The 56,941-nt window shown below is 55.0% G+C and carries 52 protein-coding genes and 1 tRNA gene (1 of these 53 running past the window's edge); 32 read left to right on the top strand and 21 right to left on the bottom strand.

Annotation, left to right across the window (positions count from 1 at the left end; all coding sequences use genetic code 11):
- Positions 1 to 358 precede the first annotated feature (358 nt).
- Together LA5095_RS26880 and LA5095_RS26875 are read right to left on the bottom strand one after the other, a co-directional pair.
- A complete protein-coding gene (locus LA5095_RS26880; RefSeq protein WP_082442925.1) occupies positions 359 to 778 on the bottom strand; it encodes a GFA family protein in 420 nt (139 codons plus the stop codon).
- A 165-nt stretch (positions 779 to 943) separates the two neighbouring features.
- Positions 944 to 1,017, bottom strand: a tRNA-Gln gene (locus LA5095_RS26875).
- Between the two features lie 473 nt (positions 1,018 to 1,490).
- Here LA5095_RS26875 and LA5095_RS33095 point away from each other — a divergent pair.
- From LA5095_RS33095 to LA5095_RS26855, 4 genes are all read left to right on the top strand, one after another.
- Positions 1,491 to 3,017 carry a Ppx/GppA phosphatase family protein gene (locus LA5095_RS33095; protein ID WP_438646567.1) on the top strand — a complete coding sequence of 509 codons (1,527 nt, stop codon included), beginning with the start codon at positions 1,491 to 1,493 and terminating at the stop codon, positions 3,015 to 3,017.
- Positions 3,014 to 3,721 carry an RlmE family RNA methyltransferase gene (locus tag LA5095_RS26865; protein ID WP_055120692.1) on the top strand — a complete coding sequence of 236 codons (708 nt, stop codon included), beginning with the start codon at positions 3,014 to 3,016 and terminating at the stop codon, positions 3,719 to 3,721. The genes LA5095_RS33095 and LA5095_RS26865 overlap by 4 nt, the downstream gene beginning before the upstream one ends.
- A 178-nt stretch (positions 3,722 to 3,899) precedes the next feature.
- The gene (guaB, locus tag LA5095_RS26860) at positions 3,900 to 5,402 is read left to right on the top strand and encodes an IMP dehydrogenase (protein ID WP_029065501.1); all 1,503 of its coding nucleotides are present in this window, start codon (positions 3,900 to 3,902) and stop codon (positions 5,400 to 5,402) included.
- Between the two features lie 51 nt (positions 5,403 to 5,453).
- The gene (locus LA5095_RS26855) at positions 5,454 to 6,749 is read left to right on the top strand and encodes an RsmB/NOP family class I SAM-dependent RNA methyltransferase (protein ID WP_055120691.1); all 1,296 of its coding nucleotides are present in this window, start codon (positions 5,454 to 5,456) and stop codon (positions 6,747 to 6,749) included.
- A 39-nt stretch (positions 6,750 to 6,788) separates the two neighbouring features.
- On the opposite strand, the gene LA5095_RS26850 is transcribed toward LA5095_RS26855, so the two are convergent.
- On the bottom strand, positions 6,789 to 7,979 hold the full coding sequence (locus LA5095_RS26850) for a tetratricopeptide repeat protein (RefSeq protein ID WP_055120688.1): 1,191 nt from the start codon (positions 7,977 to 7,979) through the stop codon (positions 6,789 to 6,791).
- Positions 7,980 to 8,243: 264 nt separating this feature from the next.
- On the opposite strand from LA5095_RS26850, the gene guaA reads away from it, so the two are divergent.
- The 3 genes from guaA (at position 8,244) to LA5095_RS26835 (ending at position 11,232) form a co-directional block, all read left to right on the top strand.
- Complete coding sequence (gene guaA / locus LA5095_RS26845; protein ID WP_055120687.1) at positions 8,244 to 9,800, top strand: glutamine-hydrolyzing GMP synthase; 1,557 nt, start codon at positions 8,244 to 8,246, stop codon at positions 9,798 to 9,800.
- Positions 9,801 to 9,931: 131 nt separating this feature from the next.
- Positions 9,932 to 10,639 (top strand): class I SAM-dependent methyltransferase, encoded by a 708-nt coding sequence (locus LA5095_RS26840; protein WP_055120685.1) that lies wholly within the window; start codon positions 9,932 to 9,934, stop codon positions 10,637 to 10,639.
- 59 nt (positions 10,640 to 10,698) lie between these two features.
- The gene (locus tag LA5095_RS26835; RefSeq protein WP_055120683.1) at positions 10,699 to 11,232 is read left to right on the top strand and encodes a hypothetical protein; all 534 of its coding nucleotides are present in this window, start codon (positions 10,699 to 10,701) and stop codon (positions 11,230 to 11,232) included.
- Here LA5095_RS26835 and LA5095_RS26830 read toward each other — a convergent pair.
- Positions 11,216 to 11,548, bottom strand: coding sequence for a TraR/DksA family transcriptional regulator (locus tag LA5095_RS26830; RefSeq protein ID WP_055120840.1), 333 nt, complete (start codon positions 11,546 to 11,548; stop codon positions 11,216 to 11,218). The two genes, LA5095_RS26835 and LA5095_RS26830, sit on opposite strands and share 17 nt — an antisense overlap.
- Positions 11,549 to 11,772: 224 nt before the next feature.
- Here LA5095_RS26830 and LA5095_RS26825 point away from each other — a divergent pair, with 224 nt between their 5' ends.
- Positions 11,773 to 12,150, top strand: coding sequence for a hypothetical protein (locus LA5095_RS26825; RefSeq protein WP_235808888.1), 378 nt, complete (start codon positions 11,773 to 11,775; stop codon positions 12,148 to 12,150).
- Here the strand turns inward: LA5095_RS26825 and LA5095_RS26820 are convergent.
- On the bottom strand, positions 12,147 to 12,782 hold the full coding sequence (locus LA5095_RS26820) for a MarC family protein (protein WP_055120681.1): 636 nt from the start codon (positions 12,780 to 12,782) through the stop codon (positions 12,147 to 12,149). The two genes, LA5095_RS26825 and LA5095_RS26820, sit on opposite strands and share 4 nt — an antisense overlap.
- 214 nt (positions 12,783 to 12,996) lie before the next feature.
- Here LA5095_RS26820 and gyrA point away from each other — a divergent pair, with 214 nt between their 5' ends.
- Positions 12,997 to 15,804, top strand: a complete 2,808-nt coding sequence (gene gyrA / locus LA5095_RS26815) for a DNA gyrase subunit A (RefSeq protein WP_082442924.1) — start codon at positions 12,997 to 12,999, stop codon at positions 15,802 to 15,804.
- A gap of 160 nt (positions 15,805 to 15,964) precedes the next feature.
- Here the strand turns inward: gyrA and LA5095_RS26810 are convergent, their stop codons facing one another.
- Both LA5095_RS26810 and LA5095_RS26805 read right to left on the bottom strand, forming a co-directional pair.
- Entirely contained in the window at positions 15,965 to 16,336 is a 372-nt protein-coding gene (locus tag LA5095_RS26810) for a hypothetical protein (RefSeq protein WP_055120680.1), read from the bottom strand.
- Positions 16,337 to 16,479: 143 nt separating this feature from the next.
- Entirely contained in the window at positions 16,480 to 16,896 is a 417-nt protein-coding gene (locus tag LA5095_RS26805; protein WP_055120678.1) for a hypothetical protein, read from the bottom strand.
- A 163-nt stretch (positions 16,897 to 17,059) separates the two neighbouring features.
- On the opposite strand from LA5095_RS26805, the gene coaD reads away from it, so the two are divergent.
- The 5 genes from coaD to tgt all read left to right on the top strand — a co-directional run bounded on the left by coaD (position 17,060) and on the right by tgt (position 21,078).
- The gene (gene coaD, locus LA5095_RS26800; protein ID WP_055120834.1) at positions 17,060 to 17,566 is read left to right on the top strand and encodes a pantetheine-phosphate adenylyltransferase; all 507 of its coding nucleotides are present in this window, start codon (positions 17,060 to 17,062) and stop codon (positions 17,564 to 17,566) included.
- Positions 17,567 to 17,620: 54 nt separating this feature from the next.
- Complete coding sequence (locus LA5095_RS26795) at positions 17,621 to 18,142, top strand: peptidylprolyl isomerase (RefSeq protein ID WP_055120676.1); 522 nt, start codon at positions 17,621 to 17,623, stop codon at positions 18,140 to 18,142.
- 41 nt (positions 18,143 to 18,183) lie between these two features.
- Entirely contained in the window at positions 18,184 to 18,657 is a 474-nt protein-coding gene (locus LA5095_RS26790) for a peptidylprolyl isomerase (RefSeq protein WP_055120674.1), read from the top strand.
- Positions 18,658 to 18,847: 190 nt separating this feature from the next.
- Positions 18,848 to 19,921, top strand: coding sequence for a tRNA preQ1(34) S-adenosylmethionine ribosyltransferase-isomerase QueA (gene queA, locus LA5095_RS26785; protein ID WP_055120672.1), 1,074 nt, complete (start codon positions 18,848 to 18,850; stop codon positions 19,919 to 19,921).
- A gap of 5 nt (positions 19,922 to 19,926) precedes the next feature.
- Positions 19,927 to 21,078, top strand: a complete 1,152-nt coding sequence (gene tgt / locus LA5095_RS26780; RefSeq protein ID WP_055120670.1) for a tRNA guanosine(34) transglycosylase Tgt — start codon at positions 19,927 to 19,929, stop codon at positions 21,076 to 21,078.
- Between the two features lie 19 nt (positions 21,079 to 21,097).
- Here tgt and LA5095_RS26775 read toward each other — a convergent pair whose 3' ends face one another.
- From LA5095_RS26775 to galU, 3 genes are all read right to left on the bottom strand, one after another.
- Positions 21,098 to 21,532 (bottom strand): DUF4864 domain-containing protein, encoded by a 435-nt coding sequence (locus LA5095_RS26775; protein ID WP_055120668.1) that lies wholly within the window; start codon positions 21,530 to 21,532, stop codon positions 21,098 to 21,100.
- Between the two features lie 205 nt (positions 21,533 to 21,737).
- Positions 21,738 to 22,451: an SDR family NAD(P)-dependent oxidoreductase gene (locus LA5095_RS26770; RefSeq protein WP_055120666.1), complete on the bottom strand. Its 714-nt coding sequence runs from the start codon at positions 22,449 to 22,451 to the stop codon at positions 21,738 to 21,740.
- Positions 22,452 to 22,601: 150 nt separating this feature from the next.
- On the bottom strand, positions 22,602 to 23,495 hold the full coding sequence (gene galU / locus LA5095_RS26765) for a UTP--glucose-1-phosphate uridylyltransferase GalU (RefSeq protein WP_055120664.1): 894 nt from the start codon (positions 23,493 to 23,495) through the stop codon (positions 22,602 to 22,604).
- A 380-nt stretch (positions 23,496 to 23,875) separates the two neighbouring features.
- Here galU and kdsA point away from each other — a divergent pair, with 380 nt between their 5' ends.
- The gene (gene kdsA, locus LA5095_RS26760; protein WP_055120662.1) at positions 23,876 to 24,721 is read left to right on the top strand and encodes a 3-deoxy-8-phosphooctulonate synthase; all 846 of its coding nucleotides are present in this window, start codon (positions 23,876 to 23,878) and stop codon (positions 24,719 to 24,721) included.
- Positions 24,722 to 24,857: 136 nt separating this feature from the next.
- Positions 24,858 to 26,132 carry a phosphopyruvate hydratase gene (eno, locus tag LA5095_RS26755; RefSeq protein ID WP_055120660.1) on the top strand — a complete coding sequence of 425 codons (1,275 nt, stop codon included), beginning with the start codon at positions 24,858 to 24,860 and terminating at the stop codon, positions 26,130 to 26,132.
- 80 nt (positions 26,133 to 26,212) lie between these two features.
- Here eno and LA5095_RS26750 read toward each other — a convergent pair whose 3' ends face one another.
- From LA5095_RS26750 to LA5095_RS26735, 4 genes are all read right to left on the bottom strand, one after another.
- Positions 26,213 to 26,887, bottom strand: coding sequence for a DsbA family oxidoreductase (locus LA5095_RS26750; RefSeq protein WP_055120833.1), 675 nt, complete (start codon positions 26,885 to 26,887; stop codon positions 26,213 to 26,215).
- 73 nt (positions 26,888 to 26,960) lie between these two features.
- A complete protein-coding gene (locus tag LA5095_RS26745) occupies positions 26,961 to 28,142 on the bottom strand; it encodes a PleD family two-component system response regulator (RefSeq protein WP_208992875.1) in 1,182 nt (393 codons plus the stop codon).
- Between the two features lie 115 nt (positions 28,143 to 28,257).
- Positions 28,258 to 29,889: an AMP-binding protein gene (locus tag LA5095_RS26740; RefSeq protein ID WP_055120658.1), complete on the bottom strand. Its 1,632-nt coding sequence runs from the start codon at positions 29,887 to 29,889 to the stop codon at positions 28,258 to 28,260.
- 24 nt (positions 29,890 to 29,913) lie between these two features.
- Positions 29,914 to 31,638 carry an extracellular solute-binding protein gene (locus tag LA5095_RS26735; protein ID WP_208992874.1) on the bottom strand — a complete coding sequence of 575 codons (1,725 nt, stop codon included), beginning with the start codon at positions 31,636 to 31,638 and terminating at the stop codon, positions 29,914 to 29,916.
- A gap of 413 nt (positions 31,639 to 32,051) precedes the next feature.
- Here LA5095_RS26735 and LA5095_RS26730 point away from each other — a divergent pair, with 413 nt between their 5' ends.
- Positions 32,052 to 32,663 carry an invasion associated locus B family protein gene (locus LA5095_RS26730; RefSeq protein ID WP_029065427.1) on the top strand — a complete coding sequence of 204 codons (612 nt, stop codon included), beginning with the start codon at positions 32,052 to 32,054 and terminating at the stop codon, positions 32,661 to 32,663.
- A gap of 87 nt (positions 32,664 to 32,750) precedes the next feature.
- Here the strand turns inward: LA5095_RS26730 and hspQ are convergent, their stop codons facing one another.
- From hspQ to LA5095_RS26715, 3 genes are all read right to left on the bottom strand, one after another.
- Positions 32,751 to 33,074, bottom strand: coding sequence for a heat shock protein HspQ (gene hspQ, locus LA5095_RS26725; RefSeq protein WP_029065428.1), 324 nt, complete (start codon positions 33,072 to 33,074; stop codon positions 32,751 to 32,753).
- A 102-nt stretch (positions 33,075 to 33,176) separates the two neighbouring features.
- On the bottom strand, positions 33,177 to 34,217 hold the full coding sequence (locus LA5095_RS26720; RefSeq protein WP_055120655.1) for an HpcH/HpaI aldolase/citrate lyase family protein: 1,041 nt from the start codon (positions 34,215 to 34,217) through the stop codon (positions 33,177 to 33,179).
- A 94-nt stretch (positions 34,218 to 34,311) separates the two neighbouring features.
- Entirely contained in the window at positions 34,312 to 35,277 is a 966-nt protein-coding gene (locus tag LA5095_RS26715; protein ID WP_055120653.1) for a lysophospholipid acyltransferase family protein, read from the bottom strand.
- A 226-nt stretch (positions 35,278 to 35,503) separates the two neighbouring features.
- On the opposite strand from LA5095_RS26715, the gene LA5095_RS26710 reads away from it, so the two are divergent.
- Both LA5095_RS26710 and LA5095_RS26705 read left to right on the top strand, forming a co-directional pair.
- On the top strand, positions 35,504 to 36,457 hold the full coding sequence (locus tag LA5095_RS26710; RefSeq protein ID WP_055120651.1) for an AEC family transporter: 954 nt from the start codon (positions 35,504 to 35,506) through the stop codon (positions 36,455 to 36,457).
- 47 nt (positions 36,458 to 36,504) lie between these two features.
- Entirely contained in the window at positions 36,505 to 36,906 is a 402-nt protein-coding gene (locus LA5095_RS26705; RefSeq protein ID WP_055120650.1) for a DUF1801 domain-containing protein, read from the top strand.
- Between the two features lie 33 nt (positions 36,907 to 36,939).
- Here LA5095_RS26705 and LA5095_RS26700 read toward each other — a convergent pair whose 3' ends face one another.
- On the bottom strand, positions 36,940 to 38,142 hold the full coding sequence (locus tag LA5095_RS26700; protein WP_055120648.1) for a UbiH/UbiF family hydroxylase: 1,203 nt from the start codon (positions 38,140 to 38,142) through the stop codon (positions 36,940 to 36,942).
- A 196-nt stretch (positions 38,143 to 38,338) separates the two neighbouring features.
- Between LA5095_RS26700 and LA5095_RS26695 the strand changes: the two genes are divergently transcribed.
- From LA5095_RS26695 to LA5095_RS26640, 12 genes are all read left to right on the top strand, one after another.
- On the top strand, positions 38,339 to 39,265 hold the full coding sequence (locus tag LA5095_RS26695) for a DUF2182 domain-containing protein (RefSeq protein ID WP_055120646.1): 927 nt from the start codon (positions 38,339 to 38,341) through the stop codon (positions 39,263 to 39,265).
- A 180-nt stretch (positions 39,266 to 39,445) separates the two neighbouring features.
- Positions 39,446 to 40,162, top strand: coding sequence for a CDP-alcohol phosphatidyltransferase family protein (locus LA5095_RS26690; RefSeq protein WP_055120643.1), 717 nt, complete (start codon positions 39,446 to 39,448; stop codon positions 40,160 to 40,162).
- Positions 40,163 to 40,254: 92 nt separating this feature from the next.
- Positions 40,255 to 41,232 carry a quinone oxidoreductase family protein gene (locus LA5095_RS26685; RefSeq protein ID WP_055120641.1) on the top strand — a complete coding sequence of 326 codons (978 nt, stop codon included), beginning with the start codon at positions 40,255 to 40,257 and terminating at the stop codon, positions 41,230 to 41,232.
- Between the two features lie 36 nt (positions 41,233 to 41,268).
- Positions 41,269 to 42,228, top strand: coding sequence for a LysR family transcriptional regulator (locus LA5095_RS26680; RefSeq protein WP_055120828.1), 960 nt, complete (start codon positions 41,269 to 41,271; stop codon positions 42,226 to 42,228).
- Positions 42,229 to 42,318: 90 nt separating this feature from the next.
- Positions 42,319 to 42,669: a hydroxyisourate hydrolase gene (gene uraH, locus LA5095_RS26675; protein ID WP_055120639.1), complete on the top strand. Its 351-nt coding sequence runs from the start codon at positions 42,319 to 42,321 to the stop codon at positions 42,667 to 42,669.
- Positions 42,670 to 42,672: 3 nt separating this feature from the next.
- Positions 42,673 to 44,154: a xanthine dehydrogenase small subunit gene (xdhA, locus tag LA5095_RS26670; RefSeq protein ID WP_055120826.1), complete on the top strand. Its 1,482-nt coding sequence runs from the start codon at positions 42,673 to 42,675 to the stop codon at positions 44,152 to 44,154.
- The gene (xdhB, locus tag LA5095_RS26665) at positions 44,138 to 46,477 is read left to right on the top strand and encodes a xanthine dehydrogenase molybdopterin binding subunit (RefSeq protein ID WP_055120637.1); all 2,340 of its coding nucleotides are present in this window, start codon (positions 44,138 to 44,140) and stop codon (positions 46,475 to 46,477) included. Before xdhA ends, xdhB begins: the two co-directional genes overlap by 17 nt.
- Positions 46,474 to 47,484 (top strand): xanthine dehydrogenase accessory protein XdhC, encoded by a 1,011-nt coding sequence (gene xdhC, locus LA5095_RS26660; RefSeq protein WP_055120636.1) that lies wholly within the window; start codon positions 46,474 to 46,476, stop codon positions 47,482 to 47,484. The genes xdhB and xdhC overlap by 4 nt, the downstream gene beginning before the upstream one ends.
- A gap of 63 nt (positions 47,485 to 47,547) precedes the next feature.
- Complete coding sequence (locus tag LA5095_RS26655) at positions 47,548 to 49,092, top strand: ABC transporter ATP-binding protein (RefSeq protein ID WP_055120824.1); 1,545 nt, start codon at positions 47,548 to 47,550, stop codon at positions 49,090 to 49,092.
- On the top strand, positions 49,092 to 50,180 hold the full coding sequence (locus LA5095_RS26650) for an ABC transporter permease (protein ID WP_055120634.1): 1,089 nt from the start codon (positions 49,092 to 49,094) through the stop codon (positions 50,178 to 50,180). The genes LA5095_RS26655 and LA5095_RS26650 overlap by 1 nt, the downstream gene beginning before the upstream one ends.
- The gene (locus tag LA5095_RS26645; RefSeq protein ID WP_055120630.1) at positions 50,173 to 51,087 is read left to right on the top strand and encodes an ABC transporter permease; all 915 of its coding nucleotides are present in this window, start codon (positions 50,173 to 50,175) and stop codon (positions 51,085 to 51,087) included. The genes LA5095_RS26650 and LA5095_RS26645 overlap by 8 nt, the downstream gene beginning before the upstream one ends.
- Before the next feature lie 98 nt (positions 51,088 to 51,185).
- Positions 51,186 to 52,250, top strand: coding sequence for a BMP family ABC transporter substrate-binding protein (locus LA5095_RS26640; protein WP_055120629.1), 1,065 nt, complete (start codon positions 51,186 to 51,188; stop codon positions 52,248 to 52,250).
- Between the two features lie 116 nt (positions 52,251 to 52,366).
- Here LA5095_RS26640 and LA5095_RS26635 read toward each other — a convergent pair whose 3' ends face one another.
- Positions 52,367 to 53,626 carry a mandelate racemase/muconate lactonizing enzyme family protein gene (locus LA5095_RS26635; RefSeq protein ID WP_199485852.1) on the bottom strand — a complete coding sequence of 420 codons (1,260 nt, stop codon included), beginning with the start codon at positions 53,624 to 53,626 and terminating at the stop codon, positions 52,367 to 52,369.
- Between the two features lie 340 nt (positions 53,627 to 53,966).
- Complete coding sequence (locus LA5095_RS26630; protein WP_055120628.1) at positions 53,967 to 54,788, bottom strand: spondin domain-containing protein; 822 nt, start codon at positions 54,786 to 54,788, stop codon at positions 53,967 to 53,969.
- A 395-nt stretch (positions 54,789 to 55,183) separates the two neighbouring features.
- On the opposite strand from LA5095_RS26630, the gene LA5095_RS26625 reads away from it, so the two are divergent.
- Positions 55,184 to 56,125, top strand: a complete 942-nt coding sequence (locus LA5095_RS26625; protein ID WP_055120820.1) for a patatin-like phospholipase family protein — start codon at positions 55,184 to 55,186, stop codon at positions 56,123 to 56,125.
- A gap of 2 nt (positions 56,126 to 56,127) precedes the next feature.
- On the opposite strand, the gene LA5095_RS26620 is transcribed toward LA5095_RS26625, so the two are convergent.
- On the bottom strand, positions 56,128 to 56,941 hold the 3' portion of the coding sequence (locus LA5095_RS26620; RefSeq protein ID WP_082442935.1) for an alpha/beta hydrolase. Its footprint extends 836 nt past the window's final position; the window shows 814 of its 1,650 coding nt (coding positions 837-1,650); its start codon lies beyond the right edge, outside the window; it ends in the stop codon at positions 56,128 to 56,130.

Below are 56,941 nucleotides of genomic sequence, written 5' to 3'. Positions count from 1 at the left end.
ACAATGGCATACGATTTCGGACCTCAAAGTGACCCGAATGACGACAGGGAGTACACGCATGCGACGAATGGCTAGTGACTAAATTGACAGGGTTGCAATATCCCGCCGCGGGCTTGTCCGGCGCTCTGGCGTTTGGGCCGAGCAGAATCGCCAGTGCGGGAAACATGAACTGAATTTGTCGACGGGATGCTGACGAGCTGATCCTCTCCAAGATCGAACATCCGCTGCGGAACAAAAGAGCCGCGCTCCAGGGCGCGGCTTTGTTCGTAACCATTGCAGACATTGGCAGTGATCAGCACCAAGGTCGGCTCAGCAGACGTTGCCGCTGCCCGGGGCATTGTCCGATCTACCGATCGCTTCAGCTATCAGGCTTCCAATCTGGTTGGGTCTCGAATGAGGCAACGTCTTCTGAAAGCCGATCCCAGTGTTGCCTGTCGCGTTCGAATATTACGACCTCAACTTCCAGGCCATTCGCATTATCCATCGAACCAAGCGTCATGGTTATGTGATCCGGAGTATGTGAGTTGGTGCCGAAAATTGGACTGCCACAGGTCGCGCAAGACGCCTTTGTTACTTCTGATCCTTTTGCTGAAATATACGTGAATTTATGCAAGTTCCCCTTCAACGATACTGACTTGGTATGGAACATGGCTCCGACGGTGTGACCAGTTCCACTCAAACGGCGACACTCATCACAGTGACACTGCGCGACAACAATCGGAGCACTATCCGCTTCGTATGATACTGCGCCACAAAGGCATTTGCCCGAGAAATTCATATCAGTCACCAGCCAGACAAGTTTAGGGACACCAGACAGTCGAAAGGAAGAAAGCTAAAACAGCGCCGACATTTGTGCCGCACAGACCTTCTGAATTCGTCGTTGTGCCGCGTTTATTCGCCGCTCAAAAAAACTCGGCAATCGCAGAAGTCATGGAAAAGTGAGTGGCTGGGGAACCTGGATTCGAACCAGGACTAACGGAGTCAGAGTCCGTGGGTCTACCGTTAACCTATTCCCCAACAGCGCTTGGAAAATCCAGCTGCCAGACAGTCGAAAGCGTGTTTGTTAAGACGCAGCCGAACAGTGAGCCGGATATACATCTATCATAATCTTGATTTCAAGTACCGTTTTCGACTTTTTTGTGAAATTTCAGCCGAGTGAGCGCCAATCCGCAACGCGAAGATTGTGAGCGCGAGAGCTTTTCCATTGGCTGGCAACCTGTTACAGTTTTGCCAACGACAGATATGGCCGTCAAAAGCGCCGCCCGACAGGCGTGCGCGTACGGCCTGAAAGGTAAAACGTGACTGAGTCAGGTCAGGAACCGCCCGGAACCGGGCGACGTACCGCTGACGAGTCCGGAGATAGCGGAACTCTTTCTGAGTTCAAGGGACCGAACCGCCGGCGTCGCAAGCGCCGTGCAGGGCAGGGCCCGAAAGGTAATGTTGCAGGTCCTGAGGACAATACTGCGGCATTGCCTGGGGGAGCGGGAGAAATTCCGACCCAACGCGCGACCGGACCCGTTGAAAACACAAGCAGTGTGCAGGAAAGCCCTGCGCAGGGCAGCGGAGATTTATCCGGTTCGTCAAGACGCCGGAAAAAGCGGCGGCGGGGCCGCGCTACTGCGAACAACCATGCAGAAAGTGGTAATTCAGGCCGGAACCAACCGCATCCACCGGGCGAAGCGCATCCGAATTCTGAAACGGTCACCAGTCCCAAAGGCAAAAAAGCTGCGAATCGACGCGGAAGGCGCCGTTGGCAAAACTCCAGGAATGCCAAGAACGGTCATTCTGATTCCGCTGAAAAGAGCAACGAAGAGACAAGGACCAAATTGGCGGGAACGGACGCGGAAACCGTTGTCAGGAGCGGGAAAGAGAAACACCGCCCGAGGGAAACAGACATCCGCCTGCCGGTACGTGGTGCTGAAGATGGCAGTCAACAGAAACGTGGACACCATGCCAGACGTCCGAGACACGGGCAGCACAACGCCCCCCTATATGCGGCGCTCGATCTGGGAACGAACAACTGCCGATTGTTGATTGCACGCCCTGAAGAACGGGGCTTCAGGGTCGTGGATGCCTATTCGCGTATCGTCAGGTTGGGCGAAGGGGTCGGATCCAACAAACTTCTGAGTTCAGCGGCAATGGATCGCGCGATAGATGCATTGGCCAATTGTCACAGGAAGCTCGCCGATCGGGGTGTCATGCGCTCCCGTCTCATTGCCACGGAAGCCTGCCGGGCCGCGGAAAATGGAGCTGAATTCATCGAAAGGGTCAAGGCGGAGACCGGGCTTGCCCTTGAAGTTGTCAACCGGGAAACCGAAGCCCGGCTCGCTGTTGCCGGCTGCGCATCGCTTGTCGATCATGAAGCTGACGGTGTTATCCTGTTTGATATCGGCGGCGGTTCTTCCGAAATCGTCTGGCTGGATCTTCGAAATCGGTGCGGTGCTCGCGGCTATGCCTTGACCCGTTTCATCCGGTCCTGGATTTCACTTCCGGTCGGAGTGGTCAATCTCGCCGAACGCCATGGTGGCGTCCATGTAACGCCTGATATCTTCGAAGCGATGGTTGAAGATGCGGCGGAACACCTGGCTTCCTTCAGCCTGGCCGACAATCTGGCCGAAGCGATTTCGTCCGGACGCGTGCACATGCTCGGAACCTCCGGAACGGTAACGACACTGGCCGGCGTTCATCTTGGGCTGAGGCGGTATGACCGCCGACGTGTCGACGGGACGTGGCTCGATGACATTGATGTGTCGAAGATGATTGATCAACTGCGCGACATGCCCTATGAGGCGCGCGTGGAGAACCCATGTATTGGTGCCGATAGGGCTGACCTCGTTCTTGCGGGATGCGCAATTCTCGAGGCGATCCGGCGACGTTGGACCTGCTCCAGACTTCGCGTTGCCGACAGGGGCCTGCGAGAGGGCATATTGACAGAATTGATGGCTGCCGATGGCGTCTGGGCGCATAGAAAACCCGGAAGGCGCCCGGAGAGAAGGCGCCAGAGGAACAGAACATGAGCCGTTCGAAAAAGGGAACCGGCGATCGCGGTCTTCACGTCAAGGTCAAAACGTCGGCCGGCCGGCGAGAGTCGTCAACCCGCTGGCTAGAGCGTCAGCTGAATGATCCCTATGTTCGCCGCGCAAGGGCAGACGGCTATCGATCACGGGCAGCCTACAAGCTGATTGAAATCGACGACAAGCACAAGCTGCTGAAACCCGGCTATCGCGTGGTCGATCTCGGCTGTGCACCGGGCGGATGGTGCCAGGTGGCCGTCGAACGGGTTCAGTCAAGCGTCGAGGCGCCCAAGGTCGTGGGAATTGACTATCTCGACATGGATCATGTGCGTGGCACCACGTTCCTGAAAAAAGACTTTCTCGACGATGATGCACCTGCGGCCTTGATGGAGGCACTAGGCGGCAACAGGCCGGACGTTGTGCTTTCGGACATGGCGGCACCGACCACGGGACACAAGCAGACAGACCATTTGCGCACGACCCACCTTTTTGAGATTGCAATCGATTTTGCCAGACGGAATCTCGTTCCCGGCGGATCCTTTCTTTCAAAGGTGTTTCGCGGCGGCACGGAAAATGCGTTGCTTCAGGACCTGAAGCGTGACTTCAAGACCGTTGCGCATTTGAAACCGCCTGCGAGCAGGAAGGAAAGCCCGGAACTTTATGTGATTGCAAAGGGGTTTCGAGGCAGCGACCTCGATCCGGATTGATACCGGCAGGCGAGAGGACTGCGAATTCCTGTCCAAGTTGTGAAGGACGGCTCTTTTCTTTCTGTCACCTGCGTGTTATTGACCCGCGCCAACTTCTCCGGCACAGCCGAAGCGACTCGTCAGACGCAGCCTTCACCCGCAAGACTGCGTCTCTAGCTATTTTAAAGGGGAATTGGCCATGGCGTCTTTCTTTGTCCCACCAACCGGACAGCAGGCTCTGACTTTCGACGATGTCCTTCTGATCCCTGGCCATTCGGAAGTCATGCCAGGTGAAGTAGACCTGAAAACAAGGGTTACTCGCGAGCTGGAACTCAATATTCCTATCCTGTCTTCTGCCATGGACACCGTGACGGAAGGACGCCTGGCAATTGCGATGGCGCAAGCCGGCGGCATTGGCGTCATCCACCGGAACCTCACACTGGACCGACAGGCCGAAGAAGTCCGGATGGTCAAGAAATTCGAATCCGGCATGGTCGTAAACCCGCTTGTCATCGGGCCCGAAGCGACATTGCAAGATGCCAATGACCTGATGAAACGGTTCGGCATCTCCGGTGTTCCTGTTGTGGAAAACGGCGGTTCCGGAGGCCAGGTTGCCGGTAAGCTCGTCGGCATCCTAACCAATCGGGACGTTCGTTTTGCCTCCGACCGGCAGCAGAAAATCCACGAACTGATGACCAGTGAAAACCTGGTCACCGTCAGCGACAACGTTAGTCAGGAAGATGCAAAGCGCCTGCTGCATCAAAACAGGATTGAAAAACTGCTGGTGGTCGATTCAGACAACAACTGCATCGGCCTTATCACCGTGAAGGATATGGAGAAGGCCAAACTCAATCCGAATGCCTCCAAGGACGCACAGGGCAGGCTTCGCGTTGCGGCAGCCACCAGTGTCGGCGAGGAAGGTTTTGCAAGGGCGGAACGTCTGGTTGATGCCGGTGTCGACATGGTCGTGGTCGATACGGCGCATGGCCACTCCCAGAAGGTTCTGGACATGGTGGGCCGCGTGAAGAAACTGTCCAATTCGGTGCAGGTTCTGGCGGGCAACGTTGCAACGTCCGAAGGGACAAAGGCGTTGATCGACGCCGGCGCAGACGCGGTCAAGGTCGGGATCGGACCTGGCTCTATCTGTACGACACGGATCGTGGCGGGAGTGGGTGTGCCCCAGCTCACGGCGATCATGGAATCGGTCAACGAGGCGGAAAAGCAGGGTGTGCCGGTGGTCGCTGATGGCGGCATCAAGTATTCCGGTGATCTTGCCAAGGCAATCGCCGCCGGGGCCGCGTCCGTCATGGTCGGATCCCTTCTGGCGGGCACCGAGGAAAGCCCGGGCGAGGTCTATCTTCACCAGGGCCGTTCCTACAAGTCCTATCGCGGCATGGGGTCAGTCGGTGCCATGGCGCGTGGGTCTGCGGATCGTTACTTCCAGGCTGAAGTCAGGGACAGTCTCAAGCTTGTTCCTGAAGGTATTGAAGGGCAGGTGCCCTACAAGGGAGCTCTTGGCAGTGTCTTGCACCAGCTTGCCGGTGGCCTGCGCGCTGCCATGGGATATGTCGGCGGCAAGAATATTCTGGATTATCAGGAAAAGGCGCGCTTTGTGCGAATTTCCGGCGCCGGATTGCGCGAAAGCCATGCTCATGACGTGACAATCACGCGCGAAAGTCCGAATTATCCGTCAAACGTTTGAAATTGAATTGTTGGTCCTTGTTCAAATCGCGGACCGTACCCGGGGATCGACATGAAAGATGGCGGACGCCTTGCGGCTGCAATTGAAGTCCTGACAGAAATAGAAAGCCGGCACAGACCGGCCCAGGTCGCCTTGAAGGACTGGGGCAATTCTCACAGATTTGCAGGTTCGGGCGACCGTACCGCGATCGGGAACCTCGTATTTGATGCCTTGCGGAACAGGGCATCGCTGGCTGCGCGAATGGCAAGCGACCTGCCGCGGGCCATTACGCTCGCGACTTATGCGATAACCTGGCAAAAAGGCATCGAAGCCCTGTCGGATGCACTTGTGCAGGACCGCCACGCGCCTGAGGAACTCACAGAAGAGGAAATTGCCCGGCTTGAGGATAGCTTCGACCTGGAAATGTCAGCGTCAGATCGGGCAGACGTTCCTGAGTGGTTGTGGCCTGAATTCGTAGCTGCCTTCAATGACAGTGCCGTGGAAGAGGGGCGCGCGCTTGCCACACGTGCGCCCGTGGATCTGAGAACCAATACCTTGAAGGCGGACCGGGAAAAGGTCTTGAAACGCCTCAGCCATACGGGCGCGGTTGTTGCCGGTATTTCGCCGGAAGGCATCCGCATCGAGGCAAAGCCCGGGCTCGGGCGCATGCCCCACGTCCAGGCAGAGGAAGGATACCGGAAAGGTTGGTTCGAGCTGCAGGACGAGGCCAGTCAATTGGCGGCAATTCTGGCTCAGGCTAGTCAGGGTGAACAAGTTCTGGATTATTGTGCGGGCGGTGGCGGCAAAACGCTTGCTCTCGCGGCATCGATGCAGAACAGGGGGCAACTCTACGCATACGACGCGGACAGGCTGCGCCTCGCGCCAATTCATGAACGCCTCCAGCGCGCGGGTGCGCGGAATATCCAGGTCAGGGATCCGGCGAGCACGACACTTGCGGATCTGGAAGGCCAGATGGACCTGGTGTTCATCGACGCCCCTTGCACAGGCACCGGCGTCTGGCGCCGCAGACCGGACTCAAAATGGCGCCTGACGGACAAGTCACTTGCTGCCCGTGTCGAAGATCAGCAACACGTTCTCCAGAATGCGAGCAGATACGTCAAACCCGGCGGCCGGATGGTCTATGTGACCTGCTCCGTGTTGCCCCGGGAAAACCAGGAACAGGTGAAATGGTTCCTGGGGGAAAACAGGGATTTTGAATCAAGGTCCGTTATCGACAGCTGGAACAAGTTGTTGCCGTCGCGACCGCAGCCGAAATACGTTTCTGAGCGCGGTGAAATCCTGTTGACGCCTGCGTCTACCGGTACGGACGGTTTTTTCGTTGCCATGTTTGAGCGAGCAGCGCCTTAACAGTATCTGAATGGCCTTTCGGGGAGGTCCCTCCGGATGTCACGTGCGATCGCGGCGTTGTAGCCCAAGTATGTTGGGTTCCGGACCATCGTCCGGCCGGGCAACATCAGAAGGTCGCGACTGTTCGCTTTTCACCGTCTCGGACACCGGTCGCAGGCTCCCGGCTTCAGATTGAACTGGTGCTGCCGGCAAGGTTTCTTCGTAGATTTCCGACTTGCGCCGTTCCGATGAAGATACGTTCTCGCGCTGATGGCCGATCGAAGAAGCGACAAGGTTTTCAGCAACCTTTCTGACGCGATCGTCCAGGCCTCTTCCGGCACTCAGGCCTGTCAGGACCGATCGGGCTTCTTCGGCATATTTGAGAGAGGCGAGAGCAGCTCCTAGCGCATTGAGTGGTTCCTGGGCGCCTTCATTGAGGTCATGCGCCTCAAGTGCATACCTGAGTGCAGCGGAGAAGTTGCCGAGTTTGCGGCTAAGGACACTGAGACGGACAAGGCAGGACAGGGATGCGGGACTGAGCTTGAGTGCTGCCTCGGCGGCCTCATAGGCGTCATCCGCGGCTCCTTTTCCGGCAAGTGCGTCCGAAAGGAGCTCAAGAGGAAGAGGGTCTGCGGGTGAAATGGAATTTGCCCGGATTGTAAGCTCGATGACCTCGTCATAGCGCTTGCGGCGGAACAGGACCTCAGAAAGACCGAGCAATGCAGGCAAATGATCCGGATCGACCTTGAGCGCCTTGCGGAAAGCTGCAATCGCAGCAGCGCTTTGTCCAGTTTTTGCTTGTGTTTCTGCAAAAAGTGCGAGAACGGCCGGTGAACCAGGCAACAGATGAACCAGCCGTTTTGCCGTTTCTGCTGCCTCGTGGGGTCTATCGTCCCGAATGCACACACTTGCGTAGCCGTAGAGCGCATTTCTGTTGTCGGGAACCAGCGTGAGTACGTCGCGGAAATTCAGACCTGCATTTTCCGTGTCGCCCATGAGAAGTTGGCAATTGCCGAGACTCGCACGGGCGTCCAGATTGTCCGGTTCTGTAAAGACGATACGGCGAAGTTGGGACTGCGCTTCCTCAAGATAGCCGGCCTGCAGAAGAGCGGATGCCGTTCGGTAGGCTATTTCGGAGTCCCGTGGCGCGAGTTCCTGTGCTCTCAGATAGGAGACCAGCGCCTTGTCCAGCTCACCGGACTTTTCCAGAGCAATAGCTTCTTCGAATGTTTCACGAGCAGTTGCGGTCATATAAGTTCCGACTTTTAGAAGACCTGACCAATGCCCGATCCTGTGGTGGGTGCAGTTGCCGTTTGGCCGACTTTAGTGGACCAGTTCGGCAGGGGTCAAAACGGAAATTTGCCCGTACACAGCTTGTGGGCAGTAAACGGGACGCGGTCCGGACGGTTCCAGCGATCAGAATCGACCCGATCATGTCATAAAAATCCTGTGCGACACGCCACAACGCTAAAAATCCGGGTTCATTTTGCAAAAAAGACCGGGTAGAAGCTGGCCATGACACATCATGATCGCCTTCTCATTATCGATTTCGGTTCCCAGGTGACCCAGCTCATTGCCCGTCGCCTGCGAGAGCTGAGTGTTTACTGCGAAATTCATCCATTTCAGAATGTCACCGAATCTTTTCTGACGGAGTTCGCGCCCAAAGCGGTGATCTTGTCTGGCGGCCCTTCCTCGGTCTTCGCTGAAGGCGCACCCATGCCTCCTGCTTCGGTCTTCGACCTGGGCATTCCGATACTCGGTATCTGCTATGGCCAGCAGGTGATGATGCACTGTCTGGGGGGGAAAGTGGAAAGGGGACACGGGACCGCTGAATTCGGCCGCGCCTTCGTCACCCCGAAAGGCTCGGACCTGGCGCTTCTGGAAGGCTGGTTCGCAGATGACAGGGAACAGGTCTGGATGAGCCACGGCGACCACGTCAGCGAGATCGCTCCAGGCTTCGATGTCTACGGAACGTCACCGAATGCGCCATTTGCAATTACTGCAGACACCGAGCGCAATTTCTTTGCCGTACAGTTTCATCCCGAGGTGCATCACACGCCGAACGGCAAGAAGCTCTATGAAAACTTCGTGCGTCTTGCAGGCTTCAAGGGCGACTGGACCATGGGAGCCTACCGGGACGACGCGATCGCTAAGATCCGTGATCAGGTTGGCGACAGGAAAGTCATTTGCGGTCTGTCCGGTGGTGTTGACAGTTCGGTGGCCGCCGTCCTGATCCACGAAGCCATCGGCGATCAGTTGACCTGCGTCTTCGTCGATCACGGGCTGCTGCGTTTGAACGAAGCAGATGAAGTGGTGTCCATGTTCCGGGACAACTACAATATTCCATTGATCCATGCCGATGAAGCCGACCTCTTTCTGAACGCGCTGGAGGGCGTCTCCGACCCGGAGCAAAAGCGAAAGACAATCGGTAAACTGTTCATCGATGTCTTTCAGAAATATGCCAACGATATCGATGGAGCCGAATTCCTCGCTCAGGGAACTCTTTATCCGGATGTCATTGAAAGCGTGAGTTTCTCAGGCGGGCCTTCCGTCACCATCAAGTCTCACCACAATGTCGGCGGTTTGCCGGAAAAGATGGGATTGAAACTGGTGGAACCCCTGCGCGAGCTGTTCAAGGATGAGGTGAGGGCACTTGGCCGCGAGCTTGGTTTGCCGGCGAGTTTCATTGGCCGCCACCCGTTTCCCGGTCCTGGACTTGCGATCCGCTGTCCGGGAGAAATCACGCGAGAAAAGCTCGAAATCCTGCGCAAGGCCGATGCCGTTTATATCGATCAGATTCGCAAGCACGGCCTGTACGATGAAATCTGGCAGGCGTTTGTCGCCATCTTGCCCGTTCGCACCGTTGGAGTCATGGGTGACGGGCGCACATACGATTATGCCTGCGCTCTCAGAGCCGTAACGTCCGTCGATGGCATGACGGCAGATTATTATCCCTTCACGCACGAGTTTTTGGGTGAAACGGCAACCCGGATCATCAACGAGGTGCAGGGTATCAACCGAGTGACCTACGACATCACCTCAAAGCCTCCCGGCACGATTGAGTGGGAGTGAGACCCGAATTGCCAATCGACGCCGCGGGCGACAGGATTTGTTTGATCAAAGCCCCTTTGGAAGTATTCGTTTATCGCTAAACATGAAAATGAGTAGGTCTTACTTAAATCGAGCTGTTGGATTTTTTGAATATGTACGAGGAAGTAATCGAAAAATACAAAAATACCGTCAAAGGCAGTGAAAACTTGCATTTCAATGCAAAGCATTACCTCACAATGCATTCGCATGCCGTAAGTCTCTCAAATCCGACGATTCTTGAACTAGGTGTTCAGTCCGGAAATTCAACAAAGTTGTTTTTGAATGCATTGGGAGACAGCCAAAAAGGCGCACTTGTGTCCGTTGATATTGATAACTGCTCTGGCGTTGCATCCTCTTCTAAGTGGACATTCATAAGATCAGATTCAGCTGACGTAGAGAACATAGTGACCGAAGCGCCCATTCTTAAAAATGGGATAGACATTCTATTCATTGACTCGTTGCACACGACGAAACACGTCTACAAAGAGCTTTACGGATTTTTTCCTTACATCAAGAAAGGCGGCGTGATTTTTTTCGACGACATCGATAGCGCACCCTATTGCGAGGGCAGCGAGTTGGACAGTTACTATGTAGAGCTTGAGAATCGACGCATTCTGAAGTTCATAAACTGTGTTTTCGAATCCAACATGCAACAACTCGATCTGACAATTTATCGAGGTTGGACCGGTCTTGGAAGGTTGGACAAGCGCAGTGAATTGTACTCGGAACTGTTGCCACCGCAATCATTGAAAATACGCAAGAGCAAAAAGTTCTGGAAAATCAAACGTTCGCTCAAGAAACGAAATCTATGGCGTTGGTAGTTAATATATTCGTCGTTAGGCAGACATACGGTTAGCTATGGAGAGTTTCGACTTCGCAAATGGATCCTCAGGAAAAACTAACACCTGACTGCACATCCTGTGCAGCCCTTTGCTGCGTGGTGTTTGCGTTCGACAAGTCAGAATCCTTCGGTATCGACAAGGATGCTTGTGAGGTTTGTCCAAATCTGGACGCTACAGACAGATGCAGCATCTTTGACAAGAGGGAAGACTTGGGATTCAGAGGATGTGTTTCATATGATTGTCACGGTGCTGGACAACGTGTAACGAACGAAGTCTTCAAAGGTATCGGATGGCGGCAAGATCCAGCACTTAAGGAGCAAATGGCAAGTGCACTGTCCGTCTTGCGCCGAATTCATGAAATGCTCTTGCTGCTCGACTCAGCTAAGACATTTCCCTTGCACGACAGGGAATTGTTGGAGCTCGAAACACTGAGAAGTATTCTCGATCCGGAAACGGCCTGGACAGAAAAGGCGCTCGAGGAATTTCCCATGCTTGCAACCAACAAGCGGGTGAGCGACTTTCTGCGGTCGCTGCAACATCACCTAACCGCAAGGTCTACTGCGCGCACCTGATGCAAAAAGCTGCAGCCGGATCGACTTTGAGGCGCATTTCGGCAATTTCCTCTCCGCACTCGACGCAAAATCCGTATTCCCCCTCTTCAAGGCGGCTAAGAGCCGCAGCAATTTTCTGAATGTCCGCCCGACGTTGCCGCTCGGACGCTTGAGCCATCGCCTGACCCTGCAGGGCATCCATACGTGACAACCGACCGACCGATTGTTGGTCAAGTGTTACCGTTGCCCGCGCCTCCTCGGAAATTTCGCTATAGGCTTCAAGTTCGGCCTTGAGCTTGGTCAGTATTTTTCGAACGCCATCTTCATCAACCGGCATGACCTTCCTCCGGTATTGAGAATGAAGAAGTCCGTTGAAACCTGCAACCCGCATGAAATTCCGCAACCCTCAATGTTGTTGCAGACAAGATCGAATTTCATATCCTCTTCGAGAAAGTGAAATCTCGTACTCCACTGTTACGAATACGGTGATGACGCAGTCGTGACTTTGATCTCGTTGCGAGCGTTTGCGAAGATGCCGTGCAAATCTGCAGGAGTTTGAAAATGTATGTTCCGGGAATGAAGCTGTCGAATGCGCTGCTATTTGCGGCACTGGCAATAGCCACATCGGCTTATGCCGACGAAGTCGAAATCGTCGACGCAACGGCACGCCAGGCAGGAGACACATGGTCATTCTCCGTGACCCTCAAACATGGTGATACCGGATGGGATCACTACGCAGACCTGTGGCAGGTCTATTCTCCCGGCGGTGACCTTCTGGGAGAGCGTGTTCTGCATCATCCGCATGTGGAAGAACAACCGTTTACACGTTCACTCTCCGGTGTTTCCATACCCGACGATCTGAATGAAGTGATTATCCGTGCCCGGGACAGCGTTCACGGTGTATCAGGCCAGGAATTGCGGATAACCTTGCCGCGCTAACCGCGCACGAGTGTCAACACGCCATCTGCCACGAACTGAACCGAAAGCGCAGCGAGGAGAACCCCCAACAGGCGCGTGATGACGAGTTGCGCAGTTTCGCCAAGCAGTCTTTCCAGTTTGTCGGCCAGCAGAAAGGCACCCATGCAGCTCAAAAGGATAATCGCGATCACGCCGCCAAGGCCCGCATAGGCGACCGTGTCGGGAGCCTGGCTCGACAGCAGGATGATTGCGGAAATGGTTGCCGGGCCCGAAATCAGCGGTATAGCAAGCGGAAAGATGGCAATTTCATTGACTGTACCGTGATGTCCCTGGGACTCCACGGCTTTTTCTGCCGTTTCCGCCTTGCGCTCCTGTCTCTTTCCAAAAATCATCTCGATCGCGATCAGAAAGAGCAGAATGCCACCTGCAACGCGAAACGCCGATACCGAAATGCCGAGCACATTCAGAACTGTCTGGCCAGAAGCATAGAAGATCAGAAGAATTCCAGCTGCAGTCAGCGTCGCCCGAACCGCGACCTTCCTTCGGTCCGCTCTGCTCATTCCGGCTGTGACAGCCAGAAACATCGGCGCAAGACCGACCGGGTCGATCGTAACGAAAAGTGTGGCAAACGCGTTGATGAAATAGTCGAGCATTCTGGGCTTCCACGGCATTGATGGTGGCTCGGATTCGGCCTTGTTACAGGGGATTGACGCCGACTTCGAGCCGCTTTCCGAAATTCATTTTCGCACCCTGTGAATACTCTTTATAACATATTGAATTACAAGGATTATTACTGGAGAGGAAAACTGCCTCAAATTTGGCCCATGCAGTTGAATCGGATATAAAAGAACCAGCAATAACAATGAAATGAGTTCTTCCTTGGCCGACCAGGACAACAGCACCCCTTCGGACGGTTTGCCGTCCGATATCAAACCGGTCTCTATCGTCGACGAAATGAAACGCAGTTATCTCGATTACGCCATGAGCGTGATCGTGTCGCGTGCATTGCCCGACGTCCGAGATGGCCTGAAACCGGTTCACCGGCGCATCCTCTATTCGATGCACGAAAACGGCTATGAGTGGAACAAGCCTTATCGCAAGTCAGCTCGTGTCGTCGGCGATGTCATGGGTAAATACCACCCGCATGGTGACAGCGCGATCTACGATGCGCTGGTTCGCATGGCGCAAAACTTTTCGCTGCGACTGCCACTGATCGACGGCCAGGGAAACTTCGGTTCCGTCGACGGTGATCCGGCGGCGGCGATGCGTTACACCGAGTGTCGGCTGGAAAAGGTCGCTCACAAGCTCCTGGATGATATCGACAAGGAAACAGTCGACTTTCAGGAGAACTATGACAACTCGGAAAGCGAACCGGTCGTTATTCCGGCCAAGTTTCCCAATCTGCTCGTAAATGGCGCCGGTGGCATTGCCGTCGGCATGGCAACCAACATACCGCCCCACAATCTGGGGGAGGTTATCGACGCGGCGATCGCCATCATGGAAAATCCGGCCATGACGCTGATGGAGCTCATGGAAATTGTGCCCGGACCCGATTTCCCCACCGGCGGCATGATCCTGGGACGAGCAGGTATACGCAATGCCTATGAAACCGGCCGTGGCTCTATCGTCATGCGGGCAAAAGTCGATATCGAGGAAGTGCGCAAGGACCGGAATGCGCTGATCGTTTCTGAGATACCGTACCAGGTCAACAAGTCGACCATGATCGAAAAGATCGCCGAACTTGTCCGTGACAAACGTGTCGAGGGAATTTCGGACATCCGCGATGAAAGCGACCGATCCGGAATGCGGGTCGTTATCGAGCTCAAACGCGATGCGGTGCCGGATGTCGTTCTGAACCAGCTCTATCGCTTCAGTCAGCTTCAGACTTCCTTCGGCGCAAACATGGTCGCCCTGAACGGTGGCAAACCGGAACAGATGAACCTGTCCGACATGCTCACGGCCTTCGTCGCCTTCCGCGAAGAAGTTGTCCAGAGGCGGACGCGCTATCTGCTGAAAAAGGCCCGTGACCGTGCCCATATCCTGGTTGGTCTGGGCATTGCAGTTGCCAACATCGATGAAGTCATTCACCTGATCAGGACTGCTCCGGATCCGGCGACGGCAAGAGCCCAGTTGATGGAACGCGACTGGCCGGCAAGGGATGTCGAACCTCTGATCCGACTGATCGATGACCCGCGTCATCAGGTTCGCGAAGATGGCACCTACAAGCTCTCTGAAGAGCAGGCACGGGCGATACTGGATCTGCGCCTGCAGCGCCTGACAGCTCTCGGCCGCGACGAAATCGACGACGAACTCAAGAAGATCGGTGGCGAAATCTCCGACTTCCTGGATATCTTGCGCTCCAGGGCACGAATCCAGGAAATAGTCCGCAATGAAATGCTGGAGATCAAGGAAGAGTTCGCAACGCCGCGCAGAACGGAGATTGTCGAGGGCGGCGCCGACTTTGACGACGAGGACCTGATCCAGCGCGAAGACATGGTCGTTACCGTGTCACACAGCGGTTACATCAAGCGCGTACCTCTCGCCACCTACCGGGCACAACGCCGTGGCGGCAAGGGTCGCGCTGGAATGGCGACCAAGGATGAGGATTTCGTCACACGTCTATTCGTCGCCAATACGCACACGCCAGTGCTGTTCTTCTCCTCACGTGGCATCTGTTACAAGATGAAGGTCTGGCGTCTGCCTCTGGGAGGGCCGACCTCTCGAGGCAAGGCGCTAGTGAACATGCTGCCGCTGGAGCAGGGCGAACAGATAACGTCTATTCTGCCGTTGCCTGAGGACGAAGACAGCTGGGCAAATCTCGATGTGATGTTCGCAACCGTGCGCGGGACAGTGCGACGGAACAAACTCTCCGACTTCGTCAATATCAACCGAAACGGCAAGATTGCGATGAAGCTGGAAGACGGCGACGGTATTGTCGGTGTTGACACCTGCTCAGAACACGACGACGTCATGCTGACCACCAATTCCGGTCAGTGCATTCGCTTTGCGACCACCGATGTTCGCGTTTTTGCGGGCCGGAACTCAGTTGGTGTCCGTGGGATCCGGTTGGCAGAAGAGGATCGGGTCATCTCGATGCAGATCCTTCATCACATTGACGTCGACGCTGAAGAGCGGGCTGCCTATCTGAAGCTGTCGAGAGCGATGCGCGGGGAAGCAGACGAGAGCGGCAGCGGTGCTGATGAAGAAGGCGTCGTTGCGGGCGACTTGCCTCAGGAGCGCTATGCGCAAATGAGTGCTGCCGAACAGATTATCCTGACTGTCTCCGAAAATGGATACGGCAAGAGGACTTCGTCCTTCGAATATCGCGTGACCGGGCGTGGAGGCAAGGGCATTACCGCTATGGCTGTCAATGATCGCAATGGCGGCCTGATCGCGTCGTTCCCGGTCGAAGACAGTCACCAGATCATGCTGGTAACGGACGGTGGTCAGCTCATCCGCTGTCCGGTGGACGGTATCCGCATTGCTGGCCGCGCGACGCAGGGCGTGATCGTCTTCAAGACGGCCACGGAAGAAAAAGTCGTCGCTGTGGAAGGTATCTCGGAAGTCGATGACGACGAAGATCTCGATGAGGAAGGCGAAGTCACGGACGGTGACAACAGCGATCAGGGTTCTGACGGCGATCCGTCAGCGGCTGCCCCGGACGGTGACAGCTGACAAAACACTTAAATAGACAAACGACATCAAAGGCGGCGTGTTGCCGTCTTTTTTGTTTCTGTCTTGACGAAAAACGTTACGCGTCTGGAAGTGTGTGAATAGCCAGAAAGGTAAGTAACTTGAAACCGGCTTGCACCATCTGATTTTGTTCAAGATCGATTTATTTGACAACCTGATCGGCCGTGACAATTGCCAGCCACAATGCCAGCGAATTGATGAAGGTACTGTTGACCCGCGCAATCCACACGTCCCTTCGAAGGGTAGAAGTGAACACGGCGCGGACAAAAAACACCGTCGAGAGAAACAACCAGCAGATGATTCCTGCAAACAGGAGCCGGGCAAGAAACTGTGGCGGATCATACAAGGCAATGGTTTTTACAAGGTAGGGATAAATTGAGTGGGGAAGCCAGTTCTCGCTAAACCACCCCAGCTGAAACATTGCGCCTCCCAGATCCGTCAAAAACGCAGCCAGCCACCACAATACCCAAAACAACATCAATGTTCGTTTGAAGAAGATCAGAGAGAGAACCATGATCGGCTCCGAACACCCAATACGCTGGAAACAACTCGCTCTGATGACACGCGAGGAAAGCATCAGCACATACGACAACAGCGGCCAGGGTGGAACCTGTGCCGCTGTTTGCCGTTACGGGGAATAACTTGGAGGTAGGCGTATCAGTTGACGGTGGGGTAGCGTGCAAGAATTGTTTCGTTGGCGGTCGGAGCCTTTTGCTCGATCGTAACGAATGAAACGTTGCGTACCTTGTTGGCTCCCGTGAGGGAAGCAGCACACTCTTCACTCCATGCGCCCCACGCCTGAGAGTTGCATGTGTCGGATGACTTCGATACGGCAATACGATCCGTCTTGGTGGCTGTAAGGCCCTGTGTCGCAAGGCTGGTCAGGTCTTCGGCCTGAGATGCATTGCTTGGGTGCATGCTCATCACGCCCGCAGCGATCATTGTCAGCAATGCCAGAACGAAGATGGCGGCCATCTTGACGTGCATCGCGGAATCCGCAGCGTTTGCCTGAATACTGAATGGTTGTGCCGACTTCTCATTGAAAGTCGGGCCCGATGTAACGTAACTCCTCATGGTCCTGGCTCCTGCTCACGCCGTGTTTTCGATGAACACACCTTGGACCAACAATGAGAAGACTTATGTGATGCCAGTCACACAATGTCTCGTGTGGACAAAAATTGCAGTTGTCTCAGTGTTTCCCTTGTGACCCGCCGGAAGGCGGAGTATGGAATTGGCCATGAAACGCATTGCGCTATATCCCGGGTCCTTCGACCCGGTCACCAACGGCCATATGGACATATTGCATCAGGCACTTGCGCTGGCAGACAAGGTCGTGGTCGCCATAGGTGTCCATCCGGGAAAAACACCTTTGTTTTCGTTCGAGGAACGGCTCAACCTGATTCATGAAGCAGCCCGTGCGGAATTTGCTGCTGCGGAAGCCGACCGTATCGATGTGATCTCCTTTTCGAACCTGGTTGTCGACACCGCGCGCGAGCAGGGGGCGGCGTATCTGGTCCGCGGCTTGAGAGATGGCACTGATCTTGACTATGAAATGCAGATGGCCGGAATGAACGGTACGCTGGAGCCTGACATCCGGACCGTTTTCCTGCCAGCGTCTCCAGATGTACGCCACATCACCGCCACCTTGGTACGGCAAATCGCAAAGATGGGCGGAGAGATTTCCGCATTTGTACCCGAACCGGTCGCGTCGCCTTTGAGGCGCCGCGCAAGACCGGACAGTTGACAATCAATTCCACTGACCTTGGTTAAGGAGTCTCCAGTGTCACGACTAATCGCAATGATTGCCATTCTCGCGTCGATCGTTCTCGTTCCCGCCATTTCCAGTGCACAGGGTACGGACCCGGACAATACGCTTTTCCTTGATTTGAAAGACGGCCGTGTCGTCATCCAGCTCCGTCCTGACCTTGCCCCGAATCATGTTGAACGGATCAAGAAACTGACCAGGGAAGGTTTTTATGACGGGCTCACTTTTCACAGGGTGATAGACAACTTCATGGCACAGACCGGTGACCCGAAAGGCAACGGGACCGGAGGCTCCAGCGAACCGAATATTGCAGCCGAATTCACGGACACACCCTTCCGCCGTGGAACGCTTGGCATGGCCCGTGCTGCCGACCCGAACAGTGCCAACTCGCAGTTCTTTATCATGTTTGCCGACGGCGACTGGCTGAACGGTCAATACACGGTTTTCGGCGAAGTTGTTGACGGTATGCAATATATCGACAATATCGCTCTTGGCGAGCCGCCTGCGAACCCTGACAAGATCGTCAAGATGCAGATCGCAGCAGACGCTCAATAAACCAAAAATAGCCCCAGTTCTAAAGACCCAAGGAGTCAGACATGGCTGATATCAAGGATGCCGAAAACACCCTTCTCATGGAAACAAGCCAGGGACCGATCGTAATCGAAATGAAACCGGATCTCGCCCCGGGTCATGTTGCACGCATCAAGGAGCTTGTGCGGGAAGGCTTTTACGACGGTATCGTGTTTCACAGGGTTATCGACGGTTTCATGGCGCAGACCGGTTGTCCGCAGGGAACCGGTACCGGCGGTTCCGGCCAGAAGCTGAAAGCTGAATTCAGCAACCACAAACACGTTCGCGGCACATGTTCCATGGCCCGCGCCATGGATCCGAACTCCGGCGACAGCCAGTTCTTCATCTGCTTCACCGACGCACCCTGGCTTGACGGTCAGTACACCGCCTGGGGCGAAGTGATTGACGGCATGGACAATGTCGACAAGATCAAGCGCGGCGAACCCGTAACGGATCCCGACAACATTGTTTCGCTCAAGGTTGCTGCAGACGCGTCCTGACCGCTAAATTGCAAAAAATTCGGACAGCGCGGAAGTTTTCCGCGCTGTTTTTGCTTGTAGCGCCGGAACGGCAAGTGTTGACCTCCAAACGTTGCACCTTTAAGAGCCGCACACTGAGCATCCGGCTCCGTCAGTTGACGCCGATCACACACATCGACCCACCCATTGCCATTGGACAGACCTGAACGACATGCGCGTCGAAGAATTCGATTTTGACCTGCCGAATGAACGGATTGCCCTGCGTCCCGCACGTCCGCGAGATTCCGCGCGAATGCTTGTTGTAAATCCGGCCGAATATCCGGTCTTGAAGGACATGGGCATACGGGATTTGCCGGGACTGTTGGAGCCTGGCGATGCGTTGGTATTCAACGATACAAAGGTCATTCCGGCCCAACTGGAAGGACAGCGGTTTCGTGGTGGCGTTTCCGCAGGGATCAGTGTCACTTTGCATATGCGCACAGCTCAAGATCAGTGGAGAGCCTTTGCCCGTCCGGCAAAGAAACTGATTGCCGGCGACGTTCTCGTCTTCGAAAATTCAGTATGCAGTATGAGGGCGCGGGTTGCAGAAAAATCGGATGGCGGCGAGGTGCTGCTTGTCTTCGAGGCGTCCGGTTCGGAGCTGGATGTCGCCATTGCAACAGTCGGTCACGTTCCCTTGCCGCCCTATATCGCGCAAAAGCGAGGCGAGGATGTTCAGGACCGCCAGGACTATCAAACGATCTTTGCTGAAAAGGATGGTGCGGTCGCAGCGCCGACTGCCGGCCTTCATTTCACGCAGGAACTTCTTGAAGCTCTCGAAGACCGGGGGATTGAGCGACATCTTGTAACCCTGCATGTTGGCGCGGGAACATTTCTGCCGGTGAAAGCCGATGATACACGTGACCACAAGATGCACGCGGAATGGGGGAACGTTTCAGCCGCCACCGCAAAGGCTCTTCTTGCAGTAAGGGCGAGAGGAAACAAGGTTGTCAGCGTTGGCACCACGTCCTTGAGAATACTGGAAAGCTCTGCCCAGGCAGGAGGTTCGATCGCACCCTTTGCCGGAGAAACATCAATCTTCATCACACCAGGCTATAAGTTCAGGGCAATTGATGCCCTGATGACGAATTTCCATTTGCCAAAGTCGACGCTCTTCATGCTCGTGTCTGCGTTTTCAGGACTTGAAACGATGCGTGGCGCCTATGCACATGCAATTGAGGAGCAATACCGCTTTTACAGCTACGGGGACGGTTCCCTTTTGTTCCCGGCAAAAGTGACACAGTAGATCCCATGTCCGAGACAGCAAAAAAATTCAATTTCAAACTGATCGCAACCGATGGCATGGCCAGACGGGGGGAAATAACGACCCCACATGGCGTCGTGCGCACACCCGCGTTCATGCCGGTTGGTACTCAGGCAACCGTCAAGGCCATGTATCCGGGACAGGTACGTGAAACCGGTGCCGACGTTGTGCTGGGCAACACCTATCACCTCATGTTGAGACCCACTGCGGAACGTGTCGACAGGCTGGGTGGACTGCACACGTTCATGAACTGGCCGCACACGATCCTGACCGACAGCGGCGGTTTTCAGGTCATGTCTTTGGCGCAGCTGCGCAAACTCGACGAAGAAGGTGTCCGTTTCCAGAGCCATATTGACGGCCGGAAGTATCATCTGACCCCGGAACGTTCCGTGGAAATCCAGGGATTGCTCGGTTCCGATATCCAGATGCAACTGGATGAATGCATCAAGCTTCCAAGCCCCAAGGAGGAGATCCAACGGGCGATGGAATTGTCACTGAGATGGGCCGAACGTTCCAGGACACAATTTGAGGCAATGGGCGGCCCCGCGAAAGGGCAGGGCCTCTACGGCATCGTCCAGGGCGGAGACCAACCTGATCTTCGCATCAGGTCTGCAGAAAGTCTCGGCAAGCTGCCCTTTGAAGGCTTTTCGGTTGGGGGGCTGGCCGTTGGAGAGCCGCAGGATGTCATGCTCCAGATGTTGGACATAGCCACTCCTGTGATGCCTGTCGACAAGCCCAGATACCTGATGGGCGTGGGAACGCCGGACGATCTCCTGGAAAGCGTAAAGCGCGGCATTGACCAGTTCGACTGTGTTATGCCGACACGCGCAGGCCGGCACGGGCTGGCATATACGAAATTCGGCAAGGTGAACCTTAAAAACGCCCGCCACCAGGACGACGCGCGTCCTCTCGACGCGGAAAACCAATGCCCTGCGTCAAGCGTCTACAGCCGCGCCTATCTGCACCACCTCGTGCGGGCAGGTGAGGGGTTGGCGGGTATGTTGCTTACCTGGAACAATATTGCGTACTACCAGCAACTCATGCAGGGCATGCGGGATGCAATAGAAGAAGGTCGTTTCGACGAATTCTACGCGCGCACCAAGGAAGATTGGGCGCGAGGCGATATTGCCGCATTGTGAGTAACGCTACCTGGATATCCTAGGCGGCAAGACCGTCCGACTTGGTCAGATAGCAGCCTGAGATCCGCCAACTGCCGTCTTCCTGCTGTTCGAAACTGTAGAGTACGAGCCAGTTCTTTCCTTTTGGCCCGACAACATGGACCTCTTGCGTCGGTCCGAATTTGGTAATTTTGGACTGTCCGAACGTGACACTTTTTGGATTGTAGACCGGCTGATAGCCTTGCCGAACCATTTCCATGAAGAGTTCCGGCGACTGAAACTTCTGTTGCAGCGAATTTGTCGCAAAGGAATATGCCGTTTTGGCATTTCCGGCTGCAAAAGCGTTCATCTGGTTCTTGATAATGCGCTGAAACGCGTTGCTGTCGAGCGTTTCTTCTGCGACCGTCGGCCCCAGCGAAAACACTGTCAGGACCGCCGCACTCACCATTGTTTTCCAGAAACGAAATCTCGCCATGATCGCTGCCTCTCTCTCAGAAACTCTGAAAGTGTACGGCAAAATCGCGATTTTGGATTGGTGGACAGTCATATTATCCCGGATAGGAGCGGACGCCTGCGATCGGGCAGAGGCCGGTTCTGCATTACATGCTCAATCAGAAACGTTGACCGTCCTGAGGCAATTGGGATTGTCGTTCGTTGGAATTGCTGGATCCGGAGCGTTGTCAGGGATGCTGCGGGAGTGCCTGTATCGGTTTCATGTCGTTGTTCAGGCATTCAACGATCTCCACCCTGGCCGGATCGCGCAATATCTTGGCGTACTTGTACTTGAAGGCACCACCTGAAAGCTCGACAATCCGTTCCGCAACCCAGGCAGGTTCGAGCATGGTGTCCGTATCTTCGTCGGTTCCCTCCCAGAACGGTGTTCTGACCCCGGAAGGAGCGGCAACCAGAACCTTTCCGAGCGCTTTGTCCCTGACCAGTGACGCACCAAGCATTCCCAAAGCTGATTTGGTTGCGCAATAGGCCGGTTCAAGTTCCCTCGGCGTATATTGCGAGCTTGAGGTGATGAGCATTATCTTCAGCGGCCACTGCGATCGCCTTTTGAGACGCTGAATCAACATCATGGGTGCCAAAACGCCAACGTTGACCATACTTTCGAGATCTTCGTCGCCAAGTGCGTCGATACGTCCCCTTTGAAGAAATCCCGCAGCATAAATGAGCGTATGGACGGTCCCAAGTCGGGAGAGAACCCGATCAGTATCTTGTGCCAGCTTGGCCGTGTCTCTGGTTATCTCGAATTTCTGAAAACTGGCCTTGGTCAGATCGGGACGTTTGCGCCCCGTCACGCAGACGGTGTGTCCTTCGTCGAGATAAATTTTGGCAAGTTGCAGGCCGATTCCAGAAGTGCCACCGACAATGAGAAAGTTTTTCTTCACCTTGCCCCCTGTCTACGCTTACGCGTTGTACGAACAGCGAAAAATTTCGTAAGGCGTTTGAATTCATGAAAACAATTGGACCGGATCTTGGTCAGACCCGGTCCGGCAAATATCAGTGCGGTAAAGTGATCACTTGTCCATTTTCAACTGCTATTCCGCAGCGACAGGATGTTGAAGCATCTCCTGCATGAACGGAACTAGCTCCTGGGCCAGGGCAGGATCATCCATTCCAAAGGCGATATTGGCACTCAGGAAACCCGGTTTGTTACCGCAATCGTAGCTGCGGCCCTCGAATTTGAGTGAGGAGAAACTCTGATTCGACATCAACGAAATCATGCTGTCGGTCAGCTGAATCTCGCCACCGGCGCCTTGCCCCTGGCTGGAGAGCAGGTCGAAAATTTCAGGTTGCAGGATGTATCGCCCGGTAATCATCAGGTTGGAAGGTGCGGTGCCGGGTGCCGGCTTTTCCACCATGTTCGAAATGCGGCTCGATTTGTCGTTGATCTGCTCTGCAAGCTCGACGATGCCATACTGATGAGTCTGATCGTCAGGCACTTCTTCCACAGCAATGATGTTTCCACCGGTTTTCTCATAAAGATCAACCATTTGCCGAAGACAACTAACTTTGGACTTGATGATCACATCGGGAAGAAGAATCGCAAATGGTTCATCTCCGATAATATCCCGGGAGCACCAGATTGCGTGTCCGAGCCCCAGGGGAGCCTGCTGACGGGTAAAGCTGGTTGATCCGGGCTGAGGTCTGTGTTTTTCAAGCAGTTCAAGCGCAGCTGCCTTGTTGCGCGCTCTCAGCGTATCTTCCAGCTCATAAGCCATGTCGAAGTGATCTTCGATTACGTGCTTGTTGCGACCCGTTACAAAGACGATGTGTTCAATACCTGCTGCTCGGGCCTCATCAACGACATACTGGATAATCGGCCGATCCACGATCGTCAGCATTTCCTTGGGGACCGCCTTGGTTGCCGGCAAGAATCTGGTGCCAAGACCGGCAACAGGCAAAACGGCTTTGCGAATGGGCTTGTTCATTTCAGGCCTTCCAACTCCAATTTACAGAGATTTCTACATCCATCTGTCACGAATAAATAAACACAACAATAAACTCAGGGTTCTGACCGGGTATACAAAGGACGATAGGCGCTAAAATTTGCATCCTGGTTAAATTTCCAATTGCCGCCTTCCGGTCCTGTAACGCAACGATCGTCTCACGCAAAGATGGAAGTCTTGTGATAATCGGGGGCGGGTTGGCAAAAATATGCAATTCAATCGATTTAAATCGATATCTGAGCAGCAGAAACCAGAGAGTTGCAGCTTGAACAAAAGAACGCTATGGAACACCCGAAAATGCTGCGGGGCAAAATAGCGCAGGCAATGGCAGCTGACGGCTGTCTGATGAAGCAAGGTGATCAATGACCGAGGCGAACCGCGAAGTTATAGTCGGGAACGTAACATTCCAGAATGATGCACCAGTAAGCCTCATCGCCGGGCCTTGCGCACTTGAGAGTCGCAACCATGCTCTGGAATGCGCAGCAGCAATCAGGGAAATTACACAGAAGGTTGGCATAGCGACCGTCTACAAGTCGTCTTTTGACAAGGCCAACAGAACGTCTCTTTCTGGTGGGCGCGGCGTAGGGTTGCGTGAGGCGCTGCCAATATTTGCAGAAATCCGGGAAACCTTCGGCATGCCGGTTGTCACCGACGTTCATAACGCTGAGCAATGCGCTCCGGTTGGAGAAGTTGTCGATATTCTGCAAATTCCGGCATTTCTCTGCAGACAGACTGATCTTCTGGTTGCTGCAGCAAAAACGGGCAAGACAGTAAACGTCAAAAAGGGTCAGTTTCTGGCCCCATGGGACATGAAAAACGTCCTTGCCAAGGTTACGGAATCCGGAAACCCGAACGTTCTGCTGACCGAGCGTGGCGCCAGTTTCGGCTATAACACGCTCGTCAGCGACATGCGTGCCTTGCCTATCATGGCAGAGACCGGTGCGCCGGTCATATTCGATGCGACCCATTCGGTTCAGCAACCCGGCGGGCAGGGTGCCTCCACAGGTGGCGACCGGACCATGGTTCCCGTTCTTTCCAGGGCCGCAGTTGCGGTCGGTATCGCAGGACTTTTCATTGAAACGCATCCGGATCCGGACAAGGCACCTTCAGATGGCCCGAACATGGTTCCTATGCATGAACTAGAAGCATTGCTCAGGCAGCTCAAGGCAATCGACACCGTGGTAAAACCGGCATCCGCCACAAATTAGAATACATCCGCGCTGCGTGCGCGTTCAAAATGGGGCATGTGCCCCAGGTTAATCGCCGGTCAATCGGCACGGAGTGCGCGGGCAAATCCGCCAGTGCGCAATCACTTAAGGTCCATGCGACAAGGGAGTTCTTTCCATGACCGCTATTATCGATATCGTCGGACGTCAAATATTCGACAGCCGTGGCAACCCGACCGTTGAAGTCGATGTCTTTCTGGAAGACGGATCTTTTGGACGCGCTGCGGTTCCCTCCGGTGCGTCGACCGGTGCGCATGAAGCGGTAGAACTTCGCGATGGCGGTGACCGCTACATGGGCAAGGGCGTCCAGAAGGCTGTCGATGCGGTGAACGGTGAGATCTTCGAAACCGTCGGGGGTCTGGAAGCGGAAGACCAGCTGCAGATCGATCAGGCAATGATTGATCTGGATGGCACAAGCAACAAGGCCCGTATCGGCGCCAACGCCATCCTGGGTGTTTCGCTGGCCGTTGCAAGAGCTGCGGCACAGGCATCGGGCCTGCCGCTTTATCGCTATGTCGGCGGTACGTCAGCCAGGACACTTCCGGTACCGATGATGAACATCATCAACGGTGGCGCCCATGCGGACAATCCGATCGACTTCCAGGAATTCATGATCATGCCGGTGGGGGCTGAATCGCTTTCCGAAGCCGTACGCATGGGAACAGAGGTTTTTCACACCCTGAAAAAAGCCCTGAGTTCTGCCGGTCACAATACCAATGTTGGCGACGAGGGGGGATTTGCCCCCAATCTTGAATCGACAGACGCGGCAATCGGTTTCGTCATGAAAGCGATCGAGACTGCCGGTTACAAACCTGGCGAAGACATGTACCTGGCTCTTGATGCCGCATCGACGGAGTTCTTCAAGGACGGCAAGTATGTCCTTGAAGGTGAAGGCAGGTCACTGGCGCCTGAGGAAATGGCTAAATACCTTGGCGACCTTGTGTCCCGATATCCGATCATCTCCATCGAGGATGGTCTTGCCGAGGACGACTGGGACGGCTGGAAAGCAACCACCGACCTGATCGGCAACAAATGCCAGCTCGTCGGCGATGATCTCTTCGTGACCAACTCCGAACGTCTGCGCAAGGGCATTGATCTGGGCGTTGCCAACTCGATCCTGATCAAGGTCAACCAGATCGGCACACTGTCGGAAACTCTGGACGCGGTGGAAACCGCTCATAAGGCTGCCTACACCGCCGTCATGTCGCACCGCTCCGGTGAAACAGAAGATTCGACCATCTCCGATCTTGCGGTTGCAACCAATTGCGGACAGATCAAGACAGGTTCCCTGGCACGTTCAGACAGGTTGGCAAAATACAACCAGCTTATCCGGATCGAGGAAGAACTGGGTCCTCAGGCAATCTATGCCGGCCAGTCTATCCTGAAAGGCTGACTTTCCTTCTAATCCTTGTTCAAAGAAAAGCCCCGCCGATCTGGCGGGGCTTTGTCTTTTGTATCGTTGCGCGAATTACGTCAGCCTGACTGTTCCGCTTCGGGATCTGTCCGGGTTTCCTCCGCATGCTGCAACGCCGCCGCGATGGTTTCCGGTTTTTCCGCACCGGCCAGCACGAATCTGCCGTCAATAATGAAGCAAGGCACGCCTGATATTCCAGACTCGCTCGCCCTTGTGATCTGAGCTTCCGTTTTGTCCAGGTCGGTCTCTGTTTCCAGCAACTGTTCGACTAGATCGGATTGCATACCGGCTTCTTCCGAAATCCGGACAAGCGTAGCCGCTTTGGTCAAATCTTCACCATCCAGAAAATATGCCTTGAACAATCGCTCGACGACGTCGCTTTGAACATTGTCGGACCGCGACCAGAGAATCAGCCGGTGACTGTCCAGCGTGTTCGGCGACAGTTTGATTTTGTCGAAGGCGAAATTGATGCCTTCCTCCGCACCGGTTTCCTTTATGCGACTGTAAACGGCATCAGCATTTTCCTTGCCGCCGAATTTGTCGTCGAGATACTGCTGACGGTCCTTGCCTGATTTTGGCAGGGTTGCATCAAGTTGGAATGGGTGCCAGCGCACATCAACATTCAACTGAGGAACAGACCGGAGTGCAGTCTCCAGCCGTCTTTTACCTATGAAACACCAGGGGCACATGACATCGGAGACGACGTCGACAGTTAGTGGAGGAGTTGCGTTCATGAATGGGCCGTTTGTTGTGTCTTGAACCAACAAGTTAGAGCTTTCTGTCAGGTTTCCAAGTCCAATCCGCCGTTCAGCGTACTGTATGGGTCAGGATGGAGCTGATGCGCTTTTGCAGACGCACGGTCCCGGCCTCGTTTTTCAGCACGGCGACGGGCCCAAGGTCCTTCACCAGGCAGACAAGGTCCTCATCCCGGCTGGTTGCATCCGCAATCGACAGGAGCGTTGTGTGAATTTCGTCCAGTTCATCCGCAGAAGACACTTCAAGTCCGAAACTTTCCGGTTGAAGACGCATTTCCCACAAATCCAGGCCACGCACCGCAAGGGCATTGCTGCATGTTTCAAGATAGTTTGTGTATTCGCCGGCGCTTAGCCCGCCTTCCGTGATCTGCTGGCGGAGCCACATCTGGCTTTCAGCAAGAATTCTGTCCGCGAGGCGCCGCCGCTTGCCGAAGCGGATCGCCGAAGTGATCCGTCGCGCCAGAGTTTCCTTGCGGTTCTCGCCCACGATCACGTCGGATGCCCCGTTACGGAACAAAAGTGCGGAATCCTCTTCTCCCTCGCAAACAGCAAGAACAGGTAGTCCTGCAAAACGGGCATCTCTTCTGATTTGGCGGATGTATTCAACTGCATCATCAAATGCCGCGTCGATTACCACCGCATCAAATGCACGCATGGACATGAATTCCATCGCCATCTTGCCGTCAAATGCTCCGACGACCTCGACCTTCTGATCGCTGGCATCCTGCCATTCCAGAAAGCGCCCGCTCACGCCGACCACCATCAGGCTGCTGGAACCGGTGTGGTGAGGGGCTGTCCCGAAATCGGGTATGCGACCAAATACCTTCCGCCGGAGCTGCGCTTCCTCCGAGCGCATGAGTGAGCGCTGGTGGATACAAATGAGCATCAGAAGGACATCATCCGGGACGACCCGATCAATGATCGCGGTCACCTGAAGCCCGTCGGGGATAAGGTCGTCTCCATCGGACAGAATATAAAACGGAACATCGCATGGCAAAGCCCTGATATGCCGCTGGAGCCAGTCAAAGAAGGCCTCATTGTCGCCGTCAATGAGGTTCTTGATATCGACAACGATCGCAGCAGGCAGAGCTGTAGGCGGAGTACCGTCACGCTCGAACATATTGAGGAGCGCAACGTCCAGGTCTTCGGGCGCGTCACCGTTGCTGTTGCGTTTTGGCCGGCGCCCGGCATACCAGTAAGGTCCACGCCACGAAAGCGACGTTTCATAATCCATGCCCTGTCCCCACCTGGAGCAAATTGCACATTTCCCGCCGGAGGTATGATGCCCCGACTGACCGCTTTGGATCAACCAATAGATGTCTGTCCAGTTGCGCCACCCAAACCGCCGTCTAGGCCACCGCAGCGGGCAGCCGTTGTGTCCGCATGGTCAGTTTCTCCCTGCAGATCGTTCCATCGGCATTGCGTGGCAGCGATTGCAATATCAGGACACGATGCGGGATTTTCGCAAGATCCACTCCATCCGCGTCCAGAAAGGCAAAGAAGGACGCAGCGTCGGGGACATTTGAAGTCTCGGGGACCAATGCTGCGTACATTCTGGCTCCAAGAACTGGATCTTCGACAATGAATGCAGCGGCTTCCCGAATCCCGGGATAACTCGAATAGATCACATCGATTGTTTCAAGATTGCCGGTACCCAGGGCATAGGAACCTGGAATTCCGAAGCCGGCAATGCCGTCGTCGACAAGATCAACCTTGATGTTGGTCTTGAGATACCCGGTTCCCTCCCAGCGGACACGCCGCCGTTCGCCGTTGATCGTGCGCCACCCGATCTCGGGGACCATGGGTCCTTTCACGAGCAGGGTAGGGGTCTGTGCCTCGCCCTCTTCGGTGACTGCTATTTCAAGAAGGGCTGGCCTGTTTTCACACCCGATCGACCCGTTATGCTTTCCCAAGGCGGTCGCCTTGATCTTCGCTGAAGGACCTCTCGCTCTGGCAACCAGTGCAAATTCGTCCGCTATGTGAACATCGACGAGCCGACGTCTTGCAACAAACGTTGTCGGGTGTGGGGCTGAAATATTCCACGCCGCAAGAACGGTCGTTTTGGTACTGCCCAGCTTCCGATCGAGCGTCTGTGCGAGGGGCCCGGGCGTCATGACAATGTCGGCTTCAACGTCATTGGCATGTGTTGCAAGATTGGCAAGAGAGGTCGGATGGTGCAGGTGCAAGGTGCTGCCTGTCATGAGAAACGGTACAAGTCCGGCCCCGAGTCCCGTCAGTCCGCTGAGCGAATAAGGCACCAGAATGGTGCTGTTTTCCGAAATCTCCGCTTCGTTCACGATCATCTGCGCAGCCGAAATCCAGTGGTTGTGACATCGGCTGACAGGTACGTTTTCTTCTCCGCTCCGGCTCCAGCATATTGTTGCGGTATGGTCAGCCGGATCAGGTCTGTCACGGGTAACGAAACTAAGGCCGTCTCCCATTTCCGCGAGCATCGGTCCCAGTTCGATCAAACCGTCCGGAACATCTTTGCCCAGACCGAAAACGAAACGCAGCGAAAACAAATCCGCAGCCACGTCCCGGGCGGCGGTACCGACGTCTCTCGTCTCGACCCTGTCAGCGGCAATGAACCCCTTTGCACCGATGGAATTCAAGGCTTCCAGCACATTTTTCTGCCGCCAGTGCAATGGAAGAGGCGAAACGATCAGGTCCGCACGCAGCGCCGCAAGAACTGCGATGACCGTGTCCACAGTGTTGGGAGCCTGGACGCCGATCACATGGTCTGCGGACAGACCGACAGTGTTGTAAAATGCGGCAAGCCGGTCGATTTCCCGGTCAGCTTCGGCATAGGTCAAGCGGCGCGGTTCGCCGCCGGTCCAGGCCGCGCGGTCCGGCGCATCGACAAGGGCCAGCCGATCAGGATGCTGTGCTGCGGTTGTCTTGAAGAGCTCATCCAGCGGTACATCGGACCAAACTCCGCTTTCGTGATACTCCTTGGTGAGGCTGTCAACAGTCGCTTTCATTGTGTCCTTCGTCCATAGGTCCGATTATTGCGCGGTCGATGACCACCAGGTGTCAAACTCATGACCATAAAGGGAATGGTGTTCCGGTGGCACGACATCTTTCCAGTGTGCAACCCAGTCATCTGATACGTGATAGAGCGGGACAGCATAGGTACCCGAAATCAATACTCTGTCGAACGCCCTGACCGCATCGATGAAGTCGTCACGGCTGCGAGCCCCGACGATGGCATCGATCAAGGCATCGATCGCCGGTTCCTTGGCACCCACAAAATTGAAAGATCCTTCGGCGTCCGCCGCCTTCGTGCTCCAGCGGCCATATTGTTCGGCGCCGGGCGACAGTGAAGCATACCAGGTATTGAAAACCATATCGAAGTTCCGCTTTGTCCGGCGATCCTCGAATTGCGACGGGTCGACGCTACGCACGTTCACTGCGATACCCAGAAGTTCAACCGTCCGGATATAGGCAAGCGCCAGTTTTTCCTCATCCTCATTCTTGGCGAGAATCTCGAAGGCAAGCTGATTGCCGGTTGTCTCGTGTATGAGTTTTCGGTCCTTCAGCGCGTAGCCGGCATTCTTGAGTTCAGCCAGTGCAGCACGCAGGACTTTCCGGTCACGTCCCGATCCGTCAGCATCGGCCGGACGCCAGCTTCCTGCCATCACCTCCGGGGAAACTGCATCAGGGAAGGGGGCCAGAAGTTCTTTTTCCCGATCGCTTGCAGGACGTCCGATCGAAGACAATTCGGAATTGTCCCAATATCCGGCGGTTCGGGTAAACAGATCATAGTAGAGGTTCCGGTTTACCCACTGGAAGTCGAACAGCATCCGCAAGGCTTTACGCACTCTGACATCGGAAAACTGTTCCTTGCGGGTGTTGAACGCAATACCCTGCATGGGAGCGGGAACGCCGCGCGGGATTTCTATCTTGACGACGTCACCACTTTCAGCCGCCGGAAAATCAAATCCGGTTGCCCACCGGGCAGGGTCACGGAATTGCAAGGCCTTGATCAAGCCTTTCTTGAATGCTTCCTGCAACGTGGTTTCATCACGGAAATACTCGATCCTGATCTCGTCGAAATTGTCGAACCCAGCTTTGACCGGCAGGTCCTTTGCCCAGTAGTCCGGGTTCTTTTCATAAACAACAAGCCGTCCGGGCTGGATTGTCTTGAATGTATAAGGACCGCTTCCTACCGGAGGTGTGAGCGAAGATTTGTCGAACTTTTCCGCATCGGTGTGTTTTTTGGAAAAGATGGGGGCGAGCGAGATAAGCAGGGGCAATTCCCTGTTTTCACCGTTCTCGAATTTCAGTTTGATCCGGTTAGGAGCCGTGATTTCCTTTTCGACAATCGCCGCATACCAGTTCCGATACGGAGGGCGGCCCTTGTCTCGGATAATATCCAGGGAAAACACGATATCATCGACGGTTACCGGAGTTCCGTCGGAAAACCTGGCATTCGGATTGAGTTCGAACTCGATCCATTCCCTGCTGTCCGGCATGCGGACCCGCTGCGCGATCAATCCGTAGAGTGAAAAAGGTTCGTCGTAGGAACGAACCAGCAGGCTTTCCAGAACATTGTTGCCGAACTGGCGCTCGCGCATTCCGCGTGCAGAGGTCCAGCCTCCCTGGACAATAAACGAGTTCAGACTGTCAAAAGTTCCCTGAACACCCAATGTGATCGTGCCACCTTTGGGTGCATTCTCGTTTGCATAGGGAAAGGGTTGATCCGGGCCAAGCGCTGGTGAACCATGCATGGAGATCGCGTGTGACCATGGTACCGTTTCGTCGTCGGCCAAGGCCGGCCCGGAAAACCAGGGCAGCAAGAGACAAAATACCGCGAACACACTACGTCTAGTGCTGTTGTTGCAGAAAACAGACACGACCAATTCAAAGCAACGCATAACCACCACCGGAGATTCCCTTGATTCTCGCGGTTCAGACTAGCACATGGTGAATGTGAAGGCGCCAGCAACAAGTCATAAAGACAAAGATATACAGATTTGAATCGAACCTGAGCATTGCGTTGCAATTCGGCCACCCTCTCGCCCAAATTCAGTGCCTTACCATGCATTTCACAGATCTAATGTTCAAACGGGCCTTGCGGATGTTTCCGGAATGCCTCAGAACAACGCGAAGATTTCGAATACGCACGATTGAGGACGTTTCAATGACGAGTGTTTTGAAAAGAGGATTCTTCGGATGCGCAGCAGCTGCATTCGTGGCCGTGTCTTCTTTTGCTGCCGCCCCTGCAATCGCCCAGGAAGAGAAAAGCCCTTGGACGAAGGCATGTAATACCAATCCGAATACGCAGAAGGAAATCTGCTTCATTTCGATTGAGTTGCGCACAAATACCGGTCAGTTCTTGAGCAACATTGCCATTCAGGAAACCGAAGGCGAAGCCCGCAAGAAACTTCTTGTCGCTGTACCGACAGGTGTATTGATCCAGCCCGGACTTCGCATCCAGATTGATGACAGCAAGCCGGTTCAGGCCAAATACAGCATCTGCGCCCCGAACGCATGTTACGCGGAACTTGCGATTGACGATACGTTCATCAACGCAATGAAGCAGGGTGGCGAGATGCGGGTTGCACCGTATAACCAGCAAGCCAAGGAAATCGTCTTCAAGATGACCCTTATCGGCTTCACCAAGGTTTATGATGGAGAGCCCATGGACCTGGCAGAACTGCAGAAGAGACAGGAAGAACTGCAGAGCGAGCTGCAAAAGCGCGCTGACGAAGCACGGCAGAAACTGATCGATGCTCAGCAGGAAAACCAGTAGCTTTCAAGCAATTCAAACAGAAAGGCCGGAACGCAAGTCCCGGCCTTTTTTTGTTCGGAGGGGCAAACCCGCAAATTTTCAGTCGTGTCAGTGGATCTCGACACTGCGCGGAAGATATGATCCGTCGGTCTGTTCCTCGAAAATCTCCTCGACCTGCGGGTGGCGGACAGGCTCCCCGGTCATGTCGGGTTCCAGGTTCTGCTCGCTGACATATGCAACATATTCGGTCTCCTCGTTTTCGGCGAGAAGATGATAAAAGGGTTGGTCCCTGACCGGACGGACGTCCTCAGGGATCGCATTCCACCACTCTTCCGTGTTGCTGAACGTCGGGTCGACATCGAAAATCACACCCCGAAAGGGATAAATCCGGTGCCGGACGACCTGACCTATTCTAAACTTCGCCGTTCGCATGGTTACTCGTCCGCTTACTGCATGCAATGCCGGGATACCGTTTCGGCAACCTGCTTGCAAGCGTTGTAACATTAAACTCTATACAAGAGACCTTGTGAATCTCTAAAAACCATAAACCTCGGCCAACTCCTTGTCCTTGCTTGAAACCAGCTGTGCAAGATCGACGATGACCTTGGCCTGCTTCCAGGTTGCATCATCCTGCATCTTGCCATCGATCATGACGGCACCTGTGCCATCCGGCATGGCATCCAGGATCTTGCGCGCAAAGGCAACTTCCGCCGGGTCTGGCGAAAAGACTTTCTTTGCGATTTCGATTTGCGAGGGATGAAGCGACCAGGCACCGAGACACCCCATCAAAAAGGCATTGCGGAACTGGCTTTCACAAGCTTGCGGGTCAGAAAAGTCCCCGAATGGTCCATAAAAGGGTTTCAGGCCATATGACAGGCACGCATCGACCATTTTCCCGACAGTGTAGTGCCAAAGATCCTGCTGGAATGCGGTCCGCACACCACTATTGTCAGTGTCCGAAAGCACCGCGTAATCAGGATGGCCACCACCGACGCGCGTTGTTTTCATGCCTCTGGATGCCGCAAGGTCGGCTGGTCCCAGGCTCATTCCATGCATGCGCGGACTGGCTGCTGCGATCTGCTCGACATTCTTGACACCTTCCGCGGTTTCAAGAATGGCATGGATGAGGATCGGTTTCCCTAGTCCACCCTTAGCTTCCAGTTGAGCAAGCAACTGATCGAGATAGTGAATGTCCCAGGCGCCTTCGACCTTGGGCAACATCACGACATCCAGCTTGTCACCGACGGCCTGGACGATTTCCATGACATCATCGAGAAACCAGGGGCTGTTCAGGCAGTTTACCCGCGTCCACAGTCCGGTTGATCCGAATTCATTTTCCCTTGCCAGCTGGATAAACCCGTTCCGCGCGTCGGACTTGGCGTCTGCCGGAATGGCGTCTTCGAGATTGCCCAGGACAACATCGACCTTGTTCAAAAGGTCCGGCACCTTGGCGCGCATCTTCTCGATATGTGGCGGAACAAAATGGATCATTCGCTCAAGCGAGATAGGCATCTCTCGATACGGGGTGGGAGCACCAATTGCGAGCGGTTTGTAGAATGCGCTTGGGGTTTTCATGAAAATCGTGTTCCTCCTCCTGTTCGTAAGCTAGCTATAACGCTTATGTTGCGCTGCAACCATCCCCCGATAGGTGAAGGAGAGGGGATCGGGTTCAACCCTCCTGCGCCTTGGAGACGGCTGCTCGGTCAGCCTGCCGTCGAGCCAGGCTTTTCCCCGGCGGGGCCCATTTTTTGTGTATCCACATCCACTGCTCGGGATGTTCGCTGATCCAGGCTTCGAAGATTTGGTGTATCTCGGCGGTGGCCGCCTTGATATCCGCCTGCCGGTCGCTTGTTTTCGGCACTGTGATCGCGCGCCCTTCAATGTGGAAATTCACGCCATTTTTCCGGACAACACGACCCAGGACGATCGGTACATTGCAGGATCGTGCGATTGAGGCCGGCACGGTATTCGCGTAAGCCATCTGACCGAAAAAGGGAACCTGTACGCCTCTGGCTTCCCTCAGGTCCCCCATCATTGCAACGACACCACCGCTCTTCAGCGTTCCCAGTATCTTTCGCGCCGTTTCCGGTCCCTTCGACAGCAAGCCGCCACGATAGAGGTCCTGCCGCAGCGAGCGCAGCGCCTTGTCTGCCTCCGGATTGCGCAGAGCCTGGTAAACGCCGGTTACATCCACCCCGTGGCTTGTGACGGGTTGAACGCAAAGTTCCCAGTTGCCACTGTGAAACGACATGAGGACACAGGCCTGTTCGCCAGCAAGAACTCTCTCGGTCGTTTCATCGGCAACGGCCTCAAATCGGAAATCCTGTTTGAGAAGCCTGTCGGTATGGAATGTCTCGACTGCCACTCGACCGAGGTTTTCCCACATTCCTCGGACAATTTCCTCTCTCTCGCTCTCCTTCATTGAAGGGAACGCGTTTTTCAAATGTTTCAGCGCGCGTTTGTGACGCGCATTGAACGGTGCAAACGCCCGCCAGCCTTTGCCCATCAGGTACGAGGCAAGATCGACCGGTATGAGACGAAAAAGGAATATGGCTGACTTTAAAGCGATGCTTTCGATATGGTTTTGCAACGCAAACCGTTTGGGATGTTTCCTCTGTCTTTTTTTTCGCGACATTCCGGCCGGATGCTTTCATTTTGCCTGACCCGGTTCTTTCGGCGGGCGGCTTCAGGACGTATCTGTCAAATTGAGCCCTTGCGGTAGGGCTTCAGACCTGCTTGGAATGCGGGACATTGATACAGTCCAGCAAGTGACGCGTCCTTATCCAAGCTCAACGACAGATGCAAGTATCTTTACCCGAACGCTCCACCTACCGATCGCAACACCAAGTCTCGGACACTGAATGCTGGACGTCATAACTCTGGCCTTGCCGTTCTTCGGACTGATACTTCTTGGTTTCGGCGCAGGAAAGGCAAAAAACATACCTGAGTCCGGGCTTGCCTGGATGAATTTCTTTGTCATCTATCTGGCGCTCCCCGCGCTGTTTTTTCGGCTGTTATCCGCAACACCCTTTGAACAATTGGCCAACCTGTCGTTCATCGCGGCAACGACTTTCACGACCTACGTCGTGTTCGCGATTTCTTTTTGTATTGGCGTGGTAGCAACGCGGGGCAGTATCGGCGAATCGACGATACTGGGCATCGCCGGCGCCTATTCGAACGTTGGATACATGGGGCCAGGATTGACCCTTGCTGTATTGGGTGAAGAGGCAACGGTACCGACAGCGCTCATTTTGACCTTCGACAACGCACTTATGTTCATTCTTGCGCCGCTGCTCATGGCTTTGGCGGGAACAGAAAACGAGACGTTTGCCCAGACTCTGAAACAGATCTTCGTCAAGATTTTCACGCATCCCTTCATCCTGGCGACCATTGCCGGTGTATCCGCTGCAGCCTTTGAATTCCGCCCGCCGCAAGCGGCAAGCACGCTTCTGCTTTACCTCAGCAATGCCGCCGCTCCCTGCGCCCTGTTTGCCATGGGTGTCAGTATTGCTCTTCGCCCCGTTGGAAGGATACCGATAGAGCTTCCTCTGGTCTTGTCGGTAAAACTCCTGTTACACCCGATACTCGTCTTCCTGCTGTTGACGTGGCTTGGTGGATTTGATCCGGGCTGGATCGCAACGGCGGTGTTGATGTCGTGCCTGCCACCGGCAACGAATGTTTTCGTGATTGCGCAGCAGTACGGTGTTTATGTTCAACGCGCGTCAAGTTTCGTACTGGTGGGCACTGCGCTTTCAATCGTGACAGTGACGGCGTTTATCTGGGCAATTACCTCCGGTGTTCTGCCCATCGGTTGAAGCGATGCGCCCAACCGGCAACGCAAGGAAGGCTGCGTTTCAACGCGATGACTGAAAAACACCCCACACTGGATGTGATTGAAACTTACCCGGACCCTGTTCGAAACCGCTTGATGCAACTCCGGGGCCTTATCCTGGAAACTGCCCTGAAAAGTGAACATGTCGGTGAAGTGCAGGAGACGCTGAAATGGGGGCAGCCGAGCTTTCTGACCGTCAAACCGAAATCGGGAACGACAATCCGAATAGACAAGGACACTTCCGATCTGGGTGATGTCGCTTTGTATGTAAATTGCCAGACTTCGCTCGTGTCCGACTGGCGCGCTCTTTATCCGCACATCGAATTCGGCGGCAACAGAAGCGTTCATTTCAAGGCAGAAGATCCGCTTCCGGAAAATGAAATTTACCAGATGATCTCAATGGCGCTCACTTACCACGTCAAGAAACGGTAGTCAGCGCGGCAGGCTTTGACATCCGGCTGGAAACTACCCGGGAATTCGAAACCCCACACTGGGTGCCATTCCTTCACGCATCAGGAAACGCCTGAAAGGGCCGACCCGGTCGGCCATGTACATGCCGATGCTTCTTGCCACCTGTACCGGCAGGAACGAGGTGAGGAGGGACTTGTTCAATGCATCAACCGCGTTGGTTCGCAGCCTGATGTCGCGCATGCGTGATTGCTCGTAGGACATCAGGATTGCCGGATCTCCCGGGTCGCTGTGCCGCAGGAGCCCGCGTTGGATAACCGACGTCAGGTCATGGATGTCGCGAAGAGACAGGTTCAGGCCCTGTGCTCCGATCGGTGGAAAGACATGTGCCGTTTCACCGACAAGAGCCAGCCTTTGTCCGGTCAGCTTGTGCGCATTCAGACCAGAAAGCGGGAAGCTTTGAATCTCTGATGCCAGTTTGAACGAGCCAAGGACCGAGTGCGCACGTTTTTCCAGTTCCAGCTCCAGGTCTGTCGAAGCCATCGAGATCAGGTCACGCGCTCCCTGCGCGGTTTCCACACAGACAACCGAAGATTGACGACCAGGCAGAGGAACAAGTGTGAATGGTCCGGTGCGCGTATGAAACTCCGTGGAAGTGCTTTGATGCGGCAACCGGTGTTCGACGTTGAGAACCACAGCCTCCTGAGGGTAAGACCAGGTTTTCACTTCAATTCCAGCGGCTTGTCGAAGCATTGAATTTCTGCCGTCCGCGGCGACAGCAAGACGCGCCCGCGCCTGATTTCCAGAGGACGCATGAACGTCGACTAGCGTCTCGGAGTATTTGACCGTTTCCGCGCTGCCAATTATGCAGTCCAGGTTACCTTGAGAATTGCATTTTTTCTCAAGTGCCTTGTTAAGATCACTGTTTAAAATATTGAATCCAAATTCATTAAGTTCAAGTTCACTGGCGTCGAAGACAACTTCAGGAGCCCTGATGAGTCGCTTCGTATCGTCAATCATGCACATCTTCTTGAGTGGAGCGGTATTACCGGCAAGATCCGCCCACACGCCGATATCATCAAGAAGCGATATGGATTTTTGCCAAAGAGCAGTCGTCCGTCCGTCGACACGTCGCAATTCAGGCGCAATCAACACTGTGGAAAGCCCGAGCTGTGCGAGCCTCAGCGCGGCGATACGTCCGGAGGGACCGCCCCCGACAACGACTACATCATGCGTGACCGGCGGTGAGGAGTCTGGCATTTGTTTGTCCCGATCTGTGATCTGATTGCATAGAAAGTGCCTCAATGACTGTATTTTTCAACAGGACGAAACCACGCAGGGCGGTGCGAGTTTGTATAACATGAACAGGAAATCAGTCTCGAATGCGCAAGATCAAACCCTTTTGGAAAATCCCCGATATAGTGGATTGCCGGGAAGACCAGCAGCAAACTGAAAAATGAGTATCACGACAGCCACGACAACTACCGGTTCGCACGACCAGCAGCGAAAAAGACCAGCGGGGGCGGGCACTTGGCCTTTTGTGCTTTTGCTTGTCGCAACGCTCAGTGTCAGCGGTTGGGCCTATCTCGTTGCAATGATCGCCGACATGGTTCCGGCAATGGACATGGCCGAGGCTGGCCCCGGCATGGAAATATTCAATCAGTTCAATCTGTTCAAGGGTCTGTCCGCCGAGACAAGGGCTGCACTTGCAGTTCTCTGCCTGCCGGCGGGTGCGACCTTCGGCATGCCGACCCAGGCCATGACCGCGATCGACCTCGCGAAGGTTTTCCTGATGTGGGCGATGATGTCGATGGCGATGATGCTGCCAACGTCAATTCCCATGTTAAAGGCCTATACCGACTGGATTGACAGCCGGGAAGGTCCCGATCAACGAGCTTTCTGGCCCGTCTTTGGCTCCACATTTGGATATCTTTCCGTATGGTTCGGTTACGCTGTCATCGCGACCGTGGCCCAATGGCTACTTTTCATGACAGGTGGACTGAACGACATGATGGCGCCGGCCAGCCTGGCTTTGACCACATCCGTCCTTTTCGCAGCAGGAGTTTATCAGTTCACACCTGCCAAAAGATCGTGCCTGCAACGCTGCTGGTATCCCCGCTGGGTATTTTCGGCCGACAGCGGAAAATCCACTATCCTGTCCGGATACCGAGAAGGGCTCGTTCAGGGCTGGGCATGCCTCGGTTGTTGCTGGGCTGTTATGACCGTCATGTTTGCCGTCGGCCTGATGAATATTGTCTGGATAGCTCTTTTAGGCGGCGTCATGGCGCTGGAAAAGGCGGTCCCGAACAGGGTTTTTCCGGCTGCAATCGGTGCTTTTCTGCTCGTCTGGGCCGGTTTTCTGACAGTTGCCATTTATTTCTGAGTTCGAAAATTGTTTATCGCAGAATTGCCACTGGGGCTGTTTTTTCGGTTCACACTGTCATACGATTGCAATATTACTCCCCGGACGCGGTAGAGCGATGCTTGCCGGACAATGGCAAATCTGCCTGAAACCGGACCTGATTACGATCTGCGCCGCGTTCATTTAGTGTGAGGATACCCCGTGACGGACATCACCCCGGGCAAATCGGCGCCCGAACCCGCTCTATTTCTAATTCATGTCCTGACGGCTTCCGGTGCTCCCATCGCTTTGGTTGCCCTTTTGGCGGGCGCGCAGGGGAATTGGGCTGAAATGTTCGCCTGGCTCGGCCTCGCATTTTTTGTCGACGGAATTGATGGCCCGCTTGCACGCCGTTTCAATATCGCCGAGCGCTTGCCGCGCTGGTCCGGCGCATCACTTGATTTTGTAATCGACTATGCGACCTATGTATTCCTGCCCGCATTTGCATTGTCCTGGAGCCTGATGCTGTCTCAGCCATGGAACTGGATCTGCGGCGGCCTCGTTGTCTTCACCGGTGCGCTTTATTTCGCTGACAATGGCATGAAGACACCTGATGGATCCTTCAAGGGCTTTCCTGCCGGCTGGAACATGGTTGTCTTCGGCCTGATGGTCCTGTCTCCATCCGAAGCATTTACAATTGCAATCATCCTGCTTTGCTGCGCGCTTACATTTGCGCCCATCCGTTTTGTCCATCCTGTACGCGTTCGGCGCTGGCGGATCGTGACCCTGCCTGTCACCTTGCTCTGGATGGCGCTGGCAGCGCTGGCGATCGTGGACAACATGTCCCTCAACGGCATCACTTCATTGCTGTTCACCGTATCGAGTATCTACCTGTTTTCCATCTCAGCCATCCAGCAACTGATCGACAGGGTCGATTGAAATCCATATTGACCTTTCCGGCATGCCTCGAACTCATTAATGTTCCGGTCAGGCACATTAGTTTTTGAGGCGTAAGCCTTTTGGAGGTTCGAATGGTTCAGGCAATCCGCGTCCACGAAACCGGTGGTCCCGATGTCATGCGTTGGGAACAAGTCGACGTCGGAGAACCGGGCCCCGGCGAAGTCCGCATCCGTCATACCGCGATTGGCCTGAATTTCATCGACACGTATTTTCGCTCGGGACTTTATCCGTCTCCAGCCGGTTTGCCGTTTTCGCCCGGAAATGAAGGAGCGGGAATCGTACAGTCGGTCGGCGACGGCGTCGCGCATCTCAATCCGGGAGATCGCGTTGCCTATGCCGGTCCTCTTGGTGCCTATGCGCAGGAGAGAGTTGTCCCCGCTGACAATCTTGTCGTGATCCCGGACGGCATTGACGACAAGACAGCCGCAGCAATGATGCTGAAAGGGATGACGGCTCAGTACCTGCTGCGGCAGACATTTGCCGTGGGGCCAGACACAACGTTGCTGTTTCACGCAGCTGCAGGCGGCGTCGGATTGATCGCAGGCCAATGGGCTGCCCACCTGGGTGCTACCGTTATCGGCACAGCTGGTTCAGACGAAAAAATCGCGCTGGCGAAAGCCCATGGCTACCAGCACATGATCAACTATCGCACGGAAGACTTTGTTGAGCGCGTCAAGGAGATCACCGGGGGAAAGGGCTGCGACGTCGTCTATGATTCTGTCGGCCAGGACACCTATCCGGGCTCCCTGGATTGTATCAGGCCATTGGGAACGTGGGTCAGCTTCGGCCAGTCATCGGGCCCCATTACAGATTTCAATCTTGGTCTCCTGGCACAGAAAGGATCATTGTTCGCGACAAGGCCGACCCTCTTTACCTACATTGCGACCCGTGACGCGCTGGAGGCGACGGCAGGCGAACTTTTCGACGTCGTCCAGAGGGGGATAGTCAAGATCGAGCTCAACCAGGAATATCGTCTGGCCAACGCCATCCAGGCTCACGAAGATCTCGAAGGCAGGAAAACCACCGGCACAACCGTCTTGATTCCCTAAAACTGGCGTCTTGATCCACCAATAATTGGAATGTCGATGCTTTCCGGACGGGCCCAGGAACTTTCGCGAAATCTCTACAGTCCCGCCATGCGGTACTTTCTCGCCGCCGCGGAAGCAGGGTCGATCCGTGCCGCGTCACGAGAACTCAATGTCGCGTCTTCTGCCGTCAACCGGCAGATCCTCTGGTTGGAAGAAGCCCTGGGTCTCCAGCTTTTCGACCGTGTCGGACGACGTATCAGGCTGTCACAGGCCGGAGAACTGTTGCTCGCACATGTCCGCAGGACATTCTCCGATTTTGAAGGCACTGTCGCGGAGCTCGATGCGCTCAAGGGATTGCGACGGGGAACCGTCTCGATCGCCTCGGTCGAAAGCGTTTCGGAAAAACTGCTACCTGCCGTGATAAGCAGTTTCCGCAAGAGCTTTCCGGGAATTCATGTCAATGTTTCCGTTTCTTCCTCCCAGGAGGCGGCTCGAAAAGTCGAGACTGCCGAAGCCGATGTCGGGTTCACGTTCGACCCACCAGAGAACTCCGCATTGACTGTTGCCTTTCAACAGGAGCTGGTCATCGGCGCGTTGATGAGGCCGGATCATCCGCTGGCGAAGGCCGAAAACCTGGATCTTGAGGAATGCCTGAAATTTCCCGTGGCACTTCCCGCAGAGGGCCTGTCGTTGCGTACACGCCTCGATATGGTCCGCAATCGTATAGCGGGTGTTTCCAGAACCTACGTGGAAGCCAATTCGCTGCGCCTGATGCGGGCACTTGCAAGAGAAGACGGTGTCATTGGTTTCCAGACAATGATTGGGTGTGAGGATGACCTTTCTTCCGGCGCCCTCGTATTCAAGCCACTCACGGATGCGCCACTTCAAGCAGACCGTTTATGTGTGATAACCTCGTCGTTGCGCGCACTCGCGCTTGCCCCAGGGATGTTTTTCGACCACTCAGTGCTCGCCTTAAAGGACCGTAACTCTTCCAATGATGCCAAAAAGGCATCATAAAGGTCTCAAATGAGCGCTTTGTCTGCGTTGATTTTTAAGGCACATTTTTCGAAGGAATTGCGGCACTTTGCTGCGCGAGGGAGAAAGCTGATGGGGCGTTTGACGACCCACGTACTTGACACTGCATTGGGCAGGCCTGCGAGCGGGTTAAAAATCGAACTATGGTCGCAGGGCGAAAACCCGGCTCGCATCTCGTCACATGTCACAAACACGGACGGTCGCGTCGACGGTCCGATTGTTGAAGGAGAGGCTTTCAAGACCGGTGAGTACGAACTGCGTTTTCATGCAGGTGACTACCTGAAGGCCACAGGACAATCTCTTCCCGACCCGTTGTTTCTGGACATTATTCCAATACGCTTCGGTATAGCGGAACCGGATGGCCACTATCACGTGCCGCTGCTTGTATCGCCTTTCGGCTATTCGACCTACCGCGGGAGCTGAATGATGCGCGATACCATCCGCTTTCTGAAAGCCGGCGAAATCATCGAACTCCAGAATGTAGGGCCAACCGAGACGTTGCTTGATTACCTGCGGCTCACCAGACGCGAGACCGGAACGAAGGAAGGGTGCGGTGAGGGAGACTGTGGCGCATGCACTGTTGCCATTGGCCGAATGATCAACGGAAAACTCGTCTATCAACCGGTCAACAGCTGCATTCTGCTTCTCGGCATGATTGACGGCGCAGAACTCGTGACCGTTGAAGATCTTGCCCAGGACGACCGACTGCATCCTGTTCAGACCGCTATGGTCGAACTTCATGGCTCGCAATGTGGATTTTGCACGCCAGGCTTCATCATGACGCTATTCACGCTCTATCATGCCGCAGATGTGGAGAAATCCCGAAAGACGGTTACGGAATGGCTTGCTGGCAATCTTTGTCGCTGTACCGGGTATCGTCCGATCGTGGATGCCGCGCTCGAGGCGTGTTTTCGGGCAACCGACGATGCTTTTTCGTGGCGCGCGAACGAAACAAAGGAAAGATTGCAGTTCCTTGCGGACAGCCGCGATATTTTCATCGGTGATGACACGGGCTTCTTTTCCGCGCCTTCAACGCTCGACGGGCTGGCGGCTCTTTATGGCCAGCACAAGGACGCGACGCTCATTGCCGGGGGGACCGATGTAGGTCTTTGGATTACCAAGCATCTGCGTGAACTGCCGAAAATGATCTGGCTTGGCCGGATTGAAGGCCTCGACCGCGTGGAAGAAAGCGCATCTGGCGTTCTGATTGGTGCGACTGCGACCTATGCCGCGACAGAAAATGCCGTTACCCAGATTTCAGTTGATCTTGGTGAACTCTGGAAACGAATTGGTTCCAAACAGGTTCGTGCTTCAGGCACGGTCGGTGGAAACATTGCCAACGGGTCACCAATCGGAGATACGCCGCCGGCACTGATTGCACTGGGAGCAACGCTTGAATTGCAATCCTCGGAAGGCTCGCGAGCATTGCCGCTGGAAGATTTTTATCTGGAATACGGCAGACAGGACAGGAAACAAGGGGAATTTGTCACCGGTCTGTTCGTTCCGCGTCTTTCAAGCAACCAGGCTTTCCGCTGTTACAAGATATCCAAGCGATTTGATCAGGATATCTCCTCTGTCATGGGAGCGTTCCGGTTCACGATCGAGGACGGCGTTATTGTTGCGTCGCGCATTGCCTATGGCGGCATGGCCGGAACACCGATGCGCGCTGCCGGTGCGGAGAAATCCCTGGCGGGAGCGACCCTGGACGATCCCTCAAGCTGGGGGACGGCCATGCAGGCACTCTTGTCAGATTTTGATCCACTGACGGATATGCGTGCCAGTTCCGACTACAGGATGGAAACGGCGCGGGCCCTGCTTGCAAAATCGCTCATGGAAATCAGCGGGACCGCACCGGAAGATATACGTGTCCTTGCAAGGCGGGAGGCCGACAATGACCGCGCCGCTTGACAGGGAACATGTGACCGCGCCGCTAAAACACATTCGCAAGCCTCTGCCGCATGACAGTGCCATCAAGCATGTGTCGGGTACCGCGACCTATATCGATGATATCGTCGAGCCGGTCGGCACGCTTCATGTCGTGCCGGGATGGGCCAGACACGCGGTCAGGGGCAGGCTGCTGTCGGTTGAATTGAACGCGGTTCGGGCAACACCGGGCGTCGTTGCTGTACTCACGTCCGGTGATGTCCCGGGCACCAACGATTGTTCTTCCGCATTTGGCGACGACCCGGTCCTTGCCGAGGAGGAAATCTTCTTTTTTGGACAGGTCGTTTTTGCGGTCGTTGCCGAAAGTCGGGAGATTGCACGCAAGGCCGCCCTCAAGGCGAAAATCAAAGTCGCACCGATAACGCCTATCCTCACACCGGAAGACGCTGACCACGCCGACACCACTGTGCTGCCTGACTATCAGTTCCGCCGGGGTTCGCCGGAAACAGGGTTGCAGGCATCTGAAAATGTTCTGTCGGGATCCATGTTTATCGGCGGCCAGGAGCATTTCTATCTCGAGGGTCAGGTTGCCATGGCAATCCCTCAGGAAGATGGCGGGATGTTTGTCCATTCATCCACCCAGCATCCGACGGAAATCCAGCATACGGTGGCAAAGGTACTCGGCGTACCGGATGCAGCCATCACGGCCGAGATCCGCCGTATGGGTGGCGGATTTGGCGGCAAGGAGTCTCAGGCAAACCAATGGGCTGCCCTCGCTGCACTGGCAGCACGCAAAACCGGCCGAACCTGCAAGATGCGCCTTGACCGGGATGATGACATGATCATGACCGGCAAGCGTCACGATTTCAAAGTCAACTGGCAGGTCGGTCATGACGCTTCCGGCAGGATCCGCGCTACGGATTTGGAATTTTTGGCCCGATGCGGTTACTCCGCGGATCTCTCGCTCGGTGTAAACGACCGCACCATGTTCCATGCCGATTCCAGCTACTTCTATCCCGACACGCTGATCCGGTCCCGCAGATTGCGGACAGACACCTGCTCCAACACCGCTTTCCGCGGTTTTGGCGGCCCCCAGGGAATGCTCGCCGCTGAGCGGATGATCGATGCGATTGCCATTCACCTGGGCAAGGACCCTCTGGAAATCCGGAAACTGAATTTCTACGACGGCGAGCGCAACGTGACACCCTATGGCATGCCGGTCGAAGAATACGAAGTCATGCATGACCTCATTTCAAGACTGGAAGTCGGAAGCGACTACTGGGTGCGCCGGGAAGAGGTAACCGCGTTCAACGCTGCCAATGCAGTTCTGAAAAAAGGCATCGCGCTGACACCGGTCAAGTTCGGCATTTCGTTCACACTGAAACATCTGAACCAGGCCGGTGCACTCGTGCATCTTTATACGGATGGCTCGGTCCATCTGAACCATGGCGGCACGGAGATGGGGCAGGGGCTTTACCAGAAAGTCGCTCAGGTGGTCGCCGAGGAATTCGGTGTGACGATGGACAAGGTCATCATCACCGCAACCAATACATCCAAAGTGCCAAATACCGGACCAACGGCCGCGTCCTCCGGAACTGATCTCAACGCAATGGCGGCCAAGATTGCAGCAAAGGAGATCAAGACGCGCCTTGTAACCTTCCTGTGCGAACAACATCAGTGCGGTGAGGAAGCAATTCATTTCGGCGACAACAAGGTCCTCATTGGTGACAAGAGCTTTCCACTCTCCGAGATAGCGAAACAGGCCCATGTAGGCCGCATCCAGATGTCGCATGCCGGTTTTTACGCAACACCTGGCATTACCTGGGACAGGGACAGTGTCTCCGGACGGCCGTTCTACTACTTTGCATTCGGTGGTGCCTGTTCGGAAGTGACGATCGACACCATGACCGGTGAAATGACGGTCGACCGCGTCGACATACTCCATGACGTCGGACACTCGCTCAATCCCGCCATCGACATCGGTCAGATCGAGGGTGGTTTCGTCCAGGGCATGGGCTGGCTGACGACCGAGGAACTCGTCTGGGACGAAGAAGGCCGGCTTCGAACGCATGCACCGTCGACATACAAGATACCGACGGCATCAGACCTACCGGCCGATTTCAACGTTCAACTCTACGAAAGCACCGGCAATCCCGAGGATACGGTCTACCGGTCGAAGGCTGTGGGGGAACCACCGGTCATGCTGGCGAACTCTGTCTTCTGCGCTATCACTGATGCGGTCGCCAGCCTGATCCCGGGAGAAGTTCCGAACCTGAACGCGCCCGCGACACCCGAAGCGATCATGAAGGCAGTGCAGGACATGCGCCGGAGAAAGGTTCCCTCATGATGGTTTGGGGGCACATCGTCGACTGTTTGAAAAACGGCGGTTCCTGTGCCCTTGTCACTGTTGCGCGTGTTGAGGGTTCGACGCCCCGCGAAGAAGGAACAAGGATGGTGGTGCGGCCGGACACTTCATTCTACGGCACCATCGGAGGCGGCACTCTCGAATTCGAGGCGATCCGCAAGGCGGCAACTGCCGCCCGTGAAGCAAAGCCCGCATTTTTACACCAGTCGGTTTCACTGGGACCCGATCTTGGGCAATGTTGCGGCGGACGAGCAAAGCTGACTATCGAAGTCCTGACATCCGAAACACTGACATTTGCCGAGACCCTTGCCGCGCGCGAGGAAGCGGGAAGTGCATTCGGCACGATCGCGAATTTACGGGACGGTCGTCTTGGACAGCGGCGTGTCCTGGAACAACCACCTGAAAGCGCGATAGCGTTTGATGATCTTTCCGAAGCCGGTACTTCCGTGGTCACGGAAAGATTCGGTGAGACGAGGCGTCCATTGTATCTTTTCGGAGCCGGTCATGTCGGCAAGGCGTTGGTACTTGCCATGGCGCCACTCCCGTTTGCAATAACCTGGATCGACAGTCGTGCAGGCCAATTTCCAGGGCGGGTACCTGCCAACGTGAGCAAGGTGTGCGTTGAGAACCCGTCCACCCTTGTCGACACGGCGCCCGAAAATACCTTCATCCTCGCCATGACCCACTCACATGCGCTTGACGAGGATATCATGGCACGCGCCTTGCTACGGCAAAGGTTCGCGTATTGCGGTGTCATCGGTTCGAAGACGAAGAGAGCACGGTTTCAGCGACGAATGAAAGCCAGAGGTCTGGACGAAGCGCTTGTGTCGAAAATGGTCTGTCCGGTTGGGAATACGGCGATAAAGTCAAAGCATCCGGCGGCTATCGCAGCCGGAATTGTTGTCGATCTTTTGGAACGGGACGAAACGTTGCAACACCAGGCCTTCATTGGTCAGGGGCTTGCACAAAAAATAACACTTGGTCAATAAGGCGGCATTCGCTTGGGGGATAGCGTGGCAGAAACAACCCTTCCAGAGGTAGACGAACACCCGGTGCAGCAGGACAGATCCGAAAAGGACACATTGCTGGACGCACGAGGGCTGACGAAGCGGTTCGGCGACATACTTGCAAACGACCGTGTCGACCTGATCATCAACAAGGGAGAAATCCATGCACTGCTCGGCGAGAACGGTGCAGGCAAGTCGACGCTTGTAAAGATGTTCTACGGCTCGCTCGAACCCGATGATGGCGAAATATTGTGGGGTGATCGAAGGGTCACCATCGGGAACCCCGCGGCTGCCCGGGAACTCGGCATCGGCATGGTATTCCAGCACTTCTCGCTGTTCGAAGCCCTCAATGTCGTTGAAAACATTGCGCTTGCACTGCCAAACCCGGGCAACATGCAGGATCTCGCAAAGCGCATTGAAACTGTTTCCCGTGACTATGGCCTGCCGCTCGATCCGGAGGATATCGTTGCCGATCTGCCAGTCGGCATACGCCAGCGGATCGAGATTGTGCGCTGTTTGCTGCAGGAACCCCGGCTGATCATCATGGATGAACCGACATCCGTGTTGACCCCGCAGGAGGCCGACCAGCTTTTCCTGACCCTTCAACGGCTCGCCAAGGAAGGCTGCGCGGTGCTCTATATCAGCCACCGTCTGGAAGAGGTGAAGCGGATCTGTCACCACGCCACGATCCTGCGCCATGGACAGGTGGTGCGTGAATGTGATCCGACACTCGAAACACCTGCTTCTTTGGCCAGCATGATGGTGGGTGCAGACGTAGCAGCAGTAAGCGCAGGCGAGCAGGCTCCCGAAATTGGCGAAACCAGGCTCGCCCTTCAAGGATTGAGTGCCAAGGCGGCAACTCCTTTTGCGACCGCACTCAACAACATCTCGCTGGAGCTTAGGGCCGGCGAAGTGGTCGCAATCGCCGGAGTAGCAGGAAATGGGCAAGGTGAATTGTTCGACGCTATTTCAGGTGAAATGCCCGCTGCCGCCAGCATGATCCATCTCGACGGAACAGCGTGCGGCAACAAGAATATCAACTGGCGACGCAAACAGAACGCTGCCTTCGTCCCGGAAGAACGGCTCGGGCACGGTGCGGTTCCGGGCATGAAACTGTCCCAGAACATCGTTCTGACACGTCATGGAACCGGCGACAAACTGGTTGGGGCCGGTTTTGTTTCCAACGTCGAGGCGAGCGTATTGGAAAAGCGGATCAAGCAGGCATTCGATGTTCGCATGTCCCATGACGATCCGGAGGCAAGATCGCTATCGGGCGGCAATCTGCAAAAATTCGTGGTCGGCAGGGAACTCGATCGCAACCCGGGCATCCTCGTTGTCAATCAACCGACATGGGGTGTTGATGCCGGGGCGGCCGCCCTTATTCGTCAGGCGCTGATCGATCTCGCTCGATCCGGTTCAGCCGTACTCGTCATCAGTCAGGATCTCGATGAGATTTTCGAAATTGCCGATCGGATTGCCGTGATCTCGCGGGGCTTCCTGTCGGAGGCCGAACCCGCAACGGACATGACGCGGGAACGCGTCGGACTGCTGATGGCGGGTGGCGCCGAGACGCAAGGAGAGGTGGCCTGATGCGTATCGAGCTTGTCAAAAGAAAAGAACACAGCCGGACGATGGCACTGCTGTCGCCATTGATAGCTGTTGCTCTCACGGCACTTTCAGCTGCAATCCTTTTCTCAATAACTGGTCATAATCCTCTGATAGGATTATATAAATTCTTTATCGAGCCGCTGACACAACAATGGTCGCTCGAAGCTACCATAGACAAGGCGACACCATTGATCCTGATTGGTTGTGGCCTGGCGGTTTGTTACCTGTCGAACAACTGGAACATCGGCGCGGAAGGCCAGTTCGTTGTCGGTGCTTTGTTCGGCTCGGCGCTGCCGATCCTGTTTCCATCTTTTGAAAATGTCATCACGCTACCTCTCATGCTGCTTTTCGGCGCGATCGGCGGCGCGTTATGGGCCCTGATACCAGCCCTGTTGAAGACCCGGTTCAATACCAACGAGATCCTGACGAGTCTCATGCTTGTCTATGTGGCTGGGCTCCTTCTGGATTACCTTGTCCGAGGGCCGTGGCGAGACCCGGACGGATACAACTTCCCGGAATCCAGAATTTTCTCCGACGCAGCGACGCTACCCGAAGTGTTCGGGGGAGCCATGAGCTTGTCGGCACCGATCACGATCGTCATTGCAATCGTGCTGGCAATCGTTCTCGCCAAAACCTTGAAGGGATTTGAAATCAGGGTGATGGGAGAAAGCCCGCGCGCCGGCAGTTTCGCAGGATTTTCCGCCAAGAGACTGACCCTGTTCTCTTTCGCAATCGCAGGTGCACTGGCCGGACTGGCTGGAACCATGGAAGTCTCAGGCGCCTTGAACCAGCTGTTGCCGTCGATATCGCCAGGCTACGGTTTCACGGCAATCATCGTTGCGTTTCTGGGGCGCCTCAATCCGATCGGCATCATCATTGCCGGGTTTGTCCTGGCACTGTCCTATATTGGTGGAGAAGGTGTTCAGTCGGCGATGGGCGTTTCCAATGAAATCGCCAGCGTCATTCAGGGTCTGCTTCTGTTTTTCGTGCTGGCATGCGATACGCTTATTCTCTATCGGATCCGCATGGTATCCCGGCGCGTTCCAACCGGGGAGGCATCTCATGTTTGAAGCTGTTTTGCTGACAGTCATCACCGCGGCAACGCCTCTGCTCATCGCAGCCGTCGGGGAACTTGTTGTGGAGCGCTCCGGTGTCCTGAACCTGGGCGTTGAAGGTATGATGATCATGGGCGCAGTGATCGGATTCGCAGTCGCCAACCAGACCGGCTCGGGATCTCTGGGTGTTGTTGCGGCGGTTGTCGCCGGCATGGCAATGTCTGCGCTGTTTGCATTCCTGGTGCTATTTCTTGTCGCCAACCAGGTTGCGACAGGACTTGCACTGACTATCCTTGGAATTGGGCTTTCGGGAATGATCGGGGAAGCGTTCATCGGCGTCCCCGGCCTCGACCTGCCACAGCTTTATATTCCCGTGCTTTCCGAAATTCCTTTCATCGGACCGGTATTCTTCCAGCAGGATGCGCTGGTCTACCTGAGCTTTGCCCTCGTGGCTGCAGTCGCCTATTGCCTGTTCCGCACCCGTCTTGGACTTGTGTTGCGGGCAGTCGGCGACAACCATGGTTCCGCACACGCTCTTGGATATTCGGTGCTGAAAATCCGCTTCATGGCAATTTTGTTCGGTGGTGCCTGCGCAGGACTTGCCGGAGCCTATCTTTCGCTGGCCTATACGCCGCAGTGGGTGGAAAACATGACAGCTGGCCGCGGATGGATCGCCCTGGCGCTCGTGGTTTTCTCCTCGTGGCTGCCACTGCGAGTCGTTGTCGGGGCCTATCTCTTTGGTGCCGTCAGTGTCCTGAACCTTCACGCTCAGGCGCTCGAATTTGATATACCGTCCCAGCTTCTGTCGAGCCTGCCGTATCTTGCGACTATTGGAGTACTTGTCCTTATCTCCGCAAACCGCAGACTGACACTGGTAAATACCCCGGCCTGTCTCGGAAAACCGTTCGTACCCGACCGGTAATCCATTCAGCATGAGGTCCTGTCCGAACCCGTTAGCGATCAGGGGGCGGGCTGAAGAAGAGATCGCAAAAAGAGATCAAAGAAAAGGGGAATGAACACATGAAATCTCTTTTGAAAGCCACTGTCGCAGCCGTGGCATTCGCTGCTGCCGGTTCGGCTGCAAACGCTGCTGATGTCAAAGCCTGTTTTGTGTACGTTGGTCCCGTGGGTGACTTCGGCTGGACTTACCAGCACGACCAGGGCCGATTGGCAGTCGAAGAAAAGTTCGGTGACAAGGTTGAAACCGCCTATCTTGAAAGCGTTCCGGAAGGTCCGGATGCCGAGCGCGCTATCGAGCGTTTCGCCCGAGAAGGCTGCAACGTCATCTTCACCACTTCCTTCGGTTACATGAATCCGACGATCAAGGTCGCGAAGAAGTTCCCGGATGTGAAGTTCGAGCACGCAACCGGCTACAAGACCGCGGACAACGTTGCCACATACAACTCGAAATTTCACGAAGGCCGGTACATCATCGGTCAGATCGCTGCCAAACAATCCAAGACAGGAACTGCCGGCTACATAGCATCATTCCCGATCCCGGAAGTTGTCGCTGGTATCAATGCATTCCTGCTCGGCGCGCAGTCGGTCAATCCTGATTTCAAGGTCAAGGTTGTTTGGGTCAACACCTGGTTCGATCCGGGCAAGGAAGCTGATGCTGCCAAGGCACTCATCGATCAGGGCGCCGATATCATCACGCAGCACACCGATTCCACAGCGCCGCTTCAGGTGGCTCAGGAACGAGGAGTCCATGGCTTCGGTCAGGCATCCGACATGATTAATTTCGCCAAGGATGCACAATACACCGCAATTATTGATGATTGGGCCCCGTATTACATAGAGCGTGTGCAGGAAGTTCTGGATGACAAATGGCATGCAGGCAGCGCTTGGGACGGTCTGGCAGAAGGTCACGTCGTGATGGCGCCCTACACGAACCTTCCGCCGGATGTCGTTGAGATGGCAAAGGCGACTGAAGCCAAGATAAAGGGCGGCTGGGAACCCTTCACCGGTCCGATCACCAAGCAGGACGGTTCGGTAGCTGCTGAAGACGGCGTCACACTCGATGATGGCGCGATCCTCGGCATGAACTGGTACATCCAGGGTGTCGACGACAAGCTGCCGGAGTAATATGCAATACCACCGGACCGGGATACGTCCCGGTCCGGACCTAAGAGATCTGACGATCGGTCTCGATTCAGGGAATTGCTGGACGTTCCATTGTTTTCCCTTTGGTCAAGTCTGCTTCATTCCACTCTGGTTGTCCTGTGGATCGCGTCGGCGCGCCTGAAGATATCCGGCTGCAGGTCCATTCCCAGACCGGGGCCGCCAGGAATTGATATCATCCCGTTTTCAATTGGCGGCAGATGATCGACAAAATCCTGATACCAGTTGTAGTAGAAGCCCCGCGCTATCTCCTGTTCCCTGACATTTCGAAGGCTGAGTGCGAGATGTGTCGAAACGGCGAGGGTGACGGGACCGGAACAGTCATGAAAGGCGATCGGGCGTGAACTCGCTTCGGCAAGAGCAGCTATTTTTCGTGCAGCCGTGACGCCTCCCGCCCAGACGACATCCACGATGGGTGTCGAAATGTTGCCTTCGTCGATCAGAGACTTGAATTGTCCGAGGCTTGCGAGCGTCTCTCCGCCTGCCAGCGGGGCCGATGTCACGCTCGCCAGATTGCCCACTTCGTGGGGACGGTCCATCCAGACCGGATCTTCGATCCAGTCCATGTCGAGTGGTTCAAGTACGTTCGCGATTTTTATTGCGGCATTTAGGCTCCACAATCCATGCAACTCCGCCTTCAAGCGGATTTTGTCACCGTGTGCCTTGCGGATCCTTTCAAACGGTTCGACACCCCTTTTCAAATCCGGCAGGGAAATATCGACGCCATCAACGGCGCCGTCTGCCAGATCGAACGGCCAGATCTTCATGGAGGAGATGTTCATGTCCAACAGGGACGCGGCAAGGTCTTCGGGATGGTTTAAAAACCCATTGAGATCGTCATAAAGACCGTTGTCCTGTTTCGTGCCGTCAGTCCCGAAATTATCGGGTCTCACCGCCGAGGTCTTGGAGACGTAGTCCGCTCCAGCACAAGTGTTGTAGACCTGAATTCCGGTCCGGGTTCTTCCCCCCAGAAGATCGCATAACGGTTTGCCAGCCGATTTTGCAGCAATGTCCCAAAGCGCCACGTCAATCGCTGCGAGCGCCCGCACTTCCGCGCCGCTTCCCGTGAAGCCGACATATGGCTGCATCTTCATGTTCAGGAATTCAATCTGGCTGGCATCCTGTCCCAAAATTATGGGTGCGATGCGTTCGTGAACATCCGCTTCGCTCGGCCCGGCACCAAAATACGTTTCACCCAGACCGGTGCAGCCATCCTCTGTGTGTATGCGCACCCAGAGAAGATTGGGATGAGCGCCCAGTCGCAGTGTTTCAACGGCTTCAATCTTCACGGTTTTCTTCCTGTATCCCGGGATGAAACTTGCAACGTGCGTCGGTGACATGACGTTGCCCAAGCCTAGACACTGGATCACCGCCGAGGCAAGGATCTCCATCCCGGAATACGGTACACCGCTGTTTGGAAACGTCGGGTCAGAATGAGTTTGGGTCGAAGGCGAAAAATGAAACGCCGTACAAGTACATTTTTAAAAATTGGAGGTTCATGCCTGAATGCTTCAACTTCAATCCCATCCATCAAAAAAAACGGTTTTGACGATCTTTCGGATTGCGTTGCAGATCTTGTCCAGGGCCCGGCATCGAAGATGCCACGAGTGCATTCGGCAATATCGGCAACCCTTTGGGTATCATCTGGGCGAGTGAACACGCCCAGATGAAGTGTTTTGTCTAGGCTTTCCTGGCGCGGCTGCGCCCTGCAAAACCAAGTACGCCGAGGCCGGCAAGCAGCAATCCGGCACCCGCAGGAAGCGGTACAGCTGTCGGTGCGGCCTCAATATCGATTGTGAAGAGGACAGTATCCGCCGTAATCGATCCGGCACCGGTTACACCAAACAGGGCTTCAAGCGCGCTAAATCCATTCCCACCTGACCCATCATCGATGTCTATCAGGCGCGTAATGGTGCCACCTTCCGTGTCGCCGAGTTGAATGTCCTGGCCCGGAAAGGCAGCCCCGAACAACTGGTTCACCTCTGTTCCGGCATCCCAGATGGATCTTCCCGTGATTTCAATCGTCTGTTCGATCACGTTGCCCGCTGCATCAAATATCGCGTAGGCAAGCGGATCGTCATTGCCCAGAAAGGTGTCGTTTGACGGTACAAACATCGACAGGAATGTCGCGTAGCGGTTCACTGTCGGATCGACGACATCAATGGTCAATGTACCGGATTCGCCATCCAGGATCGGTCCTCCGGGACCGAAGACAAACCCGCCTTGTGAATTGGGTTCGACGGCAAGACGCTCAGGCGCAATAAGGTTGGGTGGGTTTGGCGGAACCGGAACTTCCGCGATTTGTTCAATGCCGGCGCTAGCCGAGGCACCTTCATCAAATGCATCAAAGCCACCTGAGTGAATACCTGTATAAACAGGCGTCACCAGGAAACCAAAGCCGTTGGAATTATTGAAAGTAATATCAATTGTTGCGGCGTTCGCTGAGCCCGCAACCAAGATGCCTATCACGCTTGCACCAAGCAGCGAGGTAATCTTTGACATGTCGCTCTCCACATTAACAGTGTTCAAACACCCCGATCGGGGTGCGGCTTGAACACTAAGGGAACCGCTGATCCGCTCTGCTCACTTCGACACACGGTCGGCACACGTTGACGTTAGGAAAACTAGATGTGATGTCTCGCCGACATTTTTTGATTCGCTTAAATCAGAATTCTCGCGATTGAAACCTTGAGAATGGCGTCGAGGACTTCTTGAGACTGTGTTGAACGTGTGATGGATACTCAAACAGTCAGTAGAGTTGTTCGTCTCAGGCGATTAATACGTCAAACACCCAATCCAACTGGTGTCGCGCGAAGGGCATTGGTACCGCTTCAATTGTCTTGATTGCCACGATACCTGATGTGAATGTTGGCTTTCATGCGATGGGAAACCTGACAATGATTCAGCGACGTGAACTGATGCTCGGAGCTCTGGCTGCCGGCGGAACAACGATAAAGACATTGAAACCCGTTCAAGCTTCGACGGAAACTCCGGTGAAAGAAAGCGACGAAATGCCGACCGACGGATTTGCACTCGCGCTCGGAGGAGGTGCAGCAAAGGCATTTGCGCACATTCCGATCCTGGAAGCTATGGATGAGCTCGGCGTTACGCCAACGGAAATTTCCGGAACCTCCATGGGATCCATACTTGGCGGGCTCTATGCAAGCGGGATGAGCGGCAAGGAAATTCGAAAATACGCCGTCGATTTGTTCACCAGGAAAACGCAATTATTCCGGAAACTGTTTTTGAAGGATGGTCGGACATGGTCATCTCTTTTCAACGTGGTGCGACCCGCGATCATCGACCCGATCGTGCTGTTTGAAACGGTGTTTCCAGCAGAGTTGGCCGCGGATTTTTCCGGGCTTCGCATTCCAATGAAGATCATCGCGACTGACTTTTACCGGCAGTCCCAGGTTGTCCTCGAGGAAGGCCCCTTGCTGCCGGCCATAGCGGCCTCATCGGCGTTGCCGATGCTTCTGACGCCGGTCGAGATCGACGGCCTCGTGCTGATTGACGGCGGTTTCGTCAATCCGACACCATTCGACGTTTTCGATGACAGCAAGCTCCTGACAGTCGGTATCGATGTCACCGGCAGCGACTATTCCCGCAAGAGCGGACTTCCGAGCGGAATGGACACCTGGATCGGATCATTCTCCATCACGCTTCACTCGCTCGTTGCCGCCAAGCTGGAATGCTCAAGACCGGACCTGCTGATCGAACCACCCATCGGCAAATTCAAGACAATGGATTTTTTCAAGATCGAGGAACTTCTGGAAGCTGCGGATCCGGCCAAGGAGGTTTTCAAGCAGGAACTGTCCAGACTCCTGGAAAAAAAATGAACTCAGAACGCCGGTCCGCGCCTTGAGAAGATTTCCTTGAGCTGGTCGGCACGTCCTTTCGACCACCCGTCCGGTTCGACAACGGCAGCCCAGGCATCGATATAGTCTGGTGCAACATAGTAGTGCCCATACCGAGGAACATCGAGCGCGAACATGGAATCGAGAGCCAATTGAAGCATTGTGACGACCGGAAACCAGGACAGTTTTTCTGAAACGTCAGGCGCTCTTGGCTGATTGAGCCAGGCCGGTGGCCGCACGGAGCTGTCGAAGGTGAAATTGACTATCGGATCGCTGCCGTAGTTGAGAAAGACCGCGCGCAAGGGTCCCCAGGGCGTAAAGTCGCCCTGCAAGCCACCGTACTGGTCCATGACGCGAACCAGGGACCCGTTGCCGAAAGTCGGCCTCCAGGCCGGGCTGCCGGCATTTCGGTTGTCACGCACTTCAGACCAATACAGGGAAAAGAAAGGGGAGCCGGCCCACATCGCTCCTTGTATCGGATCGCCGAGCATGTCGAACAAGGGTAGCGTCGCCTGGGAATTGAAAGCACCCTGGCTCAGGCCATGTACATAAAAGGCCGGTCTGTTGTTTTTTGGAAGTTCGGTCCAGTGATCGTAGATTGTTTCGAACAACTCCCTGGATTGGGCAACGCCATAGTCCGGATGTGCCAGAAGCGAAAGAACGCTGGTCAGGTAAGAGTATTGGACCGAAACGGTTGCCACATCACCTGCCAGCATGAAGTCGAGGGTGTCGTGTGCTCCCGGATCCATCCACCCTGTTCCGACGGGCACCATCACGATCAGGACAGATCTTTCAAAG

The organism is Roseibium album, assembly GCF_001404515.1.
Lineage (GTDB): Bacteria > Pseudomonadota > Alphaproteobacteria > Rhizobiales > Stappiaceae > Roseibium > Roseibium album.
This window is presented reverse-complemented; position numbering and strand designations above follow the sequence as displayed.

What these genes read in the sequence shown, in the direction of transcription:
- LA5095_RS26880 (WP_082442925.1), bottom strand. Translation starts at nt 778, where the DNA reads ATGAATTTCTCGGGCAAATGCCTTTGTGGCGCAGTATCATACGAAGCG.
- LA5095_RS26865 (WP_055120692.1), top strand. Translation starts at nt 3,014, where the DNA reads ATGAGCCGTTCGAAAAAGGGAACCGGCGATCGCGGTCTTCACGTCAAG.
- guaB (WP_029065501.1), top strand. Translation starts at nt 3,900, where the DNA reads ATGGCGTCTTTCTTTGTCCCACCAACCGGACAGCAGGCTCTGACTTTC.
- LA5095_RS26855 (WP_055120691.1), top strand. Translation starts at nt 5,454, where the DNA reads ATGAAAGATGGCGGACGCCTTGCGGCTGCAATTGAAGTCCTGACAGAA.
- LA5095_RS26850 (WP_055120688.1), bottom strand. Translation starts at nt 7,979, where the DNA reads ATGACCGCAACTGCTCGTGAAACATTCGAAGAAGCTATTGCTCTGGAA.
- guaA (WP_055120687.1), top strand. Translation starts at nt 8,244, where the DNA reads ATGACACATCATGATCGCCTTCTCATTATCGATTTCGGTTCCCAGGTG.
- LA5095_RS26840 (WP_055120685.1), top strand. Translation starts at nt 9,932, where the DNA reads ATGTACGAGGAAGTAATCGAAAAATACAAAAATACCGTCAAAGGCAGT.
- LA5095_RS26835 (WP_055120683.1), top strand. Translation starts at nt 10,699, where the DNA reads ATGGATCCTCAGGAAAAACTAACACCTGACTGCACATCCTGTGCAGCC.
- LA5095_RS26830 (WP_055120840.1), bottom strand. Translation starts at nt 11,548, where the DNA reads ATGCCGGTTGATGAAGATGGCGTTCGAAAAATACTGACCAAGCTCAAG.
- LA5095_RS26825 (WP_235808888.1), top strand. Translation starts at nt 11,773, where the DNA reads ATGTATGTTCCGGGAATGAAGCTGTCGAATGCGCTGCTATTTGCGGCA.
- LA5095_RS26820 (WP_055120681.1), bottom strand. Translation starts at nt 12,782, where the DNA reads ATGCTCGACTATTTCATCAACGCGTTTGCCACACTTTTCGTTACGATC.
- gyrA (WP_082442924.1), top strand. Translation starts at nt 12,997, where the DNA reads ATGAGTTCTTCCTTGGCCGACCAGGACAACAGCACCCCTTCGGACGGT.
- LA5095_RS26810 (WP_055120680.1), bottom strand. Translation starts at nt 16,336, where the DNA reads ATGGTTCTCTCTCTGATCTTCTTCAAACGAACATTGATGTTGTTTTGG.
- LA5095_RS26805 (WP_055120678.1), bottom strand. Translation starts at nt 16,896, where the DNA reads ATGAGGAGTTACGTTACATCGGGCCCGACTTTCAATGAGAAGTCGGCA.
- coaD (WP_055120834.1), top strand. Translation starts at nt 17,060, where the DNA reads ATGAAACGCATTGCGCTATATCCCGGGTCCTTCGACCCGGTCACCAAC.
- LA5095_RS26795 (WP_055120676.1), top strand. Translation starts at nt 17,621, where the DNA reads ATGATTGCCATTCTCGCGTCGATCGTTCTCGTTCCCGCCATTTCCAGT.
- LA5095_RS26790 (WP_055120674.1), top strand. Translation starts at nt 18,184, where the DNA reads ATGGCTGATATCAAGGATGCCGAAAACACCCTTCTCATGGAAACAAGC.
- queA (WP_055120672.1), top strand. Translation starts at nt 18,848, where the DNA reads ATGCGCGTCGAAGAATTCGATTTTGACCTGCCGAATGAACGGATTGCC.
- tgt (WP_055120670.1), top strand. Translation starts at nt 19,927, where the DNA reads ATGTCCGAGACAGCAAAAAAATTCAATTTCAAACTGATCGCAACCGAT.
- LA5095_RS26775 (WP_055120668.1), bottom strand. Translation starts at nt 21,532, where the DNA reads ATGGCGAGATTTCGTTTCTGGAAAACAATGGTGAGTGCGGCGGTCCTG.
- galU (WP_055120664.1), bottom strand. Translation starts at nt 23,495, where the DNA reads ATGAACAAGCCCATTCGCAAAGCCGTTTTGCCTGTTGCCGGTCTTGGC.
- kdsA (WP_055120662.1), top strand. Translation starts at nt 23,876, where the DNA reads ATGACCGAGGCGAACCGCGAAGTTATAGTCGGGAACGTAACATTCCAG.
- eno (WP_055120660.1), top strand. Translation starts at nt 24,858, where the DNA reads ATGACCGCTATTATCGATATCGTCGGACGTCAAATATTCGACAGCCGT.
- LA5095_RS26750 (WP_055120833.1), bottom strand. Translation starts at nt 26,887, where the DNA reads ATGAACGCAACTCCTCCACTAACTGTCGACGTCGTCTCCGATGTCATG.
- LA5095_RS26745 (WP_208992875.1), bottom strand. Translation starts at nt 28,142, where the DNA reads ATGGATTATGAAACGTCGCTTTCGTGGCGTGGACCTTACTGGTATGCC.
- LA5095_RS26740 (WP_055120658.1), bottom strand. Translation starts at nt 29,889, where the DNA reads ATGAAAGCGACTGTTGACAGCCTCACCAAGGAGTATCACGAAAGCGGA.
- LA5095_RS26735 (WP_208992874.1), bottom strand. Translation starts at nt 31,638, where the DNA reads ATGCATGGTTCACCAGCGCTTGGCCCGGATCAACCCTTTCCCTATGCA.
- LA5095_RS26730 (WP_029065427.1), top strand. Translation starts at nt 32,052, where the DNA reads ATGACGAGTGTTTTGAAAAGAGGATTCTTCGGATGCGCAGCAGCTGCA.
- hspQ (WP_029065428.1), bottom strand. Translation starts at nt 33,074, where the DNA reads ATGCGAACGGCGAAGTTTAGAATAGGTCAGGTCGTCCGGCACCGGATT.
- LA5095_RS26720 (WP_055120655.1), bottom strand. Translation starts at nt 34,217, where the DNA reads ATGAAAACCCCAAGCGCATTCTACAAACCGCTCGCAATTGGTGCTCCC.
- LA5095_RS26715 (WP_055120653.1), bottom strand. Translation starts at nt 35,277, where the DNA reads ATGTCGCGAAAAAAAAGACAGAGGAAACATCCCAAACGGTTTGCGTTG.
- LA5095_RS26710 (WP_055120651.1), top strand. Translation starts at nt 35,504, where the DNA reads ATGCTGGACGTCATAACTCTGGCCTTGCCGTTCTTCGGACTGATACTT.
- LA5095_RS26705 (WP_055120650.1), top strand. Translation starts at nt 36,505, where the DNA reads ATGACTGAAAAACACCCCACACTGGATGTGATTGAAACTTACCCGGAC.
- LA5095_RS26700 (WP_055120648.1), bottom strand. Translation starts at nt 38,142, where the DNA reads ATGCCAGACTCCTCACCGCCGGTCACGCATGATGTAGTCGTTGTCGGG.
- LA5095_RS26695 (WP_055120646.1), top strand. Translation starts at nt 38,339, where the DNA reads ATGAGTATCACGACAGCCACGACAACTACCGGTTCGCACGACCAGCAG.
- LA5095_RS26685 (WP_055120641.1), top strand. Translation starts at nt 40,255, where the DNA reads ATGGTTCAGGCAATCCGCGTCCACGAAACCGGTGGTCCCGATGTCATG.
- LA5095_RS26680 (WP_055120828.1), top strand. Translation starts at nt 41,269, where the DNA reads ATGCTTTCCGGACGGGCCCAGGAACTTTCGCGAAATCTCTACAGTCCC.
- uraH (WP_055120639.1), top strand. Translation starts at nt 42,319, where the DNA reads ATGGGGCGTTTGACGACCCACGTACTTGACACTGCATTGGGCAGGCCT.
- xdhA (WP_055120826.1), top strand. Translation starts at nt 42,673, where the DNA reads ATGCGCGATACCATCCGCTTTCTGAAAGCCGGCGAAATCATCGAACTC.
- xdhB (WP_055120637.1), top strand. Translation starts at nt 44,138, where the DNA reads ATGACCGCGCCGCTTGACAGGGAACATGTGACCGCGCCGCTAAAACAC.
- xdhC (WP_055120636.1), top strand. Translation starts at nt 46,474, where the DNA reads ATGATGGTTTGGGGGCACATCGTCGACTGTTTGAAAAACGGCGGTTCC.
- LA5095_RS26650 (WP_055120634.1), top strand. Translation starts at nt 49,092, where the DNA reads ATGCGTATCGAGCTTGTCAAAAGAAAAGAACACAGCCGGACGATGGCA.
- LA5095_RS26645 (WP_055120630.1), top strand. Translation starts at nt 50,173, where the DNA reads ATGTTTGAAGCTGTTTTGCTGACAGTCATCACCGCGGCAACGCCTCTG.
- LA5095_RS26640 (WP_055120629.1), top strand. Translation starts at nt 51,186, where the DNA reads ATGAAATCTCTTTTGAAAGCCACTGTCGCAGCCGTGGCATTCGCTGCT.
- LA5095_RS26635 (WP_199485852.1), bottom strand. Translation starts at nt 53,626, where the DNA reads ATGTCACCGACGCACGTTGCAAGTTTCATCCCGGGATACAGGAAGAAA.
- LA5095_RS26630 (WP_055120628.1), bottom strand. Translation starts at nt 54,788, where the DNA reads ATGTCAAAGATTACCTCGCTGCTTGGTGCAAGCGTGATAGGCATCTTG.
- LA5095_RS26625 (WP_055120820.1), top strand. Translation starts at nt 55,184, where the DNA reads ATGATTCAGCGACGTGAACTGATGCTCGGAGCTCTGGCTGCCGGCGGA.